This is a genomic window from Flagellimonas hymeniacidonis, assembly GCF_008040165.1.
Classification (GTDB): Bacteria; Bacteroidota; Bacteroidia; order Flavobacteriales; family Flavobacteriaceae; genus Flagellimonas; species Flagellimonas hymeniacidonis.
In genome coordinates, this window is the sequence record NZ_VRUR01000001.1 from 57,672 (window position 1) to 115,342 (window position 57,671).

Sequence of the window (57,671 nt, forward strand, 5' to 3'; positions counted from 1 at the left end):
GAACTAGAACTGGAAAGAGTTAAAACTCTTCTTAAAACAACATCGGAAGTAGCGTTAGTTGGCAGCTGGGAATTTGACATTGCAACAGAAAAACTGAGCTGGTGCGAAGTAACCAAAAAAATTCACGAAGTTTCTCCAGATTACGAGCCTGACGTGAATGAAGGAATAGAATTTTATAAGCAGGGATATAGTAGAAATAAAATTTCAATGCTGTTCCATAAGGCTTTGGAAGATGGTACACCTTTCAGCGAACGCTTAATCATCGTAACTAGTAAAGGAAAAGAAAAATGGGTTACTGCCGCTGGAAAACCAATTCAAAAAAATGGAAAAACAATAACGCTTTTTGGTACTTTTCAAGATATAAATGACCAGGTTCTTACCGAAATCAAAACAAAAGAAAATGAACAGTTGCTCACTACTTTGGTTGACAATCTTCCCATAAATGTCTTTATCAAAGACAGAGACTCTCGCAAAATACTGGTAAACAAATCCGAATGTGATTATCTGGGAGCAAAATCAGAAGATTTGCTGGGTAAGACCGATTTTGACCTTTACGAAAAGGATATCGCCCAAATTTCTCGAGATGAAGATTTAGAGGTCATGCGCACCCACAAACCAATGATCGGTATAGAGACCATAAACGTAAGAAAAGATGGTAGTGCCACGAACTTCTTAACCTCAAAAATTCCATTGTTAGACATTAAGGGGAAGGCCTACGGTCTTATAGGCATGAGCATGGACATTACGCACATAAAACAGAAAGAGGACCAATTGCAAGACCTGATCAATGTAACGGCCATACAAAATAAAAAGCTTATAAATTTCGCCCACATTGTCTCTCACAATTTAAGATCACATACTGCTAATTTTTCCATGCTATTGGAGTTTCTAATAAATGAGAAAGAAGAAGAGGAGAAGAAACGTATCATGAAAATGCTATCCCACGCATCTGACAATCTTTTGGATACCTTGGAAAACCTAAATGAAGTTGTAGAAATAAGTACCAATGTAAATCTGGACAAGAAATCTTTAAATCTCAACGAGTATATTCATAAAGTTCAGCAGAACCTTGCCGGTTTCTTAGTTAACAACAAAGTGGAGCTCATCAATTCTGTTCCAAAAAAGCTAACAGTGTTGAGCGTTCCGGCATATTTGGAGAGTATTATCCTAAATTTGGTGACCAACGCCGTAAAATATAGCAAGCCAAAAGAAATACCTACCATTAGCTTAAGCGCCAAAAAACAGGACAAAAATGTCATTTTTAGCGTAAGTGATAAAGGTATGGGTATTGATTTGAACAGATATGGAGGCAAAATTTTTGGAATGTACAAAACCTTTCACAACAATAAGGACGCTAGAGGACTTGGCCTATACATTATAAAGAATCAGGCCGAGGCGATGGGCGGAAATATAACGGTAAGTAGTGAAGTAAATAAAGGCACAACCTTTAAGGTGTATTTTAATGAAGAAAGTTAATAGCATATATATTATCGACGATGACCCTATAACTGTTTTCGGTATTAAAAAAATGCTGAAAACCACTGCTATTTGTCCAGATATTGAAGCTTTTGAAAATGGCAAGCTAGCCTTAGATGGTTTAAGGGAAAGAATTAAAACAGGTGCTCCCATTCCGGAGGTTATTTTTTTGGACATTAATATGCCCATAATGGACGGGTGGGAATTTTTAGAGGAAGTTGTGAATATGAATATAAAAGAAAAAATAATCATCAACGTAATAACTTCATCAATAGACCCTGCGGATTATAAGAAATGGAACCATTTTAGACTAAAGTGTTTGCATTATCTCAATTTTAAAAACAAACCGATATACAAAATCGATGACACCGATCTAAATAGAGTCAATATGGTATCTTAAGCTTATTATTGCCTATTTTTATCAAAGGAAAAGTATTTCCATTTTAATTTTCAACTAGTATACCAACATCTTGAAGTACATCGTTCTGTTTGCAATATTGACTCTTTTTCTATCCTGTGAAACCAAAACACAAGATCAGATTGCCTCATACCAAACCTATTTTGAGGTTTCCAAGGGTGAGGGCACCGCGACTTACGAGGAAACCATTGCCTTTTATATAAAATTAGCCAAGGATTTTCCCGAAATTAATATTCAGACCATTGGTGAAACAGATAGTGGTTATCCACTACATATTGTCACTTTTAATCCCGATGGGGATTTTAATTTTGAAAATGTAAGAAAAGAGAAGACGATTATTTTAATCAATAATGGCATACACCCTGGAGAAAGTGACGGAATTGATGCCACTATGTTATTGTATCGAGATCTTGCTACGGGAAAAATTTCACATCCTCAGAACACGGTTTTAGTTACCATTCCTATTTACAATATTGGTGGGGCTTTATATAGAAATTCCACCACTAGGGCAAATCAGAATGGACCAACAGCCTATGGTTTTCGCGGAAATGCCTTAAACTATGATCTCAACAGGGATTTTGTTAAAATGGACACTAAAAATGCAAGGACCTTTACTACTATTTTCCATCTGGTAAAGCCAGATATTTTCATCGACAACCACGTAAGTAATGGGGCGGATTATCAATATACACTTACCCATCTCTTTACCCAGCATAATAAATTAGGAGGGGAATTGGGCAACTATCTGCATAAAGAACTTATGCCAAAAGTTGAGGCATCCTTAGTGGAAAACGATTGGGATATTACACCCTATGTAAATGTATATAACAGACCTCCCGAATTCGGTTTTAGCCAGTTTATAGATCATCCTAGATATTCAACCGGTTATACCACGCTTTGGAGCACTTTGGGGCTAATGGTTGAAACACATATGCTAAAACCCTATAAAAAAAGGGTAGCAGGCACTCGCCAACTTATGCTAAGCATGATGTCCATAGTGGAAAAAGAACACGAAACCATTAAAAAGTTACGTCAAGAAACATTGGAAAAAAACCAAAAGCTCAATAAGTACCATTTTAATTGGCAGGTGGATACTACGCAAACCTCAAAACTACAATTTAAAGGGTATGAAGCAGATATCATCGAAAGTGAGGTAACGGGACTGGGGCGACTCAAGTATGATCAAAACAAACCTTTTACCAAGGAAACCACATACTATAATTACTATCTTCCTTTGGATACGGTTTCCGTTCCTGCCGCCTATCTTATCACACAAAGCTGGCAAAATGTAATGGAAAGATTAGATGCAAATAATATCCATTATTTTGAAATAGAGCAGGATACTACTTTAACGGTGGAATCGTATTCCATTTTGAATTATGAAACAAGGAAAGATCCTTATGAAGGGCACTATCCCCATTTTAATACTGAGGTAAATAAAAGCTTGCAAAAAGTAAGTTTTAGAGCAGGTGATCTTGTAGTGCCTACAGCACAATTGGGTATTAGATATTTAATGGAAGCTTTGGAACCCCAAGGAGCAGATTCTTTTTTTAATTGGAATTTCTTCGATACCGTATTGCAACAAAAAGAAGGGTTTTCACCATATGTTTTTGAAGATGTGGCGTTGGATATGCTTAAGAAAGATTCAGTTCTCAGGACAAATTTCTTGATGAAAAAGGAATTGGATGATGATTTTTCACAAGACTGGTATGCTCAATTGGATTGGATTTACCAACGCTCGAAACATAGAGAAAAGCCTTATTTACGATATCCCATTTATCGTATCGCCAAGAACAGCAAAGCTGCTACTATTTTGTCCAAGTAGTTGGCCATTCTTCAAAAAGAATTTTTATGTTATGGTAAGAGTTTTCTAAAGCTTTTCTCACTTTTTTGGGACTCTTCCATTTTACTTTTTCAATACCTTCCTCTTTTTGTCCAACCAACTCTCCTTTATAATCGGTAGACATGGCAAACCAATGCACTTGTTTTAATCTGTACTCTCCGTTTCTTTTAAAAACATGGTAAGTAGTTCTAAGAAACTTATCGATTTTAAGGCGTTTCACTCCCGTTTCTTCCTCCACTTCGCGCATAGCGGCCTTTTCAATGGACTCTCCTTTATCCACCTTTCCCTTGGGCAAATCCCACTTGTTGTTTCTATAAATAAATAGGATTTTACCCTTTTTATTTGTTACAAACCCACCACCAGCTACCACTACTGGGATTTTATGCATAAAAACATCAAGGATTTTTTCTTCATCTGGGTGATAAATATAGGCGGCGTTCAATCTTCCTTTGGCCAACGAATCTATCGCCATTAAAATTGAATCACCATCCAACGAAAAAAGATTTCCATTGGAATTATCCTGGCGCTCATTTGTTAAAATCAGTGGGGACTCATTAACAAAAACTTTATACATTTGCGCAATGGTTTTAGACAAGGACACTGCTAAAAAAACAGCCGAACTTCTGTTACAAATTAATGCAATTAAGTTGGAACCAGAAAATCCATTTACATGGGCTTCTGGTTGGAAATCTCCTATCTACTGTGATAACCGTATCATGCTTTCTTATCCAGAAATTCGAAATTTTGTGAAAGAAGAAATGGCCAAGCAAGTAGAAAAGCTTTATGGAAAACCAGATGTCATTGCGGGTGTGGCGACTGGTGCAATAGGTATAGGTATTATGGTGGCCGAAGTACTTGGGCTTCCATTTATATATGTGAGACCTGAGCCCAAATCGCATGGAAGGCAAAATCAAATCGAAGGTTATCTGGAATCAGGCCAAAATGTAGTTGTAATAGAAGACCTAATAAGCACTGGAAAAAGTAGCTTAAATGCTGTTAAAGCTTTACGGTCGCAACAAGCAAACGTTATGGGGATGGTAGCCATCTTCACCTATGGTTTTTCCGTGGCGACTACCAATTTTGAAGAGGACAACGTTGCGCTTAATACATTATCAGATTATGACCATTTAGTTGAGCAAGCCTCTGAAACCAATTATATAAAAGAATCCCAATTACAAACCCTGTTGCAGTGGAAATCAAATCCACAACAATGGAAATAAATATAGTAAGATGCATATAGAAGTCCCTAAAAAGAAAGTTGCCAAAAGCAGTAAAGAAGTATTTGAGTTTTTAACTGACATTAAAAATTTTGAAACCTTGATGCCTGACAACATTGACAAATTTGAAGTTTTGGACGAAAAAACCTTCAAATTTGCGCTAAAGGGAATGCCCGAAATTATTTTAAGGTTAAAAGAACAGTTTCCGCATGAGAAGGTGGTGCTAGGTGCGGCAAGTGATAAGTTGCCTTTTACCCTAACAGGAAATATAGCATCTTTAGGAGATAATGAAAGTGAGGTGGCGCTTAGTTTTGAAGGAGAGTTTAATGCCATGATGGCCATGATGATCAAAACACCCATCACTAATTTTATGGAAACTCTATCCACCAATATGGATAAAATAAGTTAATATAACAACTTTACCTCCTTAAGCCCATATTCCTTAAATACGTTATCCTCAAGTTCCAAAACCAACTTGCCATCAGAAGAGACTCCTCGGATGAAGCCCATAAAAACTTCGTCATCAACATTTTTGAAAGTAGAAGGTTTATCTTTTCTGAACAATACTTTTTCGTATGCTGGTAACATTTGAGGAACTGATTTCCCTTCAATTCCTATGAAGTAATGCCTCAGTTTTTCCAATAATCTAGTCAATAGTTCGTCAAGATCAAAGTATTGGGCAGTCAATAATTTCAAGGAACTCACTTTTTCAAGGTTTTTAAAGGAAATCTGGTTTACATTAAGACCAATACCAATGATTGAATGCTGAATTATTTTCCCCTTTAAAACGTTTTCAATTAAAATTCCACAAATTTTAGTTGAACCTGACATTATGTCGTTGGGCCATTTTACTCTTAAATCCGGTATGGATAGTTCCTTAAGAACTGCATAAACCGCCAAGGAGATACATGTGTTAAGGTTGAATTGCTGAACGACCTGAAGTGACTCAAAATTCTTTAAAACACTAAAAGTCAGGTTTTTACCATTCTCGGTCACCCATTCAGCACCCATTTGCCCCCGCCCTTTAAGCTGCTTCGCTGTAACCACAACAGTATAGTCCGCAAGCGTTTTGGAGCGCAGCAAATTCTTTAAATACAGATTTGTTGAGTCCGTGGCATCAAGTTTGATTATTGGTGATTGTTCTCTCAATGTGGTGCGTCCAATGATATGTTAAAATCTAGGGCTAAGAAAACAAAAAAAATATAACTTTGTAGAAATTAAAATTTTTGAATGCAGAAAACAAAAGCTAGCGCAGATGAACTGATTGCCTTAATTTTACATGGAATAGAAGACGTAAAAGGAGTAGATATAAATCTGCTCGATCTTAGGGAAATTGAAAATACGGTTTGCGACTACTTTATCATCTGCAATGGTACTTCCAATACGCATGTAAATGCAATTGTTTCATCAATCCAAAAAACAGTCAGTAAAGCCATACAAGATAAACCATGGCACGTTGAAGGTTCTGAAAATGCAGAATGGATTTTGATGGATTATGTTAACGTGGTAGTGCATGTATTTCAAAAACACATTAGGGAATTCTACGACATAGAAGGACTTTGGGGAGATGCCAAGGTCACCATGGTGGAGAGCAGCTACAATTCTTAAAAAAATGGCAAAAGACAACAATTCTAGTACCCCTAAGAAACCTCGTTTTAGTTCCTGGTGGATTTACGGTGTGGTAATCGCACTTATTATCGGTTTTCAATTCTTTGGAGGAAATAGTTTTTCCAGCACTGAAAAGACCACTACCTCTGAGCTACAAGAATATTTGCGAAACGGGGACATTTCAGAAATTCTTATTATCACAAATGCGAGACAAGCTAAGGTTTTCTTGACCGAAGAAGCGCTTCAAAAAGACGTGCATAAAAATGTATCGGAAAAGCCTTTTAATTTTTCGGCAGGAAAAATTCCGCAATATATATTGGATTATGGGGATCTTCAAAATTTTGAAGATGAAATAAAGAGCATTAAAAAGGAAAACAACCTAGATACCATTGTTGATTTTGATACAGAATCCAATGTTTTAGGTGAACTATTGCTCTCCTTACTCCCATTTGCATTGATTATTGGTATATGGATATACCTGATGCGAAGAATGTCAGGCGGAGGCGGAGGCGGAGCTGGAGGACAGATTTTCAATATTGGAAAGTCAAAAGCAAAACTCTTTGATGAAAAAACGGATACCAGAACATCTTTTAAAGATGTTGCAGGGCTCGAAGGCGCCAAAGAAGAAGTTCAAGAAATAGTTGAGTTCCTTAAGAACCCAGATAAATATACCTCCCTAGGTGGTAAAATCCCTAAAGGAGCGCTTCTAGTAGGCCCTCCAGGAACAGGTAAAACCCTTTTGGCCAAAGCAGTTGCCGGTGAAGCCAAAGTTCCTTTCTTTTCATTGTCGGGTTCAGATTTTGTGGAGATGTTTGTAGGTGTTGGGGCTTCAAGGGTACGTGACCTTTTTAAGCAAGCAAAAGACAAATCTCCTGCAATAATCTTTATAGATGAAATCGATGCGATAGGTCGAGCAAGAGGGAAAAATAATTTCACAGGTTCCAATGATGAACGTGAAAACACCTTGAATCAACTACTTACAGAAATGGACGGTTTTGGCACAAATACTAATGTTATTGTATTAGCTGCCACCAACCGTGCAGATGTATTGGACAAGGCATTGATGCGGGCAGGTCGTTTTGACCGTCAAATTTATGTTGACCTTCCAGACATAAGAGAACGAAAAGAAATCTTTGAGGTTCACCTCCGTCCTATTAAAACTGCAGAAACACTCGATTTAGATTTTCTCGCCAAGCAAACTCCTGGTTTCTCAGGAGCGGATATTGCCAATGTTTGTAACGAAGCTGCCTTAATAGCTGCCCGTAAAGAAAAGAAAGCAGTAAACAAACAAGATTTCTTGGATGCTGTTGATAGAATTGTAGGTGGTCTTGAAAAGAAAAACAAAATTATAACCGTAGAGGAGAAAAAAACCATAGCATATCATGAAGCCGGCCACGCAACGGTTAGCTGGATGCTAGAGCATGCCGCACCTTTGGTAAAGGTTACCATTGTACCAAGGGGGCAATCTTTGGGTGCTGCTTGGTATTTACCAGAAGAACGCCTAATTGTACGTCCAGAACAAATGTTGGATGAGATGTGCGCCACTATGGGCGGTAGAGCTGCAGAACGGGTGATATTTGATAAAATTTCTACAGGTGCTTTAAGCGATTTGGAAAAAGTGACCAAGCAGGCAAGGGCCATGGTGACCATTTACGGACTTAATGAAGAACTCGGAAATATCACATATTATGATTCATCGGGCAATAACGAATATGGTTTTACCAAGCCATATAGTGAGGAAACAGCTCAAAAAATAGATGAAGAAATATCAAAAATCATAGAAGAACAATATCAGCGTGCTATACAACTTTTAGCCGATAATAAGGATAAACTTACAGAGCTTGCGGATAGGCTTTTAGAAAAAGAGGTTATCTTTAAAGATGATTTACAAAAGATTTTTGGAAAAAGACCGTTCGAAAAAGAAGAATTGGAAGCTGAGACTGAGCCGGCAGAATAAATTGGTTTTTAATTCATATTATTTTAGATTGACTAATTGTTCTTGATACCATAAATGGGAATTTTTGACAAGCTTTTTGGTGGTGGCAAAAAGGTTTCCAAGGAAACTGTGGAAACCCGTGGCGATCATATGCCTGATTTAAAAATACCTGTGGATGAGAAATTCACCATTTACTTCAAAAAAAATGGAGGCAAGTTCATTTATTGTGAAGATGATTCCGAAGTATCCGATGCCCTACACAGCATAATTTCTGAAAATGATTGGCAAAGCCATCTATTCTATACCCTTGATCAACGATTGCAGAGTCGATTTTCATCAGAAAAAATTGATTTCACCGGAAATCGCAAGGAAAGTGACATTTTCTTTACCACCTGCGAGCACTTAATAGCTCATAATGGTTCAATTTTGGTCTGTTCTAACCAAATCAAAGAAAAAAAACTGGACGAACTTCCTTCTAATTTAATTGTATTTGCAACCACAAGCCAATTGGTAGACTCAATTAGCGAAGCACTTAAGGTGATAAAAGAAAAGTACAGAAAAAATATCCCCAATAATATTACCACCTTAAAGCACTTTCAACCCACTCCAGAAAACAAAAATGATTTCTTATCCTACGGAAGTGCTTCAAAAAATGTATATCTTTTACTGCTAGAAGACTACTAACCTCATGAAAGAAATTCTAAGGCGCTCTATTACAGGGGTAATCTATGTTGTACTCCTGTTGGGTTCCGTGTTTTTGAGTTCAGATGCCTTTGATTTTCTCTTTATGGCATTTGGGCTTGCCTGCCTATATGAGTTTAAAAGAATAGTCCGTCTAAAAACCTATTATATTTACATTGCCTATCTGGGCCTGTGGTGGGTTTTTATTTATCTCACCAACGACATAAGATTGATTACGGTTTTAATGTTGCTTACCATTACCGTAGACCTCGCACTTTTGGTGTTTCTCTTTTCCAAAAAAGCAAAGCACTTTAATGATCTTCAAAAATTCATTATTGCTGTATTTTATATTGGAGGTGGCTGTATGTTCTTGACCATGATTCCTTACAAACAGAATAATTTTGCCAAATTTCTTATCATGGGCATTTTTATTTTAATATGGGTCAATGATACATTTGCTTATTTGGTAGGGCGGTCAATTGGGCGTACCAAACTTTTTCCAGCAGTTTCTCCTAAAAAAACAGTTGAAGGTTCTTTTGGAGGTCTTATTTTTGCATTGGTAGCGGCATTTGTTTTATCAAAGTACGAAACTAGTTTATCGCTCATGCAATGGATGATTCTTGCCACTGTAATTGTAATTGCAGGTAGTCTTGGTGATTTGCTGGAATCAAAATTTAAACGGGTAGCCGATGTAAAGGACAGCGGTGCAATTTTGCCCGGGCATGGCGGTGTTTGGGATAGATTGGATAGTTTGGTTTTTGCAGCTCCATTTGCATATTTAGTACTTAATTTATTTTCTTATGTTTCATAAAGAGGGCCAAAAGATTATTATTACCACCTTTTTCATTGTAGTGGCTATTGTCCTTGCCGCACATTTTTACGTGGATTTAGCATGGCTTCGGATTTCAATTCAAGTCTTAGCATTAATTCTATTAATCTTGATATTGCAATTTTTCCGAAATCCAAAGAGACTGGTTACACCTAATTTTGATGAAGTCTTGGCTCCTGTAGATGGTAAGGTTGTGGTGATAGAAGAAGTAGAAGAGTCTGAGTATTTTAAAGATAAGCGCAAACAGGTTTCTATTTTTATGTCTCCTTTAAATGTGCACGTAACACGATACGCAGTAAGCGGAACAGTTACCTATTCAAAATACCATCCAGGAAAGTATTTAGTGGCTTGGCATCCGAAATCAAGTACTGAAAATGAACGAACCACCGTAGTGTTACACACTCCCAAGTTTGGGGAAATTGGGTATCGCCAAATAGCTGGAGCCTTAGCCAGGCGAATTGTAAACTACGCTGAGGAAGGTGAACAAGTGGCTCAGGGACAAGATGCCGGATTTATCAAATTTGGCTCTAGAGTTGATTTATTTTTACCGTTGGATTGTGATATAGCGGTTAAACTGAACCAAAAGGTTGTAGGAGCCAAAACATGTATTGCATCTTTTAGAAAGCAAGATGATTAATGAGGAATTATATGATAGGTTTGATGAGGCAGTAGCATTTTTAAATAGCTACACAGAACCTCTACCTGCAGATCTTCTACTTAAATTGTATGCCTATTTTAAAATAGCCAATAAAAATTACAACAACCCTGGAAGCAAAACCCCTTTGATCAATGCTTTTAAAGCAAATGCGTTAATCCAGGCTCAGAATATTAGCATTGAAGAAGCTATGCAAAGCTACATTGATTTGGTAGACAAGGAGGTGAAAAAAACTTAGGATGCTGGATTTGAAGTTTTTTCATTCTTTTCACCATAGGCAAAATATACACCTCCAAATATGGTGATTAGAAAATAGACTCCTACCAAATAGCTTCCCATTTCCATATAAGCATTTAACCCAAACCAGTCATTGGTTACGTAAATCAACACCAATCCTGCAATGCTTCGAAAAATCTCTATCCAAACTGCATATTTTTTTTTGTCCATCAAACTGGTATAGCCGTAAATACCAATAAAAATATATGCCCCAAAGAGAAGTAAGCCGTTAAAACCTATCTCAGCATAATTATAGAACATAAAAAGCATTAAGGTAGTAGTTGCCAATAACTGAAAAATAACATATCCTTTTAATGCTTTGGAAGTTTGTGGTTTATACTTTTTAAAATTGTAGACATCTTCGATGATGCTTACCGGATATTTTTCCTTGATATCCTCTGGTCTCCACCCTGTCGGCATAAACCAAATTCTCAGCTTATCCCAATAGTTATTAGTACGCCAAGCATCTTGTATTAGTCGCCATATGTGTTGAAAATTAATCAGAATTGGGTTCCATGTATTCGCTGGTTTTAAAACACCATACTGCGGCGGTACTTCTTCCAGTTCTTCTTGAAAGGTGCCAAACATTCTATCCCAAACACAAAATATCTGTCCCAAATTCTTATCAATGTATTCAGGGTTGATAGCATGATGTACCCGATGTTGTGAGGGAGTAACGATAACATATTCCAACCAACCCATTTTTCCAATGTGCCTGGTATGATACCAAAACTGGGCAAAAAGGTGTATTGGTCCCAAAATGGCAATTACTTTATGCGGCACTCCTAATAAAGCAGCAGGAATAAGCAGAATGGGGAAGTATCCCAATAAATTAGAAATGGACTGACGCAATGCACAAGCCAAATTAAACTCTTCGCTGCTATGGTGAATAACATGTTGGTTCCAAAAAAAATTGATATGGTGACTAAGACGATGGTTCCAATAGCCTGCGAAATCCAATATCACAAAAGCCAAAAGCCAAACCAACCACGTTGTTTTTATTTCAGTTAAAGCCAAATACTCCAACAGAAAAGGGTAGGTAACGATAATGACCCCAAGACCGAGGGAATCTTTTACAACATTGGTAAGTCCAGAGCTTAAACTGCTAACAGTATCCATAACATTATGCATCTGTTTTTTAACAAAATGCCCGTAAAACACTTCAAAAAGCACTAGAAGGATGAAGAATGGAGTAGCATATAATAATGCGGTAGCGTAGGATTCCATGTCTTAAATATATAAAATCCAATTTGGTTTTGTGTGTATGGGTGGGTCATACCAACACAATATGCTTAAATCGTCTACCCTGTTTGCGGAATGAAAATTACACCATCAACCTTAGCAAGTAGGCCTAGCCATAAGGCTTGGCATCAATTTTTACAATTACCGACTTACTAACCGGTGTATTACTCTTGTCCGCGTACAAATTAATTGGAACCAACACATTGGTCTCGGGGAAATAGGCGCAAAGATTACCAGATGGAATATTGTATGGTATTAGCTTGAATTTTTTTGCCCTTCGTTCCTTTCCGTCATAATTGCTTACCAAATCCACCACCTGTTGTGGAGCAAATTGTCTGTTGGTCATATCATCTGGATTCATAAAAACCACCCTTCGCTCTCCATAAATACCTCGATATCTATCATTCATTCCATAAATGGTTGTGTTGAATTGATCATGGCTACGAACAGTCATAAGTACAAAATCATCTTCCTCTAGGTTGTGACTGGGAAGTCCACAAATAGAAAATTGGGCTTTCCCTCCGGGAAGTTTAGAAAAATCTCCTTCCCTGGCATTGTTGTTCAAATAAAACCCCGACCCTTTCGACCTTTGGGAATAATCTTTATACCCCGATAAAACTTCGGAAATCTTTTCTCTGATTAAATCATAGTCACTCCCCAACGTTTTCCAATCAATGGTGGAATTTCCACCAAAATATGAATCGGCAATGCTTCCAACTATCTCTGGCTCACTTTTTAGGTACTCGCTGGCAGGTTGTAGTCTTCCTTTGCTCTGGTGCACTTTTCCCATGCTATTTTCAACCGTAACAAAGCGTTCTTTATCTTGCTCTGTACGTCCCAAAGTGGGTAAAATTAGAGCTGTCTTCCCGGCTGTTAAGTGCGTCCTGTTCAATTTTGTACTCACCGAAACGGTTAAATCACAATTCTCAAGTGCTTGGGCCGTATATGCTGTATCTGAAGCAGCGGAAACAAAGTTTCCTCCTAATGCCACAAATACTTTAGCTTCGCCTTCATACATAGCCTGTATGGCATTTACGGTATCTAGTCCCTCTTTGTTTGGAGGCTCAAATCCAAATACGTTGTGCAATGATTTGTTCAAGGGTTCTGAAACATGATGCATAATGCCTACACTTCTATCTCCCTGCACATTGCTATGCCCACGCACCGGACATGTTCCTGCGCCTTTTTTACCTATGCTGCCCTTTAGCAACAATAAATTCACACATTCTTTAATGTTTTCGACACCATTTTTATGCTGTGTTAGGCCCATGGCCCAACAAATGATGATTTTTGATTTTTTGGCCAGAAGCTCAACTGTTGCCTCAATTTGATTGGAATCAACACCACATAATTGAAGTAATTGATTCTCGTCATAACCTTCCAAATCCTTTAAAAGTTCATGAAATCCATGTGTTTTCTCTGAAATAAATTCACCATCAAATACCTTTTCCCCATTTTTATGACGTCCAGCCAAACGCTTCATAATAAGCTTTAACAGGGAAACATCTTGATTGATTTTGACCTGCAGAAAGATATCGGTCAATGTGGTTCCTTTTCCTAAAATACCACTGACTTCTTGGGGGTTTTTAAATCGATTCAATCCGCTTTCTGAAAGTGGGTTAATCGTGATAATCTTTCCTCCATTTTCTTTGCACTTTTGCAAAGCGGAGAGCATTCTTGGGTGATTTGTGCCTGGATTTTGCCCTATTATCACTACCACTTCCGCTTCTGGAAAATCATCCAACACCACGGACCCTTTTCCAATGCCCAATGTTTCCGTAAGGGCTACTCCACTGGACTCATGGCACATGTTGGAACAATCAGGCATATTATTGGTGCCAAAAGCACGAATAAAAAGCCCATACAGAAATGCAGCCTCATTGCTGGATCGCCCTGAGGTATAAAAAATCGCCTCATCTGGAGAGTGTAGCATATGTAGGTTTTTAGCGATAACCTTAAATGCATCCTCCCAATCAATAGGCTCGTAATGAACCGAGCCCGGCCTTAATATAAAGGGTTCCGTAATACGACCGCTTTTTCCTATTTGATAGTCGGTCCAAGTAGAAATTTCTTCAACCGAATGCTTTTTAAAAAACTCTCTGTCGACCCGTTCAAAGGTGGTTTCCTCTGCAATAGCCTTAGCACCATTCTCGCAATACTCCCCTAATTTCGAAGGCTTTTCTGGATCTGGCCACGCACAACCTGGACAATCAAAGCCTTCCTTTTGGTTCATCTGGGAAAGCGTTTTTATTGACCGAAACAAACCCGATTCTTTACTTACATGCTCCAAAGCAGCCTTTATCCCAGGAATACCAGCTGCATAATCACTAGGTTCGGTAACCGTCAAAGTAGAAAATGATATATCTCCAGTAGCAGAAATATTTCTTTTAAAAGGCTTATCCATACTCTTACAAAATGATTGCCCTTAAAGATACTGATTGAGCGTTAGAATAACAGCGGCATCAAAGAACAAACCTCCTTTCTTTTTGGTTTGGAAAGGAGGCATTATCTTATAAAATAGGTTATCCGACTACAAATTAAAAGTCTGCTTTACGCTTTCCGTTGCAAGCAATTCTCGGATAGAAGCTAATTTATCAGGGCTTTTTAAAAATGGATGTTCTTGATAGAGTTTTTGATAATCCGGTAAAACCTCATCGGAATATATCTCTACTTTTTTATCAATAACTGCATTAATTTCGCTGATAACATCTCTTTGAAAATTAAGGGTAACTGGATCAACATAACCCATTTTAACAAATCCTGCTGTTTTGCGGTGACATCTACATGGATTGGATGTATTGATTAACCCACATTTGTGGTCCATGAAATTATATAGCTGTTTTTTTGCTCTATGAAGCTTTGTTCTAAAATTCTGTTTGGATATTTCCATAATCTCGCTTCCCACAGAATCTGGAAACTCAAATAGCTCCCCAATAATGTAAATCAACCGCTGTTCCCTGTCCAGACATAACAACATGCCTTTCATGCAACTGATTTTTGCCTCTTGTACCAACAGTTTTTCTTCAACTTCATAAGCATAGTTGGAAAGGGATTCATCGGGCAATTTATCTAATCCTTGGCCAAATTGCTCAAAAGTAGGAGGACTCACTTCGTGTTTTCCTCTTTTCATATTCAGAAAATGGTTTTTGATAATCCTATACATCCAAGTTCTGAAACTACTCTTGTTTTTAAAAGTGTCCAACTTTGTAATTACTTTGATAAGCACTTCTTGGGTTAGATCTGCAGCTTCAGCACTATCACCAACAAAGGTCAATGCCACGTTAAAAATCCAGTTTTGATTTCTTTCAATAAGGACTTCCAATGATTTTTTATGCCCGGTCAAAGCCATTTCAATCAAATCCTCATCAGAAATATTTTTATGAGATTCCATATACCATTGTTATTTATCCATCAAAAAACTAGCATGCGGATTATCAAAGGTAAGAAGCCATTTACCATTTTCTTGTTTTTTGAGCATCGCCACGGACAGTCCACTTTGCTTAATCTTGGTTCCATCAGGTGCTGTACCTGTCATAATCCATGGTGCAATATGTGTGGCAGTATCGCCATTCACAAAAACCTCATGACCGTTTGGGTATTCAAATTTCGGATTGATTGAAAAAGCTCCCAAGAACATTTCCTTTAGTGTTTTAAAATCGGTTACCATGGTCTTTGGCTCAAAAATAACCAATGCGTCAGATTGATAACTGGACATAACACCCTCAATATCGTTGCTATTAAAGGATTGAGTCATGGATTCGATTGCTTTTAGAACATCTTGTTCATCTTTTGAAATTTCTTGGGTCTGCATAACTTTTTGTGTTTGAGAGTTCATAGTAGTGGTCATACTAAAGCAAATGACACACGCTACGTAAATACATTTTTTATAAATCATAATTCTTGCTTTATGATTTAGACACATCTCAAAACACGACTGTTACAGTTTATTTAAAAAGTTATGGTATTTGATGTCATTTAGGTTATTTAAAACCTGTCTCGGCAAGAAGCAGTGTGAGTGACATTTTTATATTATGCTCTCCCAATATGAGTCCATTTTTCATATAAAGAATGTGCTCCTTTAGTTTTAAGAGAAAAGTCATTAAAAATCCATTTCTATTTTTTTACCGCTATCATTGACTTTAAAATAGGCTCCATTTTCAATAAGCAACGCCTGGGACTTTCCAGTAAATTTTTCCTTTGGGTGTTTAATATCCACTCGAATAACCTTACCATCAAAATCACTTGTAATCTCCTTGTCAACAATAGTATGGCCAATAATAACATGATTTACCTTGTAATATGCCAACATTCGATCTATGTAATCTAATGGCATATTGTCATATGAACTTCCTTTTACCAGCCCTCTATACCACAGCGGCCCCTTACTGCCAAAGACCAACTGTGTTTGTTTATCTTCCACTGGATACTTTCTTAAGTTTTTACGAATGTTTTTTCTGATAATCTCATTGATTTCATTAATCGACAGGCCCATGCTTAACAGCTCTTCACTTATCCCGCCATGCAAGAATAGATTATCACCAATTTTTTCAACAGCGTTCTTGGTTCTTATCCATTGAACCAGCACATTGGTATCAGTCATCAAACATGCGTAAGCCTCTTGATCGTTGTCGAGTATTCCAGAAACTATTCTGGCTAGGCCTATATATTTTTCCTTTACATATTTAATCTGAAGGCTTAGGTTCATGACATCGTGATTGCCAAGAATAAAATGTACCTGCCCGCCTTTATTCTTAGCTTGCTGCTCCAACTTATATAACAACCAAAGACAAGGCAGCACTTCGGTTCCTCTATCAAACATATCGCCACAAATGACCAAGTGACCATTCCCAAAGGTCCAATTATAATTGCTATCCATGACCATGTTCCCTACCAAAAGGCTGTAAAACGTATTAAAATTCCCTTCTATGTCTGAAGTGACAAATATTTTGTCCTGAGGTGCATAAATAGCTCTAGGAATCTTATGTTCTTTCATTAAAGTGAAAGTGAACTGGTCTTTATCCAAGTTGTTGGTCTTACTATTGAATTCTAAACCTTTTAACCTTTTTAGCTTGGTAGTCTTAACAAAAAAAGAGGCGCTCTTTCTTTGTTCCACTGAAATAATGGTAAGGCTATCACTCTCCGAATATATATAAGGGCCATCCAAACTATGAAGTGTCTTAGTGTCCACTTCTTGGCCTTTTAAAAAGGTCGTTTTACTACCGGTACACCCCATAGCAATGCATAAAATGATACTACATACAATCGCGTTTCTTTTCATAAGTATCACTACTTTCTATAGGTATAAAAACGTCCTAATTCTGATTTAAACATACCTTTATGGCTATGCCCAACGTCTGGGACCATACCAATAGTTTGCGTTTTTTTAATATCATCACCATAATAGGATTGCAAATACTCGAAATAAATGATGCCTCTTTCTAAACGGTGTTTTCCTTGCAAGGAACCCTCACAAGAAGTGTCCAGTGATGAGCTGTTTAGGTCATTATCTTCCTCACCAAGTAGGTAAACTATCTCGCGTTTAGGAAATTGTGTCCTTATTCTTTCGACTCCAACGGCAGCTAAGTATTCAGGTAAATTGTCCAAACCATATTTATATTCATTGAATCGCGTACATTTTGATTGAGGGGCTTCAAAATTGTTGGTGCCTAAATCTTTTCTATTATGATCCATATATAAATAAGAACTGGGGTTGTTAACAATAAATCGCATTATAATCCCCAACTTTTCTAATTCTGAAGGAACTGGAGATGCTGCAGCATACCTATTTACAAATTGTCCCCCTGCTGAATGTCCAGAAAATACTATAGTCTTTAAATTAGGATTGTTCTGGACCAAGCGCACCATTAATGAGTCCATAATAGCAAAAGATGAAATACGACCAGATCTAGGGTTTTGCTTTTCATTTTTTGATAAAAACCCAATTTTCCAACCTCCGCTACTCCAATACAAGTGCTTGGAATCTAACTGATATTTTTCAACTTCCGATTCTATTAAAAACTGGGGAGACACCACTAGAAGTGTATCTATTTGAGTGGATTCCATTTCTGCAGCTGTTAACATGTTTTGATAGTACTCACCCGCATTTCTGCTGGCTCCATGCAGTGCAATTACTGCACGTGTAATTGATCTATTTTCATTATCAACAGAGTTTACATTTGAGAAATAGGGGGTTTTAAATGTATTTCCCCCGTTGACTACAGAAAAGGTCTTGTCACCAACATGGACAAAATCATTTGAAGGGTGGAAATCAACAAATCCTGAATGATTTTCCATGTCCTGAAAATTGCTGTCACTAATGCCAAATCTTGCAAAAAAAACACCGGCTGCAAGGAACAGTATGTATGGTAAGCTTTTAATCATCATATTAACAAGTGTTATTACCATTCAATTATATAATTGAATGGTGGTTTTTGAATTTGCCATCAGTTTAAACTAAAAAGAAAAGGTGCAGGGGTACCTCTGCACCTTTTACTAACTAACTAATCAACTAACTCAAATATTACTGCTTATAAAATCCTTTTTTAATGAGATAACGCTATATCCTTTTATCAGTTTCTAAAGATATTCTCACGACCAATTTCTGATTGGTACATACCACTACTACTATGACCAACCCCTGGAACAACATGGATTTTCTGATTGTCCATGATTGCAGGCCCATAAAAATCCAACAGATGATCAAAGTAGTTTGTAGCCCTCTCAAATCTGTCCAGTCCTTGAAGAAGGGCATCGCATCTTGTATTTATCGAGGTAGCTTCTTCACTGGTGTCATTATCATTCTGCCCTATTAAGTAGGTCACTTTTCTTTGAGGTAATCTATCACGAATACCATCGGCACCAACCTCATCTAAATAGGGAGGTAAATTCTCCAAACCAAATCTATATTCGTTATAGTCGGGACAGTCTTCAATAACAAAGCCAGCTGGTATGGCAAAGGTGTTATCAGTTCCTAAAACCTTACGTTTGTCATCCATATACGTGTAGGTACCCGGATTGTTCACCACAAAGCTTACATCTATGTCCAAAGCATCTAAATCATCTGCAATAGGTGAACTGGCAGCATATCTCGCGGTAAATTGGCCGCCAGCTGAGTGACCCGTAAGTACAATTTTCTTAAGGTTTGGGTATTTTGATAAGGTTACCATTAACGAATCCATAACCGTGAAAGACGAAGTATCCTGCTCTTCAGAATCCTCACCAGTACGCCATTCTGTTCCTCCCCAAAATAAGTGCTCTTCATCAAGGGAAAATTGGCCAATCTCCTCATCTCCGACAAACTGGGGTGCTATAAGAAGCAGGGTATCCAAATTAATGTTTTCCATTTGGGCAGCTCCAGATATGGACTCAAATTGTCCATTCGCATTTCTGCCTGAACCATGCACTGCAATAACCGCAGTTGTAATATCATTATTATCAGTGTCCCTAACATCTTCTCTATTTGAAAAATATGGGATTTTAAATGTTGATGTCTCCACTCCAAACGTAAACTTTTTATCTCCGATAAAATCCTCTGGATCAGTTGGGTCAATTACTACAGTGAGGCCAAAAGTAACCGTAATCGAATTGCCTGAGTTTGAAGAATTCCCAATTTCAATACCCTCGGTTGCCTGCAATTCAAAACTCATGGATCTATTCTGATCAGCATTTTCATTATTGATAACCTGCTGTAGTAAAACCACTCTTGTAATAGCTTTACCTTTTTCAATAGTAAAAACGCCAGATTTTGGCAATAGAAAATCCTCTCCTTCCATTGCATTGTTTTCATTTGGAAAGGCAACGGTATATGGTATCTCTATATTTTTATCTGTTTTTGGTCCTTCATACCTTAATTCCACTATAAATGGTTCGGCACTAGACCGATTTACCACTGCACTTTCGACGTTAAAGTATACTCTTTTTTGCTCCGTGGAGACTTCGTCTGTAGTTCCTTCATCGCTTTCATCGCAACCAATTAATGTCAGCGTTAAAAATGCGATTGCACTATATATTAGTTTTATTTTATGTTTCATGATATGTTCACTAAAAATTAAAATTTCAGTTTTTGATATTCGCTTTACAGCTGATGAATCAAAACTTCTTTCATTTAAGACCTAACCACCAAAGATTCAATGGTCAGGCCCTTTAAAGTTTTCTAGTTAATTCTATAGGTAACTATAAGTTGTGCACCTTCTTCTGGGTTGTCCACATCATAGCTTTCTGCTTCACGACCAACATCATTTGTAACCGCACCTGCAGATACTCCCGTGGCTTCAAAAATGAAGTTCATACTATTTCCATCTACCCAATCACCTCTTGTGATAATTTCACTAATAATAGTAGAAATGTCAACTGTAGTTGTATCCTCTGCTGGAGTATCAGATCCTATCCACTCTGGAATCGTCCAAATAGCATTTGCAGTTGTCAAAGTCCTGTTAGACAAATCATTGTCAACCTCTACATACGCTGGCGCGTCCCCTATATTTTCTCCAAAAATGGTCATTTCCGTAGGGTCTGCACCTGCCGTTTGATCTGCAACAAAACGAATACTTGCGGCTTCAATGGTAACTCCAGATGGAATGTTTACACCGTTAAATCGAAGTCCGATTTTTTGCAATCCCACATCTGGAGTGCCAAACGTATCAAACTCGCCAAGTTCCAAATCTCCACTATCCAAGGTCATTCTGCCATCTGCTGCTTCTTCTACATCATCATTAATGTCATTAATGGCTATGGTTATTGTAACGATGCTATTATCCACCATAAAATCTGTGGTACTGGTTGCTACTTCACCATTTACTTCAACGGTTACAGGTCCTGTTTCTGCACCATCAGGTATCGAAGTTATAATAGAGGTTTCAGTACTTGCCGTAACTACCGCCAAGGTCCCATTGAAATTTACAATGTTCTCTTCAGGAACGGGACTGAAATTAGCTCCGCTTATGGTCACTTCTTCATCTACAGCACCGGTTTCTGGTGAAAAAGATATTATTGATGGAATAGTGATAAAGTCTGTTTCGCTAACGGCTAGCAATTGTTCTACTTCAACTGCTATTTTACCTGAGTTTGCCTCTGGCGGAACTACTACTGTTAAACTTGTTGCAGAAGCAGAAACCACTGTTGCAAGTACACCATTGAAAGTAACATTATTATTCTCTGCAAGATTGTTAAAGTTCGTTCCAGTTATCGTTATTTCTTGATCTGCAGCGCCTTTTAATGGCTCAAACGAAGTGATAACAGGTGCTATTGTAAAAATCTCGATAGTCCCAGTTTGTTCAAGCACCTCAACTGTAAGCGGCCCTGTAGTTGCCCCATCAGGCACAATAACCGCAAGTTCTGTTTCTGAAGCTGCCGTAACTTCCGCCATAATACCATCAAATTCAACAGTATTCTCAGCAACAGTAGCGCCAAAATTTTGCCCCGTAATAATTACTGTTTCTCCTACTGCTGCTCCCGTAGCACTTAATTCTGTAATAACTGGCGCTGGAAACACGGTAAAAACAGGACCTTCTACCACAAATTTGGCTTTTGCTATGGAAATAGGACCTGTTGTAGCTCCCTCTGGAACTACCACTGTCAATTCAGTCTCGGTGGCGGTTACGACTTGCGCAAGAACACCTCCAAAAGTTACTCTATTATTCACCGGAACACCATTAAAATTGGTTCCAGTTATAGTTACCGTAGTACCTATATCTGCAAGGGCTGGCTCAATACTTATTATAGTCTGCTCTTTTTCCGCTTCTGGTATAACTCTAAAGTCTTCCTCTTCACAAGATTCCATACTCAAAGCAATGAATAGCATTGAAAAGGCAACAGCTACTCTCTTTATTAATTTATATTGTTTTTTCATTTTTATCTTTTTAATAGAGGTTAGATTATTCCGAATCTTCAGTTACGGTATAGACCAGCATCTGATCAAAATAGATATCCTCATTTCCACTGTCAATATTCGTCTCCATTATTAAAGTGTACGCCACAATATCCGTTAGAAAACCAGAATCTACCAAAATCCAACGGCCCTCTAATCCATTGTCTATATCGGTTCCACTAATATTGAGTAATTCCAGGGTTTCTGTTTCCCCACCTGCTCTTTCAATGAAGGCAGTAATGGTAAGGTTGTCACCACTTTCATGATCATCCTCTTCGGCAAAATATTGGATTTGAACACCAGAACTTGGGTTCGCTACGTTGTCCACAGGCACTCGGTCAAAAGTGAGTCTCAGCAAACCATCTATATCTTCTATCTGATATCCTTGCACACCATCTACAAATTGACCTCCTACAGCTTCGGCATCGGTACTTACCCCGATTCTTTCACTAGTGAAACCAAGGTCTCCATCTACAAAAAAGACCTCTGTTTTAAACCCTATTTCATCATCAACTCCAGTACCCACTGCGGTATACATTACCGCTCGCTCTCCTGGGTTATTTGTTAGCTCTTCGGATTCGGTTTCTCCACCTGGCTTTGTGTACCGTTCATCATTTCCAAAAGGTTCTTCAAAAGAAGTACCTCTTAACTTTTTTGGTGGTGGAAGAAAGAAATTCAAAGAAAAGTTTACTGCTTGATTAAATCCAGGGTTGTCAAATAATTCCGGACCACCTTCACCTCCATTATTGGTATTGGTGCTACTATCAAAGTCTGTGGCGGCGGCACTAAAAACACCATTTGTGGTATTTACCGTAGCGACAAATTCCAAAGGGACAGAAACATCTACCTCTTCTGGGGTTAGATTTAAAGCTGCTAAAATATCCAGACCCGTAATGGTCAATGTATTTGGAAATGTAGTAATCGTAATAAATTGATCCACTGTAATATCTCCATAAGTCAAATCCAAGTCATAGGAAATGATATTATCATTTGGGTCTTCTACTCCATGGGAAAACTCCACGGTCTCAATATCTAAAAAATTTAGTCTGAAGGTTTCGGGTACTTCTTCCCATACCACTAAACCGCCTCTTGTAAAATTCTCACCCAGTACATCGCTGGTATCGTTACAGGATATTCCAAATACCAATAACATTAATACATATATTTTTTTCATCACGTATAGCGTTTTGTTATTTGATAAAGCCAGCAGGGTTAGCATCCCAAAAAACCTGAGTTGTTATGGGATGTTGGCTTAACTGATTATTATTATTTATTGCGTCTTCCGGTACTGAAAATGACCTTGGGAATGGTGTATTACTATCAAAAATTGGAGAATTAAAGACAGAAGGTAAACCTGTACGTCTATATCCGTTGTATGATTCTGTAGAATTTCCATAAGAGGCTAAATAATATTCTTTTAAAACAATATTTAGTTTCTCATCATCATCGGCAACTGCAAATGCGTCCATTACTTCCGTTACATAGGTATCCACTTCATCCGAGGTGGCCGCAAAGTCAGACCCGGTTGCCACACCACTGGCAAAATTCAAAACTTTATCCATTGATTTTCTAATGCCCGACTCTAGTAAGGTAGCTGCATCATCCGAAGTATTCAACGTTAAAGCTGCTTCTGCCCTTAAAAAATCTACAAAAGAGGATAACAGTATGGGTAAAATTCCCGCGCCCAATTGGTTTTGGGTATCGATGGCAAAATCCGGTGCACTAGGGTTATCTTCGTCAAAAGTGCCTCCTACTGGATATAAGCCATAGGTTGCCCTAAATATAGCATCGGTAGCTCTAGCCCTAGTGTCTCCATGATCCCTACCATAATACGAACCTCCTAGGTAACAAAAATCAAAATTAGCTGACCCCACACAACCCAGTAATGCATCAGATGGATCTGCATTGTTCTGACGGTATACATAATACCGCAACCTTGGATCCGGAATGCTTTTGTCATTTAAAAGCAAATTTAGAAAGTCGTTCCCCAAAAATTGACCAAAACCGCCGGGTTCATAGCCCACATTAAAATCCGGATGACGACTATTTGGATCCGCCGCATTTGTTCCATATTGAAATTGGAAATCATCTTCAGGAGCAATCAAATTATCTTCTTGGAGTAAGGCATTGATTTTAGCTGTGTCCCCAATATTTACCAACATCTTAAGTTGTAAGGATTTTGCTGCCCTAATCCATTTATCGGCATCCCCATCATAAAACAAATCATTAACAGGTGCTATTGTAGCGTTACCCAAATCCTCAATAGCACTATCTAATTGTTCTAATAAACTATTGTAAATTATCTCATCATCATCGGCTTTTGGATTAACTACTTCCTCATCCGCCCTATTTGCTTCAGAAAAAGGAATATCACCTAAGTAATCTACCATCATCACCGTAGCATAGGAAGTCAACACTGCAGCCATTCCCCTATGGAACAATAAATCATCGTTGTCAACCGCCAAATCATTTATGATGCTTGCATCCTCTACAAAGGCAAAATATCTTGTATACTCCCCATTCAAAACTACTGGACCCGCTACATCCGTGTAACTCTCATTTAAATAGGTATAACGCATTACCTCATCTGTGGTACGATTTAAATCTTGAATTAAATCTGCCGTTTCTTTTTGAACGTTATTCAATAGGAAATTTGGATTTGCTTGATCTGGTGTGAGCAAATTGGGATTATCTTGAAAGCTGTCACCAAAGTCTCCTACCTCACAGGAAGTAGCTAGCATTAAGGTGAATATGCTTATTATTAAAGTTATTTTTTTCATCTTAATAGATTTTGTTAGAAGTTAATGGATACCGTTAACGCATATCTTTTGGTAGTCGGCGTAGATAGACCATTGGTCTCTGGGTCAAAATTTATTCCTGCCGGAAAATTTGGTGCGTGAAAGAAGACATTTCTACCGCTTAACCTAAAGTCCACGCTAGAAAATGGCAATTTCTTAAAAGTCTCCCTATTAAGATTATAGGATAATGCCACCTCACGAATTCTAAATACCGATGCATCAAAAGTTGTATTCTCATCTGGTTCGTAGAAATTGGAAAACACTGCATTGTTACCGGTCACTTGAATATTGTTCGGTATGGTATTCCCATTTGCATCCAGTAGCGGTAAACCAGTTGATACATCTCCAAAAACTGCAGGTATTACAAAACTACCTTCTCTATTTTCTGTATCTGTAGTAACACCCCGTTCCAATAAAATTTCAAATAGCGAAGAGGATTCATCACCACCATGTGTATACTCCAATTGTGTTGATAAACTGAAATTCTTATACCTGAAAGTATTTATGGACGTTACTCTAAAATCTGGTCGGACATTTCCAATGATTTCATCCTGTAGCCCCACATCATCACTAGAAATTAGTACACCGGTAGCAGGATTGACCAAAGCGTTTCCATCTGAATCACGTACCACATAACTCCCTGTAAATACACCTAGCTCCTCTCCCTCAATCAAAAACTCCCCTTCATCTTCATCAATTCTTCTGGTAATATCCCCTGGTAGGTCAACCACAACAGATTCGAAGGTTGTAAAAGTATTTCTGATGTTCCAGTTAAAGTTAGATTTCCTGAACAGCTTAACACCCAAATCTATTTCTAAACCTTCGGTATCTACTCTACCAGCGTTAATTATGGTACTCGTGAATCCTGTTGCTGGAGCAATACCTGTTTCAAAAATTTGATTTTCAGAAATACGTGAAAAAACAGATGCCTGTAATGTTACTGCATTGTCAAAAAAGTTACCCTCCAGACCTAATTCAAATTCTTTATGAAGCTCTGGTTTTAAATTAGGGTTAGCAAATGTGCCGAATAAGGAATTGGTTACAATTAAATCGCCGTTTATATCACTAAATTCTCTTGGATCAGAAGATAAACTCTGTCTTGTATTAAATCTGTCTGGAAAGCCGGAAGAAGTTGCATAAGCACCTCTAATCTTTAAATAATTGACAAAACTATCACCAAAATCAAATGCAGAAGTAGGTACGAAAGAAACAGAAATTCCAGGATAAAACAGATTTTGATTTTCCTTTTCTACTGAAGATCCTTTATCTAGTCTACCCGATAAGTTCAAATATAAGTATCGGTTGTAGTCAAAATCAAATTGACCAAACACGCCTAAAAGATTGTCTTTGTTCTCATCATAATCTCCTTCGCCAGGCGTTCTAAAGTTGTTTGGCCTTAAGAAGCCAAAAACTATCTGGTCTGTATATTCAGAATCTAAAGATCTAAAGGTCTCATATCTTGAATTTACCCCTAATTGCGATTCAAAACTTAATTTATCTGAAAGTTGATAGCTAGACCCAAAAATCAAGGTATTGTCGACATCGACTTCAGCATTTGAGGTGAGGTCCAATGAGCCTAAGGAGGCTACAGCACCTAATCCACCACGATTTCTAAAGTCCAATCTATTGGTTGTTTCAACTTGAAGGCCTCCCCTATATGTCAAACTATGGTGTTTCCCTAATTGATATGTTAGGTTTACCGTACCGTTTACCCTACGGATAATATCCTCTCTACCTGTATTATTAATTGTCCATCTGGGATTTTCGCGATCTGTTCTATAATACACATTACTCCCATCTACTGGATCTTGGAAGGGCAAGTTTTGTATATCCAAACTTCTAGGAACAATGTATAGATTGGATAGAATATCTTCACCATTATCGTCATCATCGTCAATTGCTGTGTATGAATTTCTCTTTCTGGAGCTAAATGACAAGGAAGATGACAATTTTAATTTATCTGTGAGTTGCGAAGTCCCGCCAACGCTAATATTAAACCTGTTAAAATCATTGTTTCCAAGGATACCGCCTTCATCCGTATAGCCTAAAGAAAAATTCAACGAAGTCTTTTCTCCCGTAGCAGTTAAATTCAAGGAAGTAACATGGCCTATTCCTGTATTGAAAAAATCCCTTATGTTATTTCGGGCAGCTTCAAAGGGAACTTCTAGACCTGCAAACTGTGGGAAGCTTGAATTACCGGACAGGGGGTGTGGCACAAAATCTATATCCGTAAATCGGGCACCATTGGTCCCTAAATTCCCTATGGTACTTGCATCTGTCACTCCATTGTTTCCCACTCCAAATGTGTTTTGAAAGTCGGGCAGATTAGATACGGTGTTTGTATAAGATGTTTGTGTTATATTCGCCTTAAAACTCTTTTCACCTATTTTGGCACTGGCCGCTTTTGTTTCAATCAGTATAACACCGTTTCTACCTTGACTACCATATAAAACGGATGCATTTAAACCTTTAAGAATGGTAATGTCCGAAATAGAGTTTGGGTCAATATCAATAAGATTCCCTGAAAACACTACGTTGTCCACAACGATTAATGCGCCGTTGCTTTGATTCAGAGATAAATTACCTCTAACTCTGATGTTGGCGGTTGCTCCACTACTACCATCCGTTGGAAAAATTCGAACCCCAGATATTTTACCTTGTAGCGTTCTTGCGATATCAGCTTCCGGACGCGCCACCGTTTCTTCAGTGTCCACTTTGGAAAGTGCATAACCCAATGCTTTTCTGGATTTTGAAATACCCTGGGCCACTACAACAACCTCATCTAGTTCACTCGTATTTTCCTTTAGGGTAACATTCATAAACGAGGCGCTTGCAGGCAATTCTATAGTTAGAAAACCAATAGATGTAAAAACAAGTGTTGCACCTTCTTCTACTGTAAGCTCAAAATTTCCTTCAAAATCTGATGCCACACCATTTGTAGTTCCTTTCTCTACAATGGATACACCAGGAAGGGGAAGTCCTAAATTGTCTAAAACCAGTCCTTCCACTTTTAGTGTTTTCTGGGAGGCGTCTTCTATTTCCTTTTCTATTCTTTTAGGTGCTATTGGTTCAGCCTTACTAAGGATAACCTGTCTACCCCTTATTTTATAAGCCGTTTGGCTTTTATCAAATAGTGTTAATAGTATATTTTGAATTCTTAGTTGTTCCACCGTTATTGACACTTTACGGTTTAAATCAACATTCTTCACATTATAAATGAACTTGAATTCAGTAGTATTTTCTATCTCATCCAACACTTGGGCAATGGTAACATTAGCCACATCCAGGGTTATTCTAGTCCTTTGGGAATAACTATCATTAGCATTCATACAAAACGCCATAGTTATTAGGAAGAGCGTGGTTAGTTTCATTTTCAAGTCAAATTTAAAAGTAGGCAAACGACGCCTTCTTTCTAATTGAAGTTTTTTCATACTTTTATAGTGTTAATTATGGTTATTTCGGATAGAGATAAGCATTAATTCTAGCCGGGAAATGCAGCAACATTTTCCGGTTTTTTTATCTCTATCGTTATACTTTTAAAATTACTTTGAGTGTTCGTTGAATTTTCTTTGAGTTCAGTTTTTTATCATAGGCGTTAGTTTATATATATTATGTTGTCTTTAATTGTATAGTTCATGTCATGGCTGTCTTTAAAATAGCTTAGTATATCTCCAATAGTTTCATTGTTGAAACTTGCATTAAATACTTCTTTATCAAATTCTGGATTACTGCTAACTATGGTGATGTTGTATACCCGTTCTAACTTTCTTGAGATGTTTGCAAAAGTTTCATTTCTAAAAATGAGTATACCTTCTATCCAGGCAGTGTAAACATCCGTATTTACATTCTTCTTTCGGATGGCTCCAGTATTATAATTTAGGGCCCCTCTAGTTCCCGGGGTAAGTCTGGTAGTAGTCGGGTTATCATCTAAGGACAAATCAACCGAGCCCTCTACCAATACAACAGAGACTTCATTATCTTCTTCATATAGCGAAACAACAAATTGAGTACCTAAAACGGCCACGTCCAATTCGTTGGCATTAACTATAAATGGATGATTCTCGTCCTTCTGTACATCAAAAAAAGCTTCCCCCTTAAGAAATACTTCTCTTTTTTTACCTGATAAAAACTTCACTGGATATTTTATTGACGTACCAGAATTCAGAAATACCTTGGTTCCGTCAGATAATACCAAATCAAATTGCTTTCCGTAAGGAACCTTAAGGGTGTTATATACCAAAGTCTCTAGTACCAAACTATCAGAATATTGTATTACATTCTTATGCTGCCGCCCTACTACCAAACCCTTACCATTTTGCACTACCTTGGAATTCTCTGGATTTAAAACCTCCATTCTTCCATCCTCCAATTCAAGAATGATAGCATCATCCTTTACCACAATTTGTTGATTGCGATTGGAGTTTGTAAAAAGTGAGTCTTTAAAAAAGAAGGTAATCCCTAGAAGAAAAATGAAGATGGCCGCATATTTCATTAAAGAGAACATTCTCTTTTTATAAAATGGATTTTTCTCTTTCTGTATTCTCTCCCGTAAAGTATTTTGAAGACTTTCCGAAGAAAACTTCTTTAAACTATAATCGGATGAAAAGTTCGCTTGTATAACTTCTGAAAAAAGAGCCTGATTCTCAGGATCCTTTAGCAGCTGCTCTAGTTGCTGCATTTCCTCTTCCGATAGTTTATCGGTAAGAAATTTGGTAATAAGATAGTGAGCCCTTTTTGTTGACATTTTAATGGTTCTTTTTATGTATTACGAAACCAATTAACAATACCCCATCTTTTGTAAATACTTTTTTTAGAATTAATTGATATTTTGTTAATTCTGTGAGAATTTTCATTACTATATGTATCCAATTCATTGGGATTTTATTTTTTTTAGAGAAAAAAACAAAACATCCGCCAATACCTGGAAAATATTGATGCTATAATTGCCTTCTTTAAAATTTTGGCCTAGCTTCGATATTACCAAACCGATACGTTTTGCTAAAATTTCATCAACATAGTGTTTTGGTTGAGCACCTAAAACAAGGAGATGAAAAAGCTTTCGCCCATCTTATCCAAGAGTACCATCAACTACTCTGTACATTTGCCTATAATTTATCCAAGGATACTGGCAAATCTGAAGATATTGTTCAAAATGTATTTTTAAAGGTCTGGGAACAACGGTCACAATTAAAGGCGGAATATTCATTAAAAAGTTATCTCCATAAACTCACCTATAATGAGTTTATTGATCAAACCAGAAAACAAAAATCAATGTCTTCTTTAGAAAAGAAGTACGTTGAAACATTGAATAATTTTCTAGAGCAAAAAGATTGGGACCAAATCAATAAGGTTATTACCGTTGTAAAAGCAGAAATAGAAACCTTACCTCCCAAATGCAAGAAAGTTTTTACGCTAAGTAAACAAGACGGGCTAACAAATATTGAAATCTCCGAGCATTTAAAGATATCCGTCAAAGCAGTGGAAAGTCATATGACCAAGGCATTTTCTATTCTGAGAAAAAAAATGGGTGATAAGATAAAAACCATTCTTTTTTTCGTCTTCAGTAATTGATACGCCAACGATGGTTATTCCAAACTAGCCAAGCTCTTTTCTAAAGTCTCAATTTTAGCTTCAGCGTCTGAAGCCTTCTTTTTTTCAATGGCCACCACGTTTTCAGGAGCATTGTTCACAAAACGTTCATTGCTCAATTTCTTTTGTACGGATTGTAAAAAGCCTTTGGTATACTTAAGTTCTTCGGTAATCTTCTTTATTTCAGCATCTATATCAATAGCGCCACCAATAGGAATAAAATATTCGTTACTCTTTACCCGAAAACTTATTGTTCCATCCATACCTTCTGCCACCGCCTCTTTCTGGCTTATATTACCCAATTTGGTAATAATGGAATCCATTGTACTACTTACTTCTCCACTGTTTAGGACAAAAAGTTCCAAAGCTTCTTTTTGAGGAATATTTTTATCCTTTCGGATAGTACGAATACCAGAAATCACTTCTGAAGCAAAATCAAAATCGGCAATTAGACTAGTATTTACGTCCTTAGCCTTAGGCCAATTTGATACAATCAAAGCCTGCTCTGGAGTACGTTTTGCAATATGCTGCCATACTTCTTCAGATAAAAATGGCATGAAGGGATGCAATAGCTTTAAATTTTCTTCAAACAAGTGGATAACTGCATCAAAAGTGGTTTGATCTATAGGCTGTTGATATGCGGGCTTGACTATTTCCAAAAGCCAAGAACAGAAATCGTCCCATACCAATTTATAAATGGCCATCAAAGCATCAGAAATACGATATTTAGAGAAGTGGTCCTCTATTTCAGCTAGCGTTTGATTAAACTTAGCGGCATACCAGTCGATTCCCATTTTGGCAGCTTCTGGTTGTGGTAAATCTGCGATTTCCCACCCTTTTATTAATCGAAAAGCATTCCAAATCTTATTTGCAAAGTTCTTTCCTTGATGACAAAGGGCTTCATCAAACATTAAATCGTTACCCGCTGCAGAACTCAGCAAAAGGCCTACACGGACACCATCTGCACCAAAATCTTCTATCAGTTTGAGGGCATCAGGCGAATTACCCAACTGTTTGGACATTTTTCGTCTTTGTTTATCGCGAACCAATCCCGTTAAGTACACATTCTCAAAGGGTCGCTTTCCGCGATACTCATACCCTGAAATAATCATTCTCGCCACCCAGAAAAACAAAATATCTGGCCCTGTTACCAAGTCGCTGGTGGGGTAATAATAATTTACTTCTTCATTTTCCGGTTCCAAAATGCCACCAAAAACACTTATTGGCCACAACCAAGAGGAAAACCATGTATCTAGTACATCGGCATCTTGCCGTAAATCTGACTCTTGAACACTTGGTTTCTTGGATTTTGCTTTCTCCAAAGCCTCTTCCCTGGTCTCAGCAACTACAAAATCCTCTTTTCCATCACCAAAATAATAGGCAGGAATTTGTTGTCCCCACCACAATTGTCGGGAAATATTCCAGTCACGAATATTCTCCATCCAATGACGGTAGGTGTTTTCAAACTTTTTTGGATAAAGTTTGACATCATTAGTTTTCAGCACTCCCTCAATAGCAGGTTTGGCCAAATTTTCCATTTTCAGGAACCATTGATCCGATAATCGCGGCTCAATAACTGCTTTGGTACGTTCTGAGGTACCTACTTTGTTGATATGCTGTTCGGTTTTTACCAAAAAACCTTGCGCTTCCAGTTCTTTGGAAATCTCTTTACGAACAACAAACCTATCTTTACCTTGATAGTGAAGCCCATAAGAGTTTAAAGTAGCATCTTCATTAAAAATGTCCACGACTTCCAAGCCATGTTTATCCCCTAAATTTTTATCATTTTCATCATGCGCAGGGGTTACCTTAAGACAACCTGTTCCAAACTCAATATCCACGTATTCATCCTCAATAATGGGTATAGCACGATTACAAATGGGAACAATGGCTTTTTTACCTCTTAAATGCCTGTATCTTTCGTCATTTGGATTGATACAAATAGCGGTATCACCAAGAATGGTCTCTGGTCTGGTAGTGGCAATGGTCACTTTTTCATCAGAGCCCTCAATTTCATAGGCCAAATAATACAGATTACCCTGTCGTTCTTCATAAATCACTTCTTCATCGGAAAGTGTGGTCTTAGCTTCAGGGTCCCAATTCACCATACGAAATCCTCTGTAAATGAGTCCTTTTTCATACAAATCCACAAAAACCTTGATTACTGAGGTTGACATATCGTCATCCATGGTGAACTTTGTCCGGTCCCAATCACAGGAACAGCCCAATTTTTTTAACTGCTGAAGGATAACTCCACCATATTCATTGGTCCAATCCCAAGCATGTTTTAGGAATTCTTCCCTGGATAAATCGGCTTTGGCAATACCCTGATCTTTTAATTTCGCCACCACTTTAGCCTCAGTGGCAATGGACGCATGATCCATTCCGGGTACCCAACAGGCGTTTTTACCTAAAAGCCTCGCTCTACGAATGAGAACATCTTGAATAGTATTGTTAAGCATATGCCCCATATGCAGCACTCCAGTTACGTTTGGTGGGGGAATAACTATGGTGTAGGGCTCTCTTTCATCTGGTTTTGAACTAAAAAAATCGTGCTTTGTCCAGTATTGGTACCAGTGCTCTTCTACCCTATTGGGTTCATATTTTGATGGAATTTCCATTTTTCGGTATAGTTTTTGTCTTTTTTGACCCGGATTGGTGTTAGGAAGGGAATAGACAATGTTAATTTAACGCTATTCTTCGGCCGAGAGCCAATTCCGGAATACGAAACAAAAATAAGTAACGTTATTACATAACAAAAGAATTTTGGATGCAGGTGTGAAAACATTTACATTTGAAGTTCACCCAAAACTAGAAATGATGAAAAAAACTGTACTCATGTTGTTTGTTGGGCTGGTTTCTTTAGGCATTTATGCCCAAGATGCGGCAGCAGCAAAAATTGAATTCAAGAGCGAAACCATTGACTATGGTGAAATTGAAAAAGGTAGCGACGGTGTTCGAGTTTTTGAGTTTACCAACACAGGATCCATTCCATTGGTAATCAGCAATGTCAAATCCAGCTGTGGATGTACCATTCCAAAAAAGCCTGAAGGTCCTATTTTGCCTGGCAAAACTGGCCAGATTGAAGTAAAATATGATACTAAAAGGGTTGGCCCAATTAGAAAGGCCATTACAGTAACGTCTAATGCAGACACACCTACGAAAGTTCTTAAAATAAAAGGGACTGTTAAAGGCGAAGGCGCTAAATAGTAAAAACGAGAATTTATTCATAAAAAAAGCCCCATTAATGGGGCTTTTTTAGTTAAAACACTTTCTTGAGTACAAAAGAGAACATAAGGTCATTGTTATAGCGTTCAATTAAGACACGTATTCGTTTGCCTTCTTTCTCATTCAACATTTTTAATACTTCTTGCAGTTTATATCGGTGTATTTTCTTTCCATTCACGGCTAAAATAACATCTCCTTCTTGCAAACCCGCTTCGGCAGCTGGACTTCCCGCACGGATACCGGATACAATAATTTCTGGCACTAGACTTAGTCGTGTTTTGTTTTCCAACAAAATCTGTACGTTACCAAAAGTATCGTCATCACTTCTCACCACACCATTAAAATCGGCGATACTCTCAGCTATATAGCGCAAACCATTGTGTTGCAATTCAATTCCAGCCATATTGTATTGGAACGGTGCCCTGAAATTTCCATTCTTTTTAAAGGTAATTTCCCCTCTGGCATAATCGAAAATGATATTGAATCGCTTCAGAATCTCGCCACCAACACTACCATTACGATCGCCTAGATTCTTAATATATCCGAAGGACTCTCTGTACGGAAAGGCAGCTTTGGCATCTTTTAATTCAAAATCACCAATCTTAATACCACTTACCTTGGTTCGCTTCCCAAAAATGTCGCCACTTAGACCTCTACCAAGATAATCTTCATAGTTTTTCTCTGGTATTTCCAATCCTTTTTCTGGCTCTCGAAAAAGCCAAAGTGCATCACTACTCCCGGTATCTACCAATAATTTAACAGGTATATCTTCCGCACCCGACATTAAAACAGTGCCTTCAACATATGCTTTTCTTCGCTCAATAGACATCCTAAGGGTTTGAGATTTTCCTTTACGACCGGGTTTGTATGCATCTCGATTATGAAGTTTAATGTTTTGAGAATTATAGTTTACCTCAACAATAAAATCTCGAAACAGATCATATCCCAAGATACCATGCACAGGAATTCCCAAGGAGGTGGAAAAATTAATTTCCTTATCTAAAACCACATATAAATCTTGGTTGCTATTCTTAGCCTTGCCCAGTTTGAAGGTATTTCCCTTTGAACTTAATGCTTTCATTGGTTCTCCATCCCCTAGCCCTCTAATGGTAACTTCTGAAACATTATTTATTTGAATGGAATCTTGATCCGAAAGATTAAAAAGAATGGGCTTACTTACCCCAGAATCCAGAACAAACTTCAGTTTATCCCCATTAATTTCCAAAGGAATAATAATTAGGTTATTAATAAGCTCAAAATGGATTTTTTGGAACTTTTGGTCTTTGGGCAACTTAAACCCTTGCGCCAAAACCAGAGACGGAAGTAGCACTAAAAGAAGTATAAAACAATGTAGGTTTTTTTTCAATTTGCTTACTTCTAAAAGGTTATCTCTTCTAAATATACAAAATAATAGTGGACTGCTTCTTTACTTTAACATTCCATAAAGCACTTAAATAATAGCATAATGTGTTGTTTCCATGCGTTGGTTTTCCCATTTTTGCCTAAAATTTGATGCATGCCAAGTATATCTGCAAAAGGGCTACAAATGCCGGCCTCTCCTATTCGTAAATTGGTTCCTTATGCTGAAGAAGCTAAAAAAAGGGGAACCCATGTAATTCACCTGAATATTGGTCAACCTGATATTAAAACCCCACAAATAGCACTAGATGCCGTGAGGAACCATACCATAGAGGTTCTCGCGTATAGTATGACTGAAGGTTCGGAGCAGTATAGAGAAAAGATTGCTGCATATTATGCAAAAAAAGATATTCAAGTAACCAGTAATGACATTATTGTTACCACTGGAGGTTCGGAGGCTCTTTCTTTTGTAATGGGCACCATAATGGATGCCGAAGACGAAATAATCATCCCTGAACCTTTTTATGCCAACTACAATGGTTTTGCAACAGCCTCAGGGGTGAATGTTGTTCCTATTGTGTCTACTATTGAAAACAACTTTGCATTGCCTGCAATTGCGGATTTTGAAAAACTGATTACCCCAAAAACAAAAGCCATTCTAATCTGTAATCCGGGAAATCCTACTGGGTATTTGTATAGTAAGGATGAAATACAGCAACTTGCCAGACTTGTAAAAAAACACAATCTATTCTTGGTTGCGGATGAGGTATACCGAGAATTTACATATGAGGGGCGTAAACATTACTCTATTTTGCAGGAAGAGGGGTTGGAGGAACATGCCATAATAGTAGACTCCGTTTCCAAAAGATATAGTATGTGCGGAGCACGTATTGGCTGTTTGGTATCTAAAAACAAAGAAGTGGTGCAAACTGCAATGAAATTTGCCCAAGCTCGATTATCTCCCCCTACATTTGCACAAATTGCAAGTGAAGCCGCTTTGGACACTCCACAAGCGTATTTTGATGATGTAATTGAGGAATATGCGGAACGGAGGAATATTCTTATTTCTGAACTGCAAAAACTGGAAGGTGTTAAAGTAGCTATCCCGCAAGGTGCTTTTTATTGTGTTGTAGAATTACCAATTTCCAATTCTGATGATTTTGCACAATGGCTCTTGGAAAAGTTTGATGTGGATGGAAAAACCGTTATGGTTGCACCGGCGGCTGGGTTTTACGCCACAAAAGGTTTGGGTGAGAACCAAATAAGAATCGCTTATGTACTCAAAAAAGAGCAGCTAATCTCTGCAGTACAAATATTGGGAGCAGCCCTAAAAAAGTATAACGGTTAGTGAATATTCAAGAAAACATATCCCTAAAAAAGTACAATACCTTTGGAATTGATGCAAAGGCTCGCTTTTTTATTGAAGTAAATGGACTTGTACAGCTTCAGAAGGTACTTGAACTTGAATCCTATCCTACAAAATTTATCCTCAGTGGCGGAAGCAACATACTACTTACTAAGGATATTGATGCGCTGGTGATGCACATCAACTTAAAAGGCATAACAGTAGTAGATGAAAATGAAGATGAGGCCATAGTTAAAGTAATGGCGGGGGAAAACTGGCACGAACTGGTGCTTTGGAGCCTCGCACAAGGATATGGCGGACTGGAAAACCTCTCCCTCATTCCTGGGAACACGGGTACAGCACCTATACAGAACATTGGCGCATATGGAGTGGAACTAAAAGATGTATTTGTAAGCTGCTCCGCTATGGAAATAGAAACTGGTGAGTTAATTGCCTTTGATAAAGAAGCTTGCGAATTTGGTTATAGGGATTCTATTTTTAAGAACGCTGCTAAAAATAAGTACATCATAACTTCGGTAAGCTTAAAGTTGACCAAAAAGAATCACGCTTTAAACACAGGTTATGGAGCTATCGAAGGAGAGCTTAAAAAAAATGGGATAGTATATCCTACAATCCAAGATGTATCCAATGCAGTGATAGCAATTCGTCAAAGTAAACTGCCAGACCCTAATGAAATAGGCAATAGCGGTAGTTTTTTCAAAAATCCGGTCATTTCCAAAAAAAGCTTTGAGAAACTTAAAAAAGCGCATCCTGATATTCCATCTTACTCTATGGACAAAGATCAATTTAAGATTCCGGCAGGTTGGTTAATTGAGCAATGTGGATTTAAAGGAAAGCGGTTTGGAGATGCGGGAGTGCATGAAAAACAGGCCTTAGTACTTGTAAATTATGGGAATGCCACGGGTGGGGAAATACTTGAGCTGGCGCAGTTGATTCATCAGGAAGTGGACCGTAAATTCAAGATACGCATACATCCAGAAGTTAATATCATAAAATAACCCCTGTATTGTAACAATAACAGGGGCTATACCAAACCAAACTAACCAAAATTGTATATACTTAACAGAAGTATGCTTTCTTTATGTTGTATTTAAAACGCCAACAAATAATCCTTTTTCTAACTTAGCGTTGTAGTATATACGATATAAACGTTATTTTAGATTTTAGCCCCCTGAAATTTTGCCCTAACGAACCATAAATGAGTACACTAATTGAGAAACATATTGTTTCATTGCTTGCCGAAAAGGATGACAAAGCTATATCGCTGCTATATGACAACTACGGAGACACCTTATTTGGAGTTGCATATAAAGTAGTTCGTGATGAAGATTTGGCACAAGATGTCCTGCAAGAAAGCTTCATTAAAATCTGGAAAAAGGCAGACTCTTACGACCCCTCCAAAGCAAAACTTTTTACCTGGTTATTTCGCATTACCAGAAATACCGCCATTGATAAGTTAAGAAGTGTTAACAATAAATCTGATAAAGAAGTCCAAATAGACGTTTCAGACGTATATAACCTAGGAGTAAACGGCATTAGGCCGGAATTTATGGATGTTCAGGAAAACCTGGAAAAAATAGAGACTAAATACCAGATTGTTTTAGAAGCCCTGTTTTTTCAAGGAATGACACAGCAAGAAGCTAGTGATGAATTGGACATCCCTTTAGGAACCATTAAATCAAGATTGAAAATTGGTTTAAGGGAACTTGGAAAAATTTACGGTACAACTATGAGTTTACTTTTATTGATAAATCTATTGCCATGACAGAAAAAGTAAAAATATTCTTGGATTCGGATACGCTAGAGAAGTACCTTTTGGGAGATACCACAAAGGAAGAAGCTCTAAAAGCGGAAAGATATATTGCCATGTATCCTGAAGTAAGGGAAACCTACAATCTACTTCAAGATAATTTGGAGGCTTACGCTAAAATGTATGCTAGGGCAACACCTGAAGGCCTCAAAGAAATTATTTTGTATAGCGCCCGCAAAGAAAAAGCGATCAGCAGACGTTTCCTTCGTTATGCTGTTGCAGCAAGTGTCGCCATCATGATATTTGCAGGGTCCTCGTATGTCTTCTGGAACCAAAATAAAACCCTTCAAGAAGAAAATACTATGGTGACCAACCAAATAAAGTTTTTGAAGGAAGACATGAAAAATCAGCTGGAGGATGTAAGAAACCAGTTTATTGTGCTCAACAATCCAGATACAAAGAGATATAATGTAAGAGGCAAAATGGAGGCAAAAGAGCTTAAAGCAGTAGCCTACATCAACCCTGTTAAAAAATTATCTTATATCAATGTAAGCAATGTACCTAACCTACCTGAAAACAAATGTTTCCAAATGTGGGCAGAAGTAAACGGTGAGTTGGTGAATTTAGGTGTTATCAAACAATTGGATAACAAGGATAATCTTTTGGCATTGCCTTACGCCGAAAACGCCATTGGTTACATCACTATTGAACCCGAAGGAGGAAACACTGCCCCTACCGTTCAAAATATTGTAGCAAACATCAACTATTAAGGGTTATATCTAAAGTCTCCTTAAACTTCATATCCTTAGACAGGTATTTTGTAACTTTGTCCAAAATTTGGAATATGAAGTTAGCGCTATTAACCATTGGTCTCTTAGGACTTGCTTTTGCAGGAATAGCAATTAAAATATGGTCTAAAAAAGACGGTAAATTTGCTGGCACCTGTGCAAGCCAGAATCCATACCTAAATAAAGAAGGTGAAGCCTGCGGTTTTTGCGGAAAACTTCCATCTGAGCAAGACTGTAAAAAAGACTCCGTTCCAGAGTTACAATAACTCATTTATTAAAACCACCCTGCAAAATCACGTTTTTGAATAAAACTGAGCAGTCAATAAAAGAGCATATAAAGAAGGCAAAAGATGGAAATCAAATTGCCTTTAGCATTCTATTGAATACTTTTTGGAATGATGTTTATGGTTTTCAACTTACAAGGACCAAAAACGAGAACGATGCGGAAGACATCACCATTAGAACTTTTTCAAAAGCATTTGATAAGATAAATTCCTATGATGAGGCCTATGAATTTAAAACATGGCTTATCACTATTTCCAAAAACCTACATGTAGACCTTATCAGGAAGAGAAAAAGGAGCCTTTTAGACGATATGGACAGCGACGGGGACGAGGTGAAAAAGGTTTTGGACGAAACACCTTCAGCAGAGGATCAGTTGATCATAGAACAAAATCTCGCCAATCTTTTACAGCACATCAAAAAATTAAAACCTCATTACCAAAAAGTAATTAATCTTCGTTATTTCAATGAGTTAAGCTATGCCGAAATTGCAAAGCAACTCAACGAACCTGTAAACAACATCAAAGTAAAACTGCTACGCGCCAAAAAGCTTTTAGCAGAGATTATTGAAAAAAAGTGACATAATCTTCATCCGAGGTTTCCTTCCCAGTTTCGTATCTTTGTACCTCAAATTTTTCATATGAGCACAACTGCTGTTGACAATGTTCTACCACCAAAAGGAAAACCAAAATGGCTTAGGGTAAAACTCCCAACTGGGAAAAAGTATACCCAACTTAGAGGTCTTGTGGATAAATATGATTTGCATACTATTTGCACCTCCGGAAGCTGTCCTAATATGGGAGAATGTTGGGGGGAAGGAACTGCAACATTTATGATCCTCGGCAATATTTGCACCCGCTCATGCGGTTTTTGTGGTGTAAAAACAGGAAGACCTGAGAGCGTGGACTGGGCAGAACCAGAAAAAGTGGCGCGTTCCATTAAAATAATGGGAATAAAACATGCTGTGGTTACCTCCGTTGATCGAGATGACCTAAAGGATATGGGATCCATTATCTGGGCAGAGACAGTGAAAGCAATTCGTAGAATGAATCCAGAAACAACTTTGGAAACACTTATTCCAGATTTTCAAGGGGTAGAAACGCATTTAGACCGAATTTTAGAAGTAGCCCCAGAGGTAATCTCACATAACATGGAAACTGTAAAGAGATTGACCAGGGAAGTACGCATACAGGCCAAATATGAAAGAAGTTTGGAAGTACTGTCCTATTTAAAGCAAAATGGTACAAACCGGACCAAATCTGGTATTATGCTTGGACTGGGGGAGTTGGAAGAGGAAGTCATCAACACCATGGAAGATCTTAGAAAAGCAGAAGTCGATGTTGTCACCATTGGCCAATATCTACAACCCTCCAAAAAGCATTTGCCCGTAAAAGAATTTATTCTTCCAGAACAATTTAAAAAGTATGAAGAAATAGGCCTTAAAATGGGCTTTAGGCACGTAGAAAGTGGTGCATTGGTGCGATCTTCATATAAAGCTCACAAGCATATTCATTAGCCAAACACGCTATTTATCCTTTTATTCAATGAAGCATGTTAATATCGGCATAAATGGTTTCGGACGTATTGGAAGAACGCTATTTAGGTTGCTTCAGGCACATTCCAACATAAATGTAGTTGCCATAAACGACCTTACAGATGCCAAAACACTTGCCCATCTCCTAAAATATGATAGTATCCATGGTCCTCTCAACGCAGAGATAACGTCTACCAAGAACCAAATTAGTATCAACGGTAAAAAGGTGCATATCCTAAACCAGGATAATCCTCAGCAAATAGACTGGAGCACGTACAATGTGGATATCGTGGTTGAAGCTTCGGGAAAATTTAAAACCAGGGAATCCCTTACGCATCACCTAAAAAATGGAGCAAAAAAGGTAATCCTATCCGTTCCACCCGATGAGGAGGATATTAAAATGGTGGTAATGGGCGTAAATGAAGAGCAAATTGCAAAAGACGATGATATCATCTCCAATGCCTCTTGCACCACCAATAATGCTGCACCCATGATCAAAGTAATCAATGAGCTATGCGGTATTGAGCAAGCCTACATTACCACGGTGCATTCCTATACTTCGGATCAAAGTTTGCACGATAGGCCACATCGGGATTTAAGAAGGTCCAGGGCAGCTAGTCAATCCATAATACCAACAACCACAGGGGCTGCTAAAGCACTTACGCGAATTTTTCCGGAACTATCAGATGTCATTGGAGGATGTGGCATTCGTGTTCCCGTACCTAACGGTTCACTAACCGATATCACGTTCAATGTTAAAAAAGAGACCTCTATTGAAGAAATTAACCATACTTTTGAACATTACGCCAATAATCAGCTTAAAAACGTACTGCATTATACCGAAGACCCTATTGTTTCCATTGATATAAACAATAGTTGTTATTCTTGTACGTTTGATTCTTTAATGACCTCCGTTATTGGAAAAATGGTGAAAATCATCGGATGGTATGATAATGAGACTGGATATTGCTCCAGAATTGTCGATTTAATAGCTTTGTTTATAAAGAAAAACTACGTTTGACATCAAATACCATATATAAAAGTGCGTGCAACGCAAAATTACTTGTGTTGTTACTTTTTTTATGCTCATACATTACGTTTGGACAAAGTGATGTTAGCTCTGCAGCAAAAGTACAAGCCATCTTTGACCAGTTCATGTCATACAGGCATCAAAATAAGGTTGACAAAGCCCTGGAAACTCTTGATCAAGCTGCTGAAATAGCCGAAAACAATGAAGATGCCAAACTGTTATTAGATACCTATCACCAATATGCACGTATATTTTTAGAAGAAGGAGACCGAGAAACTACTGTTTTCTATTGGGATAGGGCCAGTATTCTACTAAAAGACCTTTCCTATTCCTATGGTCAGGCTTTTCACAATTATCTAGAGGCTGCAATACGTTTTGATGAAGGCAACAATTTTCAATCTTTAAAACTTTTGGAAGAATCCAGAAAGTTGAGCAACAACAGAAACTTAAGCAACAACATTCTACTGTTAGAAGCCTACATCTTCACCAACATTGAGAAGTATGAAGACGCAATAAAGAACCTGCATGCACTTATTGTCAATTCAGATGATAAAGAAAGGGCATATTTGGCCACAAAAGCCAATCTACAGTTGGCAAAAATAAGTTTGGAACTCGATGACCTTGAAGAAGGGATAATTCATTCCAAAGCAGCTTTGGAACTGGCCGAAAAGCATGGGTTTTTCAAGGAAATAAAAACAGCCCACGAAAGGCTTTCCATTATTTATGAAAAAACGGGAAGTTTTGATGAGTCACTTCGTTTCAAGAAAAATCTTGAACAAATCAAGGATTCCATCTTTAATATCGAAAAAGTAAAATTAGAGGCAAAAACTGCAGACAAGATTAGGTTTGAGCATCAAATGAATGAGATCAATAAGCTAACGGCTAAAAATGAAGAGCTCAGCGAATCCAAAAGTCGTTCGGAAATCACTTTGATACTGACCTCAGCATTTTTGACCATTATATCGCTATTAGCTGTGTCACTTTTTAGAAACAACCAAATCAAGCTTAAAACAAACGATTTACTATACACAAAGAACAAAGAATTGGAGTTGGCAAGAGATTCTGCAGTTTCTGCAATGGAAGCAAAAACCAACTTTTTGTCAACTGTTACCCATGAACTTAGGACGCCATTATATGCAGTTACTGGATTAACGCACTTGCTTTTAGAAGAAAACCCGTCTGAACATCAAAAAGAGCATTTAAAATCTTTAAAATTTTCAGGAGATTACTTACTGAATTTCATCAATGATATTCTTCAAATAAATAAAATAGATGCAGACAAACTTGAGCCGTTAAACATTGAGTTTAAGTTGCAGAAGGTTCTTGCAGATGTGGTTGATTCTTTACAACAGAATGCAAGTGAAAATAATACCAGTTTGATTCTTGATTACGACCCCAACATTCCACAGCATCTTTTGGGAGACCCTATTAAAATATCCCAAATCTTCATGAATTTGGTTGGGAATGCTCTAAAATTTACTAAAGATGGCAAAGTTGAGGTTATTGCCAAACTGCTGAAAAAAGATGAAGACGATGTTAAACTGTACTTTGAAGTAAAAGATAACGGAATAGGTATTTCTGAAGATCAACAAAAGAATATTTTTGACAGTTTCGAACAAGGGTCTGTTCAAATTAACAGGGAATATGGTGGAACTGGTTTAGGACTTACTATTGTAAAGAGCTTACTCGGTCTTTTCAATAGTAAAATCCATTTAGAAAGTGAATTGGAGCACGGTAGTTCTTTCTTTTTCGAAATGGACCTTAAATCTGATACCAATGCGCTAGAAGAGATTTCCTTTGAAATTGATCCAGAGGAGTTTGAATTTAAAGGCCTGCATGTTTTAATTGTGGAGGATAACAAGATCAACCAGGTTATCACCAAAAAAATGCTTACCAAAAAAGAAATTACTTGTGACATTGCCAATAACGGTAATGAAGCCATTGATTTGGCCAAGTCCAACACATACGATGCTATATTAATGGACATTCATATGCCGGGAATCAGTGGTGAAGAAGCCACACGTCAAATACGAAAGTTTGATGAGGAAATTCCAATTATTGCCTTAACGGCTATTTCCTTGGATGATAGTTTGGATAGTTTTTATGAAGCCGGTTGTAATGATGTGGTCACCAAACCCTTTAAACCAGAGGTTTTCTATCAGAAGATTGGCGAAAATATCTTCAAAAGCAAAATGGAAGGTCAAGTCTAAAGCAGCGAGGTAACCGCTTGCTTTAAAATTTCATGATCAGCAACATCAAAATCGTGCTCCACTTCTAAATAGTATAGATTTTCCAGTTTACCCTTTAACCGTGCAAAATCCTTTTCAGTAGTCAATACAAGCTCAAAATCCTTAAATCGGGCTATTTCTTGTTCAGAAAAGTAATGATGGTCGCCATATTCGAAATGTTGAAATTGAAGCCCTAGTCCCTCTAGATGCTGCACCAACGGTTTAGGTGAGGCAATTCCAGTAACCAAAGCAATCTTTTTTTCATCCAAGTTGGATAAGCTTATACTTTCATGGGAGTTTTTGAATACCTCAGAATATTTTAAGCTGCAAAAAAGTACATCCTGACCCGGCAATGGCTTTAACTTCTTTAAAACCATTTCTTTTTCTGTATTGGACAAATCTTTCGGACATTTGGTGACAATTATCAAATTCGCCCTTTTTGCCTCCAATCTACTATCCCTTAAATCTCCAGTTGGCAAATACCAATCATCCACATACAATCTATCATATGCGGTCAACAAAATCGATATACTTGGTTTTACCTTTCTATGCTGAAATGCATCGTCCAAAAGAATAATATCTGGCTTGATCATTTTTTCAAGCGTTGTAATTCCGTTTCTTCTATCGGCATCTACCGCCAATGCAGTTTCTGGAAATTTTCTAAACATTTGAAAAGGCTCATCTCCCAAATCCTCAACAGTACTCTTGGAATCAGCAAGCAAAAACCCTTTCGATTTTCTTTTGTATCCCCTGCTCAATACAGCAGTTTTATGGCCTTTTAGTAATCTAATCAAATACTCCACCATTGGGGTCTTTCCGGTACCTCCAACGCTAAGATTTCCAACGCAAATGGTTGGAGTTTTATAGGAAATGGATGAAAAGAATCCTTTGTCATAAAAAAAATTCCTTATCACTACCACCAATGCATAGATTAAGGAAAAGGGAAACGCTATTTTGCGAAGCAGTTGTAGCATTTGACGAAAATATAATATTTTATCTTTAGCACTATTAAGAAATACCAAATGACGGTAACGGATATTACAAAAATACTGGAGGAACTAGCTCCATTGGAGCACGCAGAGGGTTTTGACAATGTTGGATTGTTGGTTGGAAACCCAAATCAAGAAGTGACAGGAATCTTAGTAACGCTGGATACACTGGAAACTGTTGTGGATGAAGCTATAAAAAAAAGCTGTAATCTTATTGTTAGTTTTCATCCTATTATTTTTCAAGGGCTTAAAAAACTTACGGGGCGTAATTATGTGGAGCGTACCGTAATTAAAGCCATAGCAAACAACATTGCTATTTACAGTATGCATACCGCCTTAGACAATAGTAATGTTGGGGTCAATGCTAAAATTTGTGAAGTCTTGGGATTACGCAACCCTAAAATCCTTATTCCCAAAAAAGGGACGATTAAAAAATTGACCACTTATGTTCCCATTGAAAAAGCTGACGCTGTAAAATCGGAACTGTTTAAAGCAGGTGCAGGTGCCATAGGAAATTATACCAATTGCAGTTTTATAACTGAGGGGCTTGGCAGTTTTAAAGCTGGAGCAGGGACCAGTCCTTCCCTAGGTAATGTGGGCGAATTGCACATGGAAAAGGAAGCCCAGATCAACGTTATTTTTTCTTTTGAAAAAGAAAAAAGGATCTTAAATGCGCTTTTTGCGCATCATCCTTATGAAGAAGTTGCCTATGAAATCTCCACTTTAGAAAATACCAACCAAGATATTGGTATGGGTATGGTAGGTACACTGGAGATGGAAATGGATGAGAACCCATTTCTACAAATGGTAAAGGAAAAGATGAATACCTCAATGATACGGCACTCTCAAATTTTAGGTAAAAAGGTGAAGAAAGTAGCTGTTTTAGGGGGCAGTGGTGCATTTGCCATTTCAGCAGCCAAAAATGCCAATGCAGATGTTTTTATCACAGCTGATATAAAATACCATCAATTTTACGAGGCTGAAAAACAGTTGATCATTGCAGATATTGGGCACTTTGAAACTGAGCAGTTTACAAAAGATTTATTGGTTGATTATCTTATCAAAAAAATTCCTAATTTTGCAATCTCTTTATCGGAGAGCATAACAAATCCCATCAAGTATTTATAATTTATGGCGAATAAAAAAGAAAACACCGTGGAGGAAAAATTAAGAGCGTTGTATGATCTGCAACTTATTGATTCCAGGGTTGATGAAATACGCAATGTTAGAGGAGAATTACCTCTAGAGGTACAGGACTTGGAAGATGAAGTCCTTGGCCTTAAAACACGTATGGACAAGCTGAAGACAGATGTTGAAACGGTAAATTTTGAGATTACCGCCAAGAAAAATCTTATTGAGGAGTCTAAGAACCTCATTAAAAAATATGCTGAGCAACAAAAGAATGTTAGAAACAGCCGTGAGTTTAATTCTTTGAGCAAAGAAGTTGAATTCCAGGAATTGGAAATTCAATTGGCAGAAAAGAATATAAAAGAGTTCAAAGTTCAGATAGAGCAGAAAAAAGAAGTGATTTCTGAAACAAAGGAGAAGTTGTCAGAAAGAGAAGGTCACCTTAAACATAAAAAAGGGGAATTAGACGCCATTCTTGCTGAAACTGAAAAAGAAGAAAAAGCACTTCTTAAAAAATCTGAAGAATTTGAGGAAAAAATTGAAGACCGCCTAATACAGGCATACAAACGAATCCGCCATAATGTAAAAAATGGTTTGGCCGTAGTAGCCGTAGAAAGAGGTGCTTCAGGTGGTTCATTCTTTACAATACCACCTCAGGTACAGGTTGAGATTGCGTCAAGAAAGAAAATCATCACTGATGAGCATAGTGGTAGAATCTTGGTAGACCCTCAGTTAGCCGAAGAAGAACAAGAAAGAATGCAAGGAATGTTTGCTAAGATATAGTCAGATTCCCTTTCTAAAAATATGAAGCCACCTTTTAGGTGGCTTTTTTATTTCTTTTAAATGAAAATCTATTGTTCCGAAAGTAAGCTCAAAATTTCATTTTCAATTTCATCAGAATCCCAATTCGACTCAATATTGGGATGTTGCATTACATGTTGCATAATTTTTTCTTGCCTATCCCCTATTGCCAATGCCTCGACATAAGGTCTTTCAGAAAAAGTGACCCGGCTATACACTGGAATCCATTTCTCAGGATGCCTAGTAGCAAATCGTTTTTCAATTTTCTTCTGTAGCAAAAACTTTGGATTGGCAGTCTTACTGCTCATTTCCACAAAATTTCTATAGCTCAGTTCTGCAATAGCATCTGCATTAGGTTTCCGTATTTTCTGATATTCACTAAAAATGGTTTCCCAATCATCACCGTAGGTATCCATTAGATCATCCAATTCGGAAATATCTTCAAATCCTGCATTCATCCCCTGTCCATAAAAAGGAACAATAGCATGGGCAGAATCACCCACTAAAGCCACTTTGTCCCAGTAACTCCAAGGGTAACATTTCATGGTTACCATGGCACTGGTTGGGTTATTAAAGAAATCTTTAGATAGGTTTTCAATCTCCTTTCTCACATTGGGAAAGTATGTTTTAAAAAATGCTTTGGCTTCCTTTTCATTTGTGATGTTCTCAAAAGAGAATTCTCCCTCAAAAGGTAAAAACAATGTGCAGGTAAAACTACCGTCAATATTGGGCATAGCAATAAGCATAAATTTTCCACGAGGCCAAATATGAAATGAGTTTTTGTCCAGTTTATGGGTTCCATCCTCGTTTGGAGGGATGGTGAGCTCCTTATATCCTACATCTATAAAGTTCTGGGAATAATCAAACCTACTGCGGCGTTGCATTTTATGCCTAACCCTAGAAAAAGCACCATCACAACCAAAAACCAAATCGTATTGATATTCTTTCCATTCACTTTTTTCAGATTCCCCGGTAAATATTTTTGCTTCTGGTAGATCTATATCCCACACCTTTTCATTAAAGCGAAAAATAGTTCCTGCCTGTTTCGCTAAATCAATCATTTTCCTATTCAATATTCCTCTGGAAATAGACCAAATAGCTTCCCCTTCCTTCCCATATTTTTGAAAGTAAACAGGTTTTTCATTAACATGCATTGCCCTTTTGTCCAAAGGAATTGCAATTTCCTTTATACTATCTTCCAAGCCTAATTTACGAAGCGCTTTCCATCCCCTATTGCTCATGGCCAAGTTGATAGATCGCCCCGAAAATTCCACAGTTCTGATATCAGGTCTTCTATCAAAAACCGTTACGGCATGTCCTTTTCTTTTTAAGTAAATGGCTAAAAGTGAACCCACCAATCCAGAACCGATGATGGCAATATTTTTTGAAGTCTGTGTCATATGCGCCCGTGGGCCAGTTCTCATTAAACCATAAAAATACAGAATTTACAGCGTTTTGCTAACTTCTAAATTTAATGAAAAGTGGAGACTCGTCGCCACCTTTTAGGTATATAAGCATATGTCCTATTGCCTCAAATCTACTTTTAGCATTTTTTAACATAAGCCTGTAAGCTTTTGGTATTATAGTTGACGTATATATTACAGAATATTCCGCTCCGGCGTCCATATATATAAAAAGTCCTTCACAATACTTTGCGAAGGACTTTTTCCTTTTTATATGGCTACAACTTATTCTAAGATGCCGTCTACGATACCATATTTCACGGACTCTTCCGCTCCCATCCAGTAATCACGGTCAAAATCTTTCATAACCTTATCATAGTCTTGTCCGCAGTTATCTGCCAATATTTTTGCCCCAAGTTCTTTGGTTTTTATGATCTCCTTAGCTTGGATTTCAATATTGGAGGCCTGTCCTCGGGCACCGCCACTAGGTTGATGAATCATCACACGGGCATGGGGCTGAATAAACCTTCTCCCCTTTTCACCCACTGACAGCAAAATGGAACCCATGGAAGCTGCCAAACCAGAACAAACGGTGGACACTGGACTCTTGATTTGTTTTATGGTATCATAAATAGCAAAACCAGAGGTTACATATCCTCCTGGGCTATTAATGATCAATTGAATTTCCTTGTTATTCTGTAAATCCAAATAGAGCAAACGATCAATAACGTGTTTTGCAGAATCATCATCTACCATACCCCATAAAAACACTTTGCGTTCCTCTAATAATTTTTCTTGGACTAACTCCTGAACCTTTCCTTTTTTTGAACTCATTTTTGATTTTGTTGAAAGTTTCAAAATTAATCAAATTCTAAGGAAGTTATAGGGTTCAAGAATCTACTTGTTCAAATAAAATTATTTTACTTTTACCTCAACCTTTTTGGAAACTACATCCTTAATGGGAATTATAAATTTTCCTGTTTTGGTGATTAAAGTTAAGGTGTTGTTTTCTATAGCCTCAATAGTACCTTCATTCTTTCCTATTACAACCCTGTCTCCTACTGCATATGTGCGTCTGGTGTAAAAAGAATGCAATAGGTCTGTAATAATATCTCTGGACCCTAGTCCTAATCCAATAGCAAAGGCTAACAAAAAAGAACCTAAAATTAAGGTGATATTGTTAGTGATAATCGTAGTATCAATACCCGCTTGATTCAACGCTGTAATTGAAATAAAAATTACGATGATGTAAAACAATAGGTTACTGACCACATTAGATCCTCCAAATTCCAAAGAATCAAACAATTTCTTTACTGTTGTTTTGATGAAATTCCCAATGTAAAGCCCAATCATCATTAACGCAAGCGCGCTGAACAATCTAGGCAGGTAACGCAACAGGTTTCCAATTTCCGTTGAGATGATTTCCCAACTCAAAATATCAGCGGCAACAATCAAGAACACCAATAACAACAGCCATTTCACAAAACCGAGGATTACCTTGATGATATCAATTTTAAAATCTCCCTTCCCAAAAAGATCCATTTCATTGATCTTATCACTCAAGGCATCCATTTTAGCAAGCTTTAAAACTTTGCCCAAAACAAAAAGGACAATTTTGGTAACCACCCAGCCTATTAAAAGGATAATTAATGCACCAATAATCTTTGGCAGGGCCAACGCCACATCCCTGCCCATGGCGGCTAGAGAATCAAAGGTTAAATTTTTCCATTCGTTAATTGCTTCCATAGTTATAGTTTTATCGTGTTGTTTTTAATTATTTCCAGAGGTTCTAAAAAGCTTTCGCAAAGCTGAACCTATATTAAAGGAAAACAGGGATGCCAAGTCCATAATCAACTTAGCCGCTGCTATATCGTTCATTACTTTTTTCTTCATTCCAGGTGGGACCTCTCGTAAAGAGGCTTCTAATTCCCTAAATGGATTTCTAATTTTCTTTGCCATCTATTATAAGGTATTATAGATTTCCAATAGTTTCTCTTTTGCTCTTTTAAGCCGCATTTTTACTGCGCTTTCTCCCAAATCCATCAGGGACACCAAATCTTTAATGGATGCTCCATCTTGATATTTTAGCAGCAAAATGGATTTGTCTTCTGGCGAGACCAACTCCAAAGCCTCTTTAAGCTTACTGGCCTTCATTTCAAAAAGACTTTCATCTGGCACTTCTTCTCTGATCTTATATTCAGAATCTTCAACGGGAACTGATTTATCACTCATTTTCCGCTGTTTGTTTCTATTTACATAGTTCACACAAAAGTTATAGGTGAACGAATACAGCCAAGTTGAAAACTTGGATCTCCCCTTAAACATCTTTAGTTTAATGAACAATTGTAAAAAAACATCTTGGGTCAGGTCTTCGGCTTCATCCTCAGATCTTGAAAAACCATAACATTTGTTATAAACCATCTTTGCATAACGGTCATATAGCTTTCCAAATAGTAATGGGTTATTGTTTGTAACTATCCGCTGAACCAATTCCTCATCCGATATATGGGCATACGGGTCTTCTGTTTCCAATGAATTTTTATCGAGGTTATTTATAAAAATTAGAAACAGCCTTTTTAAAAAAGTCACTTGAAACGTTTTAGGTCTTATTAAATTCTTTGAGGAATCATTGGACAAGATAAATTAAATTGACGTTATATTTGTTTGAAAAATAAACCATGAAGCCCACAGCACTTTTCACCATCGTTGCCTCCATTATGTTTTTAGCCTGCAAAGACGAACCTAAAACAGCAAAGCAAGAAGTAGAACCAGAAAAATCTGTGCTAGAAAAGATCGCGTTGGCCCATGGATATGAAAATTGGAAATCCGTTCAGGAATTTACGTTTACCTTCAATGTAGACCGAGATAGCTCACATTTTGAACGTACATGGGTATGGAAACCAAAATCCAATGATGTAACCGCCATTTCTGGAGGCGATACTTTGCTGTACAACAGAAAATCGATGGATAGCATAGCTACCAAAATAAACGGTGGTTTTATTAATGATAGGTATTGGGTATTAGCTCCTTTTAATCTTATATGGGATGCTAAAAATTTCACCTATGAGCATACTGAAGAGGAAAAATCTCCTATTAGCGGAGAGTCCATGCAAAAGCTGACTATTGTTTACAGCAATGAAGGAGGATATACTCCTGGGGATGCTTATGATTTTTACTTTAAAGATGATTTTATTCTTCGCGAGTGGGTTTTCAGGAAGTCTAACCAAACAGAGCCTTCCATGACCACTACTTGGGAAGACTATATTGAAATAGAAGGCTTGAAACTGGCTCAGGATCACCGAAAAGCAGAGGAAGGTTTTAGTCTTAATTTTACTGACTTATCAGTAATCAAAAACTAAATAATTGCTACCCTATTTATTTTTTTTCAACAAGAGTGTTGTTGCCAAAACAAGTAGAATACAGCCCAACAATGCATAAAAGCTATGGGTTAAGGAGGCGCTTTCCGCTATAAATCCCAAAATCACTGGTCCCAATAAAAACCCTGCATACCCGGTACCCGCTATAAAAGAAATTCCTTGAGCTGAGTCTACTCCCTTGACATTTCCTCCAATGCGAAAAAGTTCGGGTACAATCACAGAGAAACCAAGACCGTTTAGGGCAAAACCTGTAATGGCCAACAGCGTATTTCCTGAAAGTACAAGCAAATATCCTAAAAGTGCTATCACAGAGCCTAATGCCACAATTTTTATAGATCCTATTTTAGCGCTGATTCCATCACCTAAAAATCGACCCAAAGTCATTGCTACAGAAAATGCAAGAAACCCAGCTCCAATAAACGCCTCTGGTGCTAGTGTTATTTCTTTTAGATATAGCCCACTCCAGTCTACAATAGCGCCTTCACTCCCCATGGCAACAAAACCAATGATTCCCAACAACAAAAGTGGTTTAAACAGTTTTAAACTAAATGGCTCTTTATCTATTGGTGCCGCTACAATATGGATGTAGTTTCTGTAGAGAAGAAGGTTTACAATAAGCACCAGAACTACCATTATTCCCATATGCAAAGCCGGATTTCCTATCATAGGTATTAAAAAACTTCCAAGGCCTGCTATTACACCTCCTAAACTAAAAAAACCATGGACCGCTGACATAAAATTTTCTTTGTCCTCTTTTTCAATTTCTGTCACTAACGTATTCATAGAAATATCTGTTAGTCCAGTACATGCCCCAAAAACAAACAGGCTCACCATCAATGTGTAATAGTTAGGCACCAAAAGTGGAAAAAGTGCCATGATACTGGTTAAGAGAACGCTATACCAAGTAGCTCTACCTACACCCAATTTATTTATGATCTTGGATGCAATTGGGAATATGGTAAAAACGCCAAGGGAAAGACAAAAGAGGGCAATCCCCAGATCAGCCTTATTAATTTCCAACTTTTCCTTTACTGTTGGAATATAGATGGCCCAGGTACCAAACCAAATGTTGAGACTGGCAAATACCCATGCAGGGGCAAAATATCTTCTGTTGGAAAAAATTAGTTGAAGTGATTTCATATCTATACCTGTACGAGTAGTTGTTGTATTTTAAATGTTATTGTTCTTAGTTTTAATGGTCCTATGCAATATGAGATAAATCTTCCCCAAGTCTTCTATTCCGATTTAGTCCCTCAATAATCTCCATTTCCTTTAGCCATACCTACACTTTGTTTTATAATTGAGCACAACACTAAATACCATTACAAAATAAACACGATTTTGAAGTAAAACTTAGGATAAAGTATTCAAACAATATGATGATTTATTCTTTTTTAGTAACTATAGGACACTTTTTTGGTAATTTTACCTTATGAAACCGATGCTAGAAGCCATCAATGTCAACACCAACTCTTCCTTGAAGGTGGAGACTTATAACTCTACAACCAATTGCGAATCTGCGGGATGGCATATTCATCCTGAATATGAACTGGTTTGTATAAAAAATGGTTCAGGACTCCTAAATATTGGTTCCGAAAAAAGGCATTACGGAAATGGTGTTTTGGTGTTTTTAGGTGGTGATATTCCTCATGCAGATTTTGGAAACAAGGATAATGAAGATAATCTGGAGGTTGTCATTCAATTCAAAAAGGAATTTTTAGAGGACAAATTAAAGGTCTTCCCTGAGTTGATAAAAATTAAAGAATTGATTGAAAAATCGAGACAAGTCTTAATTTTTGACGAACATACCAAGGAATCCCTTTGGCCACTTTTCAAAAGATTTGACAAAATGGACAATCAAGGGAAATTGGTTAACCTACTTTCAATTCTTGACCAACTTTCCAAACATGGTGTTTACGAGCGTCTCTTTGATACCATTTCTATCAGTAATTACAAAAAGAATGAGATTCGCAGATTGGAAGAAACCTTTGAATACGTAAACAACAATTTTCATAAAAATATTTCAATACAAGAAATTGCCACACGCTTAGGTTTTACTCCGAATTCTTTTTGCAGGTTCTTTAAAAAAATGACCCATCAGACATTTATCAGCTTTGTGAATGAATTTAGGATAGCCAAAGCGGTAGAATTTTTTAATGAAAACAATACGGTTATTGCTGAAGTTATGTATAAATCTGGATTTAATGACCCTTCCTACTTTACCAGGCAATTCAAAAAGTATCAAGACACAACACCTTCCTCCTATTTAAAATCAAAATATAGTGACCAGTTGAAGGGCTAAAACTTTGTCCAGGCAATTAATTGGGCTTTTAAATAAGACCGCTCCGAAGAACGGCCTTATGGTTAACCCCTGTTTAATATTAATTACATCTTGTGATAAAATTCCATCGGGTAAAATCCCTTTCGTACAAACTACCACGATAGGTTACCCGTTCGCCAACAGCATATCTCCTAAATCGAGACCACTCATCTACTCCATCGCACGGATCGGTTTCACCGCCAGTATCTGGGTTACCGTCTGAAGATGAGTATAACGAATTAGTTCCCTCGACATCCAAAGTAGATATTCTAGCTTGCCTTTGAGGTAACAGATTCCCGTTTAAATCTGTGATAGTGGGTCTCCCATTTTTACTAAAAGTAAAACTGCCATACATCATGGTGGAGTTAATATCAAACTGACCCGTTAACAAGGTTGCTGAATTACTCTTAAAAAACTGATCTTGTGCTCCATTCTGGATATTCTCAAAATTGATTCTGATAAAATTGTCCCTATCAGAACGATTCTGTTCGTGAATGTACCCTAAGGTATGCCCTATCTCATGGATGATGACCACAGCTGTGGCCCGGGTACCTAAACGAATAAAGCCTCTGGAGCCATTCATACCAAGTGTAGCCACTCCAGAATTGCTATTGGATCCTGAAGAAGAAATGGTAACATAATTGGACTGATTTGTCCGCTCTTTAAATGTTACATTGGTTTTGCTCGTCCATTCATCAAAAGATTTCTGAAGTTCGGAACGCACCGATGCACTAAGTCCGCTAATTACATAGTAGACAACTCCATTGGTCCATTTACGAACACCTCCACCTAATCCAAGATTTGTTTGACCTGCATCGGGCACAGGATTTTCATCAAACGAATCAGGGGAATCGGATAATTGTTCTTCGAACAATCTAGTATCGCTGCCTGCCAAACTGTAGGTGCCATCTTCTTCAAGTCTTACCTTTACTTGGTCTCCCAAAAAGTATTTGGTAATAAATGTGGTATCCTGATCTTCTGTGGACACCTCTTCATTAGGAGTTGTTGCAGTTGGGTCATCCACTTCCTTCTTTTCGCAAGAAGCGAAGCATACAACCATAGCCATTGTTAAAATCAGCAGTTTCTTAATACCGATTTTGGGGTTCATTTTTTCATTTTTACGTTTCATGTTCATTTTAATTTTGGGGTTAAAACTTAAATATGTACGTAAGAAAAACCAACATGGTACTAGGTTGCTTCATCTTTTCGATGAATGGGTGTTAAATTGATCATTATTGCATGATCAATCCGATATGCGAGAAAAAAAATGAAATTGCTATACGGCTACGGCGTAGGGTTTGAAAGAATACCCTTTTTTAGAATCTGACCAAAATTGTACATGTCGGAGAAAGAACAATAAAATGGTGCCGGGGCCAACCGAATTACATTGGGCTCTCTCCAATCGGTAATTACACCATGTTTCATTAAATAGTTGAATAGTTCTTTGCCTTGTCCATGTAAAAAAACAGAAAGCTGACAGCCGCGTTCTTTTGGAGTGATAATCTCAAAAGAACTTTCCACTTCCTTATCAATTTCTGCCAAAACAAATTCAAGGTAAGCGACTATTTTCTGCTGTTTTTCAACAAGTGCATCCATCCCTACCTCATTAAAAAGTTCCAACGAAGCTAAATATGGGGCAATGGATAGTATAGGCGGATTGCTCAATTGCCATGCATCTGCGGTTTCAATAGGATCAAATTCTGGTTGCATTAGAAAACGGGTTTCTTTTTTGGTACCCCACCAACCTTCAAAACGTGGAATATCTTTTTTAGCCAGGTGTTTTTCATTCACAAAAATACCCGAGGCATTTCCGGGACCACTATTCATGTATTTATAACTGCACCAAGCTGCAAAATCAGCATCCCAATCGTACAGTTTCAGCTCCACATTGCCAACAGCGTGTGCCAAATCCCATCCTACAAAAGCACCAACGGATTTTCCTGCTTGCGTAATGGTTTTCATGTCCAACACCTGTCCATTATAATAATTGACACCCCCTATCAGCACTAAAGCCAACTCATCCCCTACTTCCTTAATTTTTTCAACAATATCTTCTGTTCTCCAATGGTGTTCTCCATCTCTCTTTTTAACCTCAACTAGCGCTTCGTTTGGTTCAAGTCCATGAAACCTCACCTGACTTTGCAACATATATTGATCTGAGGGAAATGCTTTTTCCTCACAAAGGATTTTAAAACGTTTTTCATCAGGTCGGTAAAAAGAAACCATCAATAAATGAAGGTTTACGGTAAGTGTATTCATTACCGATATTTCGTTTGCGCTGGCACCAACTACTTTGCCCAAACCTTCTGCCAATCGTTCGTGATAATCCCACCAAGGTTTTTTGGCATAAAAATGTCCTTCCACCGCTAGCTCTCGCCAATCCTTCATTACATCATCTACAAACTTTTGGGTTCGTTTTGGCTGCAATCCCAAAGAATTTCCTGTAAAGTAGATGACATCTTTTCCATTTACTTGTGGATAGTGAAATTCATCCCTGTATTTGGAAAGTTTATCCTCTGCATCCAACTGTTGCGCAAATTCAAGGGAATTTTGGAAGGTCATAGTTCTGATTTGTTTCAAAAATACAATTTGTAAGCCTATATTAATTCACTGTTTACTCCAAACGCATTTCCACAATGTGTTTTTTAAAGCCTACCTTTTCATAGGCTTTCAATGCTGGGATATTATCGCTGTATACGGTAAGTCGCATCTCTTTGAATCCCTGTTCAGTAGACCATTTTTTTAGTACTTCAACAATTTTGGCGTTAACCCCTCTGCCCCGAAAATCTGGATGGGTATACATAAAACCCAAATAGGCATAGTATTCATGATTTAAATAATGTCTGGCCTTTTTTGGTATGGCATAGCCCGAGGCAATTACCTGTCCTTCCATTTCAGCGACAACCACGCTAGCATGTTCATCTAGAATCATCTGTTTTATATCATAGTAACTGATAGGGTCTTCTTTTAGAGTAACATCAAAAGGTCGCTCTGCCAATATTAATTCTTGTTCAAAATTCAAAAGAATGGGTAAGTCCTCCAAGGTGGCATTTCTTATTGTAAAATCAGATGCAGTCATAATTGATTATTAAATGAAAAACCGAAATTCTAATGTAGTTCTTTTCTATATTTTTACGAAAATTTACACATGCATTTCCTATCACAATTATTGGAAAATTACATCACGGACCATTCTGAGGCAGAACCTGAAATCCTGAAGGAATTAACTAGGGAAACACACTTAAAGGTAATCCAGCCAAGAATGATTACTGGACATTTTCAAGGTAGGGTATTGAGTTTGCTTTCAAAAATTACGGCACCTAAGTGCATCCTAGAAATTGGAACATATACGGGTTACTCTGCTATTTGTTTGGCAGAAGGCTTACAAAAGGATGGGGTTTTGCACACTATTGAAATCAACGAAGAATTGCATACTATGCAACGTAGGTATTTTGATAAAAGTGGTTATGGAGACAAAATTATTCAACATACGGGAGATGCTTTAGCTATTATTGATACGTTAGACTTGTGTTTTGATCTCATCTTTATTGATGCACAAAAGGTGAATTATGATGCTTATTTTGAAGCTGCAATTAAGAAAACCCGTCCCGGTAGTATCATTTTGTCAGATAATGTGTTGTGGTCTGGAAAAGTA

Annotated in this window: 53 protein-coding genes (2 of these 53 cut by a window edge); 27 read left to right on the forward strand and 26 right to left on the reverse strand. The window is 37.6% G+C overall.

The genetic code is table 11. The features are described from left to right. The 3 genes from FVB32_RS00275 to FVB32_RS00285 form a co-directional block, all read left to right on the forward strand. Positions 1 to 1,476: the 3' portion of a PAS domain-containing sensor histidine kinase gene (locus tag FVB32_RS00275; protein WP_147740590.1), read on the forward strand. Its footprint begins 366 nt before the window's first position; 1,476 of the gene's 1,842 nt are visible here — the last part of the coding sequence; its start codon lies off the left edge, out of view; its stop codon occupies positions 1,474 to 1,476. Then, positions 1,463 to 1,876 (forward strand): response regulator, encoded by a 414-nt coding sequence (locus tag FVB32_RS00280; RefSeq protein ID WP_147740591.1) that lies wholly within the window; start codon positions 1,463 to 1,465, stop codon positions 1,874 to 1,876. The genes FVB32_RS00275 and FVB32_RS00280 overlap by 14 nt, the downstream gene beginning before the upstream one ends. Positions 1,877 to 1,946: 70 nt before the next feature. Continuing rightward, complete coding sequence (locus tag FVB32_RS00285; protein WP_147740592.1) at positions 1,947 to 3,719, forward strand: M14 family metallopeptidase; 1,773 nt, start codon at positions 1,947 to 1,949, stop codon at positions 3,717 to 3,719. Here FVB32_RS00285 and FVB32_RS00290 read toward each other — a convergent pair. Beyond that, positions 3,703 to 4,311 (reverse strand): NUDIX hydrolase, encoded by a 609-nt coding sequence (locus tag FVB32_RS00290; protein WP_147740593.1) that lies wholly within the window; start codon positions 4,309 to 4,311, stop codon positions 3,703 to 3,705. The two genes, FVB32_RS00285 and FVB32_RS00290, sit on opposite strands and share 17 nt — an antisense overlap. Positions 4,312 to 4,318: 7 nt before the next feature. Here FVB32_RS00290 and pyrE point away from each other — a divergent pair, with 7 nt between their 5' ends. Beyond that, a complete protein-coding gene (pyrE, locus tag FVB32_RS00295) occupies positions 4,319 to 4,957 on the forward strand; it encodes an orotate phosphoribosyltransferase (protein WP_147740594.1) in 639 nt (212 codons plus the stop codon). Positions 4,958 to 4,967: 10 nt separating this feature from the next. Continuing rightward, on the forward strand, positions 4,968 to 5,363 hold the full coding sequence (locus FVB32_RS00300) for an SRPBCC family protein (protein WP_147740595.1): 396 nt from the start codon (positions 4,968 to 4,970) through the stop codon (positions 5,361 to 5,363). On the opposite strand, the gene FVB32_RS00305 is transcribed toward FVB32_RS00300, so the two are convergent. Then, positions 5,360 to 6,103: a biotin--[acetyl-CoA-carboxylase] ligase gene (locus FVB32_RS00305; protein ID WP_246139804.1), complete on the reverse strand. Its 744-nt coding sequence runs from the start codon at positions 6,101 to 6,103 to the stop codon at positions 5,360 to 5,362. The genes FVB32_RS00300 and FVB32_RS00305 overlap by 4 nt on opposite strands. An 81-nt stretch (positions 6,104 to 6,184) precedes the next feature. Here FVB32_RS00305 and rsfS point away from each other — a divergent pair, with 81 nt between their 5' ends. From rsfS to FVB32_RS00335, 6 genes are read left to right on the forward strand one after another with little or no spacing between them, the layout of a single operon-like run. After that, the gene (gene rsfS, locus FVB32_RS00310; protein WP_147740596.1) at positions 6,185 to 6,562 is read left to right on the forward strand and encodes a ribosome silencing factor; all 378 of its coding nucleotides are present in this window, start codon (positions 6,185 to 6,187) and stop codon (positions 6,560 to 6,562) included. Positions 6,563 to 6,566: 4 nt separating this feature from the next. After that, positions 6,567 to 8,519 (forward strand): ATP-dependent zinc metalloprotease FtsH, encoded by a 1,953-nt coding sequence (ftsH, locus tag FVB32_RS00315; protein WP_147740597.1) that lies wholly within the window; start codon positions 6,567 to 6,569, stop codon positions 8,517 to 8,519. A 54-nt stretch (positions 8,520 to 8,573) separates the two neighbouring features. After that, the gene (locus FVB32_RS00320; RefSeq protein ID WP_147740598.1) at positions 8,574 to 9,182 is read left to right on the forward strand and encodes an LUD domain-containing protein; all 609 of its coding nucleotides are present in this window, start codon (positions 8,574 to 8,576) and stop codon (positions 9,180 to 9,182) included. Between the two features lie 4 nt (positions 9,183 to 9,186). After that, the gene (locus FVB32_RS00325) at positions 9,187 to 9,990 is read left to right on the forward strand and encodes a phosphatidate cytidylyltransferase (RefSeq protein ID WP_147740599.1); all 804 of its coding nucleotides are present in this window, start codon (positions 9,187 to 9,189) and stop codon (positions 9,988 to 9,990) included. Continuing rightward, positions 9,980 to 10,645: a phosphatidylserine decarboxylase family protein gene (locus FVB32_RS00330; RefSeq protein ID WP_147740600.1), complete on the forward strand. Its 666-nt coding sequence runs from the start codon at positions 9,980 to 9,982 to the stop codon at positions 10,643 to 10,645. The genes FVB32_RS00325 and FVB32_RS00330 overlap by 11 nt, the downstream gene beginning before the upstream one ends. Beyond that, positions 10,638 to 10,901, forward strand: coding sequence for an acyl-CoA-binding protein (locus tag FVB32_RS00335; protein ID WP_147740601.1), 264 nt, complete (start codon positions 10,638 to 10,640; stop codon positions 10,899 to 10,901). The genes FVB32_RS00330 and FVB32_RS00335 overlap by 8 nt, the downstream gene beginning before the upstream one ends. Here FVB32_RS00335 and FVB32_RS00340 read toward each other — a convergent pair. From FVB32_RS00340 to FVB32_RS00395, 12 genes are all read right to left on the reverse strand, one after another. Further along, positions 10,898 to 12,166, reverse strand: a complete 1,269-nt coding sequence (locus FVB32_RS00340) for a sterol desaturase family protein (RefSeq protein ID WP_147740602.1) — start codon at positions 12,164 to 12,166, stop codon at positions 10,898 to 10,900. The genes FVB32_RS00335 and FVB32_RS00340 overlap by 4 nt on opposite strands. A gap of 124 nt (positions 12,167 to 12,290) precedes the next feature. Next, positions 12,291 to 14,585: an FdhF/YdeP family oxidoreductase gene (locus FVB32_RS00345; protein ID WP_147740603.1), complete on the reverse strand. Its 2,295-nt coding sequence runs from the start codon at positions 14,583 to 14,585 to the stop codon at positions 12,291 to 12,293. 126 nt (positions 14,586 to 14,711) lie between these two features. Beyond that, entirely contained in the window at positions 14,712 to 15,572 is an 861-nt protein-coding gene (locus tag FVB32_RS00350) for an RNA polymerase sigma factor (protein ID WP_147740604.1), read from the reverse strand. 9 nt (positions 15,573 to 15,581) lie between these two features. After that, a complete protein-coding gene (locus tag FVB32_RS00355; RefSeq protein WP_187269466.1) occupies positions 15,582 to 15,992 on the reverse strand; it encodes a YybH family protein in 411 nt (136 codons plus the stop codon). Between the two features lie 288 nt (positions 15,993 to 16,280). Then, complete coding sequence (locus tag FVB32_RS00360; protein ID WP_147740606.1) at positions 16,281 to 17,459, reverse strand: metallophosphoesterase; 1,179 nt, start codon at positions 17,457 to 17,459, stop codon at positions 16,281 to 16,283. 8 nt (positions 17,460 to 17,467) lie between these two features. Continuing rightward, complete coding sequence (locus tag FVB32_RS00365) at positions 17,468 to 18,565, reverse strand: hypothetical protein (RefSeq protein ID WP_187269467.1); 1,098 nt, start codon at positions 18,563 to 18,565, stop codon at positions 17,468 to 17,470. Positions 18,566 to 18,750: 185 nt separating this feature from the next. Further along, on the reverse strand, positions 18,751 to 20,211 hold the full coding sequence (locus FVB32_RS00370) for a hypothetical protein (protein WP_147740608.1): 1,461 nt from the start codon (positions 20,209 to 20,211) through the stop codon (positions 18,751 to 18,753). Between the two features lie 122 nt (positions 20,212 to 20,333). Beyond that, complete coding sequence (locus FVB32_RS00375) at positions 20,334 to 22,028, reverse strand: IPT/TIG domain-containing protein (RefSeq protein ID WP_147740609.1); 1,695 nt, start codon at positions 22,026 to 22,028, stop codon at positions 20,334 to 20,336. A gap of 25 nt (positions 22,029 to 22,053) precedes the next feature. Beyond that, positions 22,054 to 23,220, reverse strand: coding sequence for a hypothetical protein (locus tag FVB32_RS00380; RefSeq protein WP_147740610.1), 1,167 nt, complete (start codon positions 23,218 to 23,220; stop codon positions 22,054 to 22,056). A 16-nt stretch (positions 23,221 to 23,236) separates the two neighbouring features. Further along, complete coding sequence (locus FVB32_RS00385) at positions 23,237 to 24,826, reverse strand: SusD/RagB family nutrient-binding outer membrane lipoprotein (RefSeq protein WP_147740611.1); 1,590 nt, start codon at positions 24,824 to 24,826, stop codon at positions 23,237 to 23,239. Positions 24,827 to 24,840: 14 nt separating this feature from the next. Further along, the gene (locus FVB32_RS00390) at positions 24,841 to 28,215 is read right to left on the reverse strand and encodes a SusC/RagA family TonB-linked outer membrane protein (protein WP_187269468.1); all 3,375 of its coding nucleotides are present in this window, start codon (positions 28,213 to 28,215) and stop codon (positions 24,841 to 24,843) included. 224 nt (positions 28,216 to 28,439) lie between these two features. Next, the gene (locus FVB32_RS00395; RefSeq protein WP_147740613.1) at positions 28,440 to 29,588 is read right to left on the reverse strand and encodes a FecR family protein; all 1,149 of its coding nucleotides are present in this window, start codon (positions 29,586 to 29,588) and stop codon (positions 28,440 to 28,442) included. Positions 29,589 to 29,839: 251 nt separating this feature from the next. Between FVB32_RS00395 and FVB32_RS00400 the strand changes: the two genes are divergently transcribed. After that, entirely contained in the window at positions 29,840 to 30,415 is a 576-nt protein-coding gene (locus FVB32_RS00400; protein ID WP_147740614.1) for an RNA polymerase sigma factor, read from the forward strand. 14 nt (positions 30,416 to 30,429) lie between these two features. Here the strand turns inward: FVB32_RS00400 and FVB32_RS00405 are convergent, their stop codons facing one another. Further along, positions 30,430 to 33,054 (reverse strand): valine--tRNA ligase, encoded by a 2,625-nt coding sequence (locus FVB32_RS00405; protein ID WP_147740615.1) that lies wholly within the window; start codon positions 33,052 to 33,054, stop codon positions 30,430 to 30,432. A gap of 196 nt (positions 33,055 to 33,250) precedes the next feature. Between FVB32_RS00405 and FVB32_RS00410 the strand changes: the two genes are divergently transcribed. Then, positions 33,251 to 33,643, forward strand: coding sequence for a DUF1573 domain-containing protein (locus FVB32_RS00410; protein WP_147740616.1), 393 nt, complete (start codon positions 33,251 to 33,253; stop codon positions 33,641 to 33,643). 52 nt (positions 33,644 to 33,695) lie between these two features. Here FVB32_RS00410 and FVB32_RS00415 read toward each other — a convergent pair whose 3' ends face one another. Further along, positions 33,696 to 35,027 carry an aspartyl protease family protein gene (locus FVB32_RS00415; RefSeq protein WP_246139805.1) on the reverse strand — a complete coding sequence of 444 codons (1,332 nt, stop codon included), beginning with the start codon at positions 35,025 to 35,027 and terminating at the stop codon, positions 33,696 to 33,698. Positions 35,028 to 35,177: 150 nt separating this feature from the next. On the opposite strand from FVB32_RS00415, the gene FVB32_RS00420 reads away from it, so the two are divergent. From FVB32_RS00420 to FVB32_RS00460, 9 genes are all read left to right on the forward strand, one after another. Beyond that, positions 35,178 to 36,368: a pyridoxal phosphate-dependent aminotransferase gene (locus tag FVB32_RS00420; RefSeq protein ID WP_147740617.1), complete on the forward strand. Its 1,191-nt coding sequence runs from the start codon at positions 35,178 to 35,180 to the stop codon at positions 36,366 to 36,368. Beyond that, positions 36,368 to 37,384 carry a UDP-N-acetylmuramate dehydrogenase gene (murB, locus tag FVB32_RS00425; protein WP_147740618.1) on the forward strand — a complete coding sequence of 339 codons (1,017 nt, stop codon included), beginning with the start codon at positions 36,368 to 36,370 and terminating at the stop codon, positions 37,382 to 37,384. Before FVB32_RS00420 ends, murB begins: the two co-directional genes overlap by 1 nt. A 200-nt stretch (positions 37,385 to 37,584) precedes the next feature. Beyond that, positions 37,585 to 38,151, forward strand: coding sequence for an RNA polymerase sigma factor (locus tag FVB32_RS00430; RefSeq protein WP_147740619.1), 567 nt, complete (start codon positions 37,585 to 37,587; stop codon positions 38,149 to 38,151). After that, entirely contained in the window at positions 38,148 to 38,906 is a 759-nt protein-coding gene (locus FVB32_RS00435) for an anti-sigma factor (RefSeq protein WP_147740620.1), read from the forward strand. Before FVB32_RS00430 ends, FVB32_RS00435 begins: the two co-directional genes overlap by 4 nt. Before the next feature lie 74 nt (positions 38,907 to 38,980). Further along, positions 38,981 to 39,190 carry a membrane or secreted protein gene (locus tag FVB32_RS00440; RefSeq protein ID WP_147740621.1) on the forward strand — a complete coding sequence of 70 codons (210 nt, stop codon included), beginning with the start codon at positions 38,981 to 38,983 and terminating at the stop codon, positions 39,188 to 39,190. Between the two features lie 35 nt (positions 39,191 to 39,225). Beyond that, on the forward strand, positions 39,226 to 39,786 hold the full coding sequence (locus FVB32_RS00445; RefSeq protein WP_147740622.1) for an RNA polymerase sigma factor: 561 nt from the start codon (positions 39,226 to 39,228) through the stop codon (positions 39,784 to 39,786). Between the two features lie 60 nt (positions 39,787 to 39,846). Next, positions 39,847 to 40,722 carry a lipoyl synthase gene (lipA, locus tag FVB32_RS00450; protein WP_147740623.1) on the forward strand — a complete coding sequence of 292 codons (876 nt, stop codon included), beginning with the start codon at positions 39,847 to 39,849 and terminating at the stop codon, positions 40,720 to 40,722. Positions 40,723 to 40,750: 28 nt separating this feature from the next. Next, positions 40,751 to 41,761, forward strand: coding sequence for a type I glyceraldehyde-3-phosphate dehydrogenase (gap, locus tag FVB32_RS00455; RefSeq protein WP_147740624.1), 1,011 nt, complete (start codon positions 40,751 to 40,753; stop codon positions 41,759 to 41,761). Between the two features lie 44 nt (positions 41,762 to 41,805). After that, complete coding sequence (locus tag FVB32_RS00460; protein ID WP_246139806.1) at positions 41,806 to 43,980, forward strand: response regulator; 2,175 nt, start codon at positions 41,806 to 41,808, stop codon at positions 43,978 to 43,980. On the opposite strand, the gene lpxK is transcribed toward FVB32_RS00460, so the two are convergent. Next, on the reverse strand, positions 43,977 to 44,972 hold the full coding sequence (lpxK, locus tag FVB32_RS00465; RefSeq protein WP_147740626.1) for a tetraacyldisaccharide 4'-kinase: 996 nt from the start codon (positions 44,970 to 44,972) through the stop codon (positions 43,977 to 43,979). The genes FVB32_RS00460 and lpxK overlap by 4 nt on opposite strands. Before the next feature lie 48 nt (positions 44,973 to 45,020). On the opposite strand from lpxK, the gene FVB32_RS00470 reads away from it, so the two are divergent. Continuing rightward, entirely contained in the window at positions 45,021 to 46,115 is a 1,095-nt protein-coding gene (locus FVB32_RS00470) for a Nif3-like dinuclear metal center hexameric protein (protein WP_147740627.1), read from the forward strand. A gap of 3 nt (positions 46,116 to 46,118) precedes the next feature. Continuing rightward, positions 46,119 to 46,898, forward strand: coding sequence for a zinc ribbon domain-containing protein (locus FVB32_RS00475; RefSeq protein WP_147740628.1), 780 nt, complete (start codon positions 46,119 to 46,121; stop codon positions 46,896 to 46,898). A gap of 68 nt (positions 46,899 to 46,966) precedes the next feature. Here the strand turns inward: FVB32_RS00475 and FVB32_RS00480 are convergent, their stop codons facing one another. The 5 genes from FVB32_RS00480 to FVB32_RS00500 form a co-directional block, all read right to left on the reverse strand. Continuing rightward, entirely contained in the window at positions 46,967 to 48,316 is a 1,350-nt protein-coding gene (locus FVB32_RS00480) for an FAD-dependent oxidoreductase (protein WP_147740629.1), read from the reverse strand. Between the two features lie 288 nt (positions 48,317 to 48,604). Then, positions 48,605 to 49,153, reverse strand: coding sequence for a ClpP family protease (locus tag FVB32_RS00485; RefSeq protein WP_147740630.1), 549 nt, complete (start codon positions 49,151 to 49,153; stop codon positions 48,605 to 48,607). An 81-nt stretch (positions 49,154 to 49,234) separates the two neighbouring features. Continuing rightward, positions 49,235 to 50,065, reverse strand: a complete 831-nt coding sequence (locus FVB32_RS00490; protein ID WP_147740631.1) for a mechanosensitive ion channel family protein — start codon at positions 50,063 to 50,065, stop codon at positions 49,235 to 49,237. A 24-nt stretch (positions 50,066 to 50,089) separates the two neighbouring features. After that, the gene (locus tag FVB32_RS00495; RefSeq protein WP_147740632.1) at positions 50,090 to 50,278 is read right to left on the reverse strand and encodes a hypothetical protein; all 189 of its coding nucleotides are present in this window, start codon (positions 50,276 to 50,278) and stop codon (positions 50,090 to 50,092) included. Positions 50,279 to 50,281: 3 nt separating this feature from the next. After that, positions 50,282 to 50,908 carry an RNA polymerase sigma factor gene (locus tag FVB32_RS00500; RefSeq protein WP_147740633.1) on the reverse strand — a complete coding sequence of 209 codons (627 nt, stop codon included), beginning with the start codon at positions 50,906 to 50,908 and terminating at the stop codon, positions 50,282 to 50,284. Positions 50,909 to 50,997: 89 nt separating this feature from the next. On the opposite strand from FVB32_RS00500, the gene FVB32_RS00505 reads away from it, so the two are divergent. Continuing rightward, positions 50,998 to 51,678, forward strand: a complete 681-nt coding sequence (locus tag FVB32_RS00505; RefSeq protein WP_147740634.1) for a hypothetical protein — start codon at positions 50,998 to 51,000, stop codon at positions 51,676 to 51,678. A gap of 12 nt (positions 51,679 to 51,690) precedes the next feature. Here FVB32_RS00505 and FVB32_RS00510 read toward each other — a convergent pair whose 3' ends face one another. Continuing rightward, a complete protein-coding gene (locus FVB32_RS00510) occupies positions 51,691 to 52,836 on the reverse strand; it encodes an MFS transporter (protein WP_147740635.1) in 1,146 nt (381 codons plus the stop codon). Between the two features lie 292 nt (positions 52,837 to 53,128). Between FVB32_RS00510 and FVB32_RS00515 the strand changes: the two genes are divergently transcribed. Further along, complete coding sequence (locus tag FVB32_RS00515; RefSeq protein WP_147740636.1) at positions 53,129 to 53,998, forward strand: AraC family transcriptional regulator; 870 nt, start codon at positions 53,129 to 53,131, stop codon at positions 53,996 to 53,998. Between the two features lie 79 nt (positions 53,999 to 54,077). Here FVB32_RS00515 and FVB32_RS00520 read toward each other — a convergent pair whose 3' ends face one another. The 3 genes from FVB32_RS00520 to FVB32_RS00530 form a co-directional block, all read right to left on the reverse strand. Further along, complete coding sequence (locus FVB32_RS00520) at positions 54,078 to 55,145, reverse strand: M12 family metallopeptidase (protein WP_222707938.1); 1,068 nt, start codon at positions 55,143 to 55,145, stop codon at positions 54,078 to 54,080. A 155-nt stretch (positions 55,146 to 55,300) separates the two neighbouring features. After that, positions 55,301 to 56,578: a kynureninase gene (gene kynU / locus FVB32_RS00525; protein ID WP_147740638.1), complete on the reverse strand. Its 1,278-nt coding sequence runs from the start codon at positions 56,576 to 56,578 to the stop codon at positions 55,301 to 55,303. A gap of 52 nt (positions 56,579 to 56,630) precedes the next feature. After that, positions 56,631 to 57,095, reverse strand: coding sequence for a GNAT family N-acetyltransferase (locus FVB32_RS00530; protein ID WP_147740639.1), 465 nt, complete (start codon positions 57,093 to 57,095; stop codon positions 56,631 to 56,633). 69 nt (positions 57,096 to 57,164) lie between these two features. On the opposite strand from FVB32_RS00530, the gene FVB32_RS00535 reads away from it, so the two are divergent. Beyond that, positions 57,165 to 57,671, forward strand: partial view of an O-methyltransferase gene (locus FVB32_RS00535; protein ID WP_147740640.1) — the 5' portion only. Its footprint extends 135 nt past the window's final position; 507 of the gene's 642 nt are visible here — the first part of the coding sequence; its start codon is at positions 57,165 to 57,167; the stop codon falls past the right edge of the window.

Excerpts from the sequence above, each read along its gene's own strand:
- lpxK (WP_147740626.1), bottom strand. The coding sequence starts at position 44,972 with ATGCTACAACTGCTTCGCAAAATAGCGTTTCCCTTTTCCTTAATCTAT.
- kynU (WP_147740638.1), bottom strand. The coding sequence starts at position 56,578 with ATGACCTTCCAAAATTCCCTTGAATTTGCGCAACAGTTGGATGCAGAG.
- FVB32_RS00510 (WP_147740635.1), bottom strand. The coding sequence starts at position 52,836 with ATGAAATCACTTCAACTAATTTTTTCCAACAGAAGATATTTTGCCCCT.
- FVB32_RS00505 (WP_147740634.1), top strand. The coding sequence starts at position 50,998 with ATGAAGCCCACAGCACTTTTCACCATCGTTGCCTCCATTATGTTTTTA.
- FVB32_RS00335 (WP_147740601.1), top strand. The coding sequence starts at position 10,638 with ATGATTAATGAGGAATTATATGATAGGTTTGATGAGGCAGTAGCATTT.
- gap (WP_147740624.1), top strand. The coding sequence starts at position 40,751 with ATGAAGCATGTTAATATCGGCATAAATGGTTTCGGACGTATTGGAAGA.
- FVB32_RS00355 (WP_187269466.1), bottom strand. The coding sequence starts at position 15,992 with ATGCAGACCCAAGAAATTTCAAAAGATGAACAAGATGTTCTAAAAGCA.
- FVB32_RS00360 (WP_147740606.1), bottom strand. The coding sequence starts at position 17,459 with ATGAAAAGAAACGCGATTGTATGTAGTATCATTTTATGCATTGCTATG.
- FVB32_RS00420 (WP_147740617.1), top strand. The coding sequence starts at position 35,178 with ATGCCAAGTATATCTGCAAAAGGGCTACAAATGCCGGCCTCTCCTATT.
- FVB32_RS00300 (WP_147740595.1), top strand. The coding sequence starts at position 4,968 with ATGCATATAGAAGTCCCTAAAAAGAAAGTTGCCAAAAGCAGTAAAGAA.
- FVB32_RS00405 (WP_147740615.1), bottom strand. The coding sequence starts at position 33,054 with ATGGAAATTCCATCAAAATATGAACCCAATAGGGTAGAAGAGCACTGG.
- FVB32_RS00365 (WP_187269467.1), bottom strand. The coding sequence starts at position 18,565 with ATGATGATTAAAAGCTTACCATACATACTGTTCCTTGCAGCCGGTGTT.
- FVB32_RS00440 (WP_147740621.1), top strand. The coding sequence starts at position 38,981 with ATGAAGTTAGCGCTATTAACCATTGGTCTCTTAGGACTTGCTTTTGCA.
- FVB32_RS00495 (WP_147740632.1), bottom strand. The coding sequence starts at position 50,278 with ATGGCAAAGAAAATTAGAAATCCATTTAGGGAATTAGAAGCCTCTTTA.
- FVB32_RS00340 (WP_147740602.1), bottom strand. The coding sequence starts at position 12,166 with ATGGAATCCTACGCTACCGCATTATTATATGCTACTCCATTCTTCATC.
- FVB32_RS00320 (WP_147740598.1), top strand. The coding sequence starts at position 8,574 with ATGGGAATTTTTGACAAGCTTTTTGGTGGTGGCAAAAAGGTTTCCAAG.
- FVB32_RS00490 (WP_147740631.1), bottom strand. The coding sequence starts at position 50,065 with ATGGAAGCAATTAACGAATGGAAAAATTTAACCTTTGATTCTCTAGCC.
- FVB32_RS00290 (WP_147740593.1), bottom strand. The coding sequence starts at position 4,311 with ATGTATAAAGTTTTTGTTAATGAGTCCCCACTGATTTTAACAAATGAG.
- FVB32_RS00520 (WP_222707938.1), bottom strand. The coding sequence starts at position 55,145 with ATGAAACGTAAAAATGAAAAAATGAACCCCAAAATCGGTATTAAGAAA.
- FVB32_RS00345 (WP_147740603.1), bottom strand. The coding sequence starts at position 14,585 with ATGGATAAGCCTTTTAAAAGAAATATTTCTGCTACTGGAGATATATCA.
- FVB32_RS00395 (WP_147740613.1), bottom strand. The coding sequence starts at position 29,588 with ATGTCAACAAAAAGGGCTCACTATCTTATTACCAAATTTCTTACCGAT.
- FVB32_RS00330 (WP_147740600.1), top strand. The coding sequence starts at position 9,980 with ATGTTTCATAAAGAGGGCCAAAAGATTATTATTACCACCTTTTTCATT.
- FVB32_RS00380 (WP_147740610.1), bottom strand. The coding sequence starts at position 23,220 with ATGAAAAAAATATATGTATTAATGTTATTGGTATTTGGAATATCCTGT.
- FVB32_RS00485 (WP_147740630.1), bottom strand. The coding sequence starts at position 49,153 with ATGAGTTCAAAAAAAGGAAAGGTTCAGGAGTTAGTCCAAGAAAAATTA.
- FVB32_RS00385 (WP_147740611.1), bottom strand. The coding sequence starts at position 24,826 with ATGAAAAAAATAACTTTAATAATAAGCATATTCACCTTAATGCTAGCT.
- FVB32_RS00515 (WP_147740636.1), top strand. The coding sequence starts at position 53,129 with ATGAAACCGATGCTAGAAGCCATCAATGTCAACACCAACTCTTCCTTG.
- FVB32_RS00390 (WP_187269468.1), bottom strand. The coding sequence starts at position 28,215 with ATGAAACTAACCACGCTCTTCCTAATAACTATGGCGTTTTGTATGAAT.
- FVB32_RS00325 (WP_147740599.1), top strand. The coding sequence starts at position 9,187 with ATGAAAGAAATTCTAAGGCGCTCTATTACAGGGGTAATCTATGTTGTA.
- FVB32_RS00435 (WP_147740620.1), top strand. The coding sequence starts at position 38,148 with ATGACAGAAAAAGTAAAAATATTCTTGGATTCGGATACGCTAGAGAAG.
- FVB32_RS00475 (WP_147740628.1), top strand. The coding sequence starts at position 46,119 with ATGGCGAATAAAAAAGAAAACACCGTGGAGGAAAAATTAAGAGCGTTG.
- rsfS (WP_147740596.1), top strand. The coding sequence starts at position 6,185 with ATGCAGAAAACAAAAGCTAGCGCAGATGAACTGATTGCCTTAATTTTA.
- FVB32_RS00430 (WP_147740619.1), top strand. The coding sequence starts at position 37,585 with ATGAGTACACTAATTGAGAAACATATTGTTTCATTGCTTGCCGAAAAG.
- FVB32_RS00470 (WP_147740627.1), top strand. The coding sequence starts at position 45,021 with ATGACGGTAACGGATATTACAAAAATACTGGAGGAACTAGCTCCATTG.
- FVB32_RS00410 (WP_147740616.1), top strand. The coding sequence starts at position 33,251 with ATGATGAAAAAAACTGTACTCATGTTGTTTGTTGGGCTGGTTTCTTTA.
- FVB32_RS00350 (WP_147740604.1), bottom strand. The coding sequence starts at position 15,572 with ATGGAATCTCATAAAAATATTTCTGATGAGGATTTGATTGAAATGGCT.
- lipA (WP_147740623.1), top strand. The coding sequence starts at position 39,847 with ATGAGCACAACTGCTGTTGACAATGTTCTACCACCAAAAGGAAAACCA.
- FVB32_RS00370 (WP_147740608.1), bottom strand. The coding sequence starts at position 20,211 with ATGAAACATAAAATAAAACTAATATATAGTGCAATCGCATTTTTAACG.
- FVB32_RS00280 (WP_147740591.1), top strand. The coding sequence starts at position 1,463 with ATGAAGAAAGTTAATAGCATATATATTATCGACGATGACCCTATAACT.
- ftsH (WP_147740597.1), top strand. The coding sequence starts at position 6,567 with ATGGCAAAAGACAACAATTCTAGTACCCCTAAGAAACCTCGTTTTAGT.
- FVB32_RS00480 (WP_147740629.1), bottom strand. The coding sequence starts at position 48,316 with ATGACACAGACTTCAAAAAATATTGCCATCATCGGTTCTGGATTGGTG.
- pyrE (WP_147740594.1), top strand. The coding sequence starts at position 4,319 with ATGGTTTTAGACAAGGACACTGCTAAAAAAACAGCCGAACTTCTGTTA.
- FVB32_RS00375 (WP_147740609.1), bottom strand. The coding sequence starts at position 22,028 with ATGAAAAAACAATATAAATTAATAAAGAGAGTAGCTGTTGCCTTTTCA.
- FVB32_RS00530 (WP_147740639.1), bottom strand. The coding sequence starts at position 57,095 with ATGACTGCATCTGATTTTACAATAAGAAATGCCACCTTGGAGGACTTA.